The organism is Cupriavidus sp. 05L411, from assembly GCF_056398045.1.
This window is the reverse complement of the sequence record NZ_JBFTOQ010000026.1, coordinates 113,176-153,612: the sequence shown is the minus strand read 5'-3', so window position 1 is coordinate 153,612 and position 40,437 is coordinate 113,176. Positions and strand designations below refer to the sequence as shown.

Below are 40,437 nucleotides of genomic sequence, written 5' to 3'. Positions count from 1 at the left end.
GGTTCGAGGTCATGATGTTCTCCATTTGCATTTGAGGACCCGCGCTTGGGCGGAATCGAATCGGTACGCTTTGGAACCCTTCGCTTCTCTTGCCTGTTATCTACTAGTAGATAGATAAGCCGGCCAAAAAAAACGGGAATTCCCCGGGTAATGCGCTGGATCCTCTTTCCTGCTTCAGCTTTCTTGCTGGGGCGGAGCAGCGGCTTCCATGTGCTGAATATTATCTACTGGTAGATAGACAGTCAAGAGGTTTTTCAGGAGATCGCCCATGTCGATAGCGCATCACAAATCCCAGAAGAAAAAACGGTGGCACAGGGCCACCGTCCGCTACGCCATCGAGAATGACGCTTACCGCACCTTCCCTTCCTTCCACGCCTGCAACAACTTGTCATAGGCGATGGTCTCGCCCTTCGGCTTCTCGTTGGCCAGCTTCTTCCAGGGCGCGTGGTCGTCGGACAGCCACTTGGCGGGATCGCTCTTGGGGTTGAGCTTGGGCGCGCAGTTCGTCATGCCGGCGCGTTGCAACCGCCCCATCACCTGGTCCATTTCCTCGGCCAGATTGTCCATCGCGGCCTGCGGCGTCTTCTCAGCGGTCACAGCAGTCGCCACGTTCTTCCACCAAAGCTGGGCCAGCTTGGGGTAGTCGGGCACGTTGGTGCCGGTGGGCGTCCACGCCACCCGCGCCGGGCTGCGATAGAACTCGATCAGGCCGCCGTACTGGGCCGCGTTCTTGGTAAGGTATTCGTGATGGATGTCGCTGTCGCGGATAAAGGTCAGGCCGGTGAGCGACTTCTTCAGCGATACCGTCTTGGACGTCACGAACTGCGCGTAGAGCCAGGCCGCCGCGAGGCGGTTGGGATCGGTGTTCTTGAAGAAGGTCCAAGACCCCACGTCCTGGTAGCCGTTCTGCATGCCCTGTTTCCAGTACGGGCCATAAGGCGATGGCGCCATGCGCCATTTCGGCGTGCCGTCCGCATTGACCACCGGCAGCCCCTTCTTGGTCATGTCGGCGGTGAAGGCCGTGTACCAGAAGATCTGCTGCGCCACCTGTCCTTGCGCCGGCACCGGGCCAGCTTCGGAGAAGGTCATGCCCATGGCCTGCGGCGGCGCGTACTTCTTCATCCAGTCGATGTACTTGGTGAGCGCATAGACCGCGGCCGGGCTGTTGGTGGCGCCACCGCGCGAGACCGATGCTCCTTCCGGCGTGCACTTGTCAGCGCCAACGCGGATGCCCCATTCGTCCACCGGCATGCCGTTCGGCAGGCCCTTGTCGGCCGACCCGGCCATCGACAGCCAGGCGTCGGTAAAGCGCCAGCCGAGCGATGGATCCTTCTTGCCGTAGTCCATATGACCGTAGACCTTCTTGCCGTCGAGTTCCTTGACATCGTTGGAGAAGAAGTTGGCGATGTCTTCATAGGCCGACCAGTTGGTGGGCACGCCCAGGTCATAGCCGTACTTGGCCTTGAACTTGTCCTGCAGGTCCTTGCGCGCGAACCAGTCGGCACGGAACCAGTACAGGTTGGCGAACTGCTGGTCGGGCAGCTGGTAGAGCTTGCCGTCCGGCGCGGTGGTGAACTTGGTGCCGATGAAATCCTTCACGTCCAGCCCGGGATTGGTCCACTCCTTGCCGGCGCCGCTCATATAGTCGGACAGCGGCAGGATGGCGCCGTAGCGATAGTGCGTGCCGATCAGGTCGGAGTCGGAGATCCAGCCGTCATAGATCGACTTGCCGGACTGCATCGAGGTCTGCAGCTTCTCCACCACATCGCCTTCCTGGATGATGTCGTGCTTGACCTGGATGCCGGTGATTTCCTCGAAGGCCTTGGCCAGCGTCTTGGATTCGTACTCGTGGGTCGTGATGGTTTCCGAGACCACGCTGATCTGCGTCACGCCTTTCGCCTTGAGCTTGGCGGCAGCGTCCATGAACCACTTCATTTCAGCGAGCTGCTTGTCCTTGGCGAGCGACGACGGCTGGAACTCGCTGTCGACCCACTTCTTGGCCTCGGCCTCGCCTGCCCAAGCGGCGTGGCCGCAAGCGAGCGCCGCTGCGCAGGCCAGCGCCGTCATACCCAATTTCACGTGCACCTTCATGAACGTCTCCTCGAGAATCCCCCTCCCTGCTCTTTGTCTGGGTCGCGGTCCGGGGAAGGTGCAGGCCGCTACGCCCATTGACGAAAAATCCGTCGCTTTATTCTTGTCGGCTCAGGTGCGCGATCCGCATGCCGCTCAGCCTTTGCGCATCACCAGGCCCAGCGCAAGCATGGACAGCACCAGGCTGATCCAGATCGAAGGCTCCTCCGCCAGCGAGAACCACGCCATCATCTTCTCGCCCAGGCCCACCCACGCGAGGTTGATCCACGCCGCACACATCAGGCCGATGAACAGGCGGTCGCCGCGGGTGGTGGCGATGGGCAGGAAGCCCTTGCGCTCCATGGTGGGGGCGCGCGTCTCCCACATCGTCATGCCAACCAGCATCACCGCGACGCTGATGAAAAACACGGCCACCGGCGTGGTCCATACCATCCAGCTGAACATGGCATCCTCTCCTTACACGCGGCCCATCGCGAAGCCTTTCGCGATGTAGTGCCGCACAAACCAGATCACGATGCCGCCGGGCACGATGGTGAGCACGCCGGCCGCGGCCAGCACGCCCCAATCCATGCCGGAGGCCGACACCGTGCGCGTCATGGTGGCAACGATCGGCTTGGCGTTGACCGAGGTCAGCGTGCGCGCCAGCAGCAGCTCCACCCAGCTGAACATGAAGCAGAAGAAAGCGGCCACGCCCACGCCGGCCTTGATCAGCGGCAGGAAGATGGTGACGAAGAAGCGCGGGAAGGAATAGCCATCCACATAGGCCGTCTCGTCGATTTCGCGCGGCACGCCGGACATGAAGCCCTCCAGGATCCACACCGCCAGCGGCACGTTGAACACCAGGTGCGCCAGCGCCACGCCCAGGTGCGTGTCCATCAGGCCAATGGTGGTGTAAAGCTGGAAGAACGGCAGCAGGAACACTGCCGGCGGCGTCATGCGATTGGTCAGCAGCCAGAAGAAGACGTGCTTGTCGCCGATAAACCGGTAGCGCGAGAAGGCATAGGCCGCGGGCAGCGCCACCGTGATCGAGATCACCGTGTTCATCGCCACGTAGATCATCGAGTTGATGTAGCCCGAGTACCAGGACGGATCGGTGAAAATGGTCTTGTAGTGCTCCAGCGTGAATTCGTTTGGCCACAGCGACAGCGTGGAAACGATCTCCTCGTTGGACTTGAACGACATGTTCAGCATCCAGTAGATCGGCAGGATGGCGAAGACCAGGTACACCACCAGGAAGACTGCACGCCAGTAAGTGGCGCTTTGCTTGGCTTCACGTTTGGCTTCACGCATTGGGCATGTCCTCGCTGCCGACGGTGCCCGCGCGCTGCATCCAGTTGTAGAGAATGAAACACGTGAGCAAGATGATCAGGAAGTAGACGATCGAGAATGCCGCGGCCGGGCCCAGGTCGAACTGGCCCACGGCCTTTTGCGTCAGGTATTGCGACAGGAACGTGGTCGCGTTGCCAGGCCCGCCGCCGGTCAGCACGAAGGGCTCGGTGTAGATCATGAAGCTGTCCATGAAGCGCAGCAGCACCGCGATCATCAGCACGCCACGCAGCTTGGGCAGCTGGATGTAGCGGAACACCGCCAGGCGCGAGGCACCGTCGATCTGCGCGGCCTGGTAGTACGCGTCGGGAATCGCGCGCAAGCCGGCGTAGCACAGCAGCGCCACCAGCGGCGTCCAGTGCCACACGTCCATCACCAGCACCGTGAACCAGGCGTCTACCGCGCTGCCGGTGTAGTTGTAGGCAAAGCCCATGCCGGCAAGCGCCGCTCCGAGCAAGCCGATATCGGTGCGCCCGAAGATCTGCCAGATCGTGCCCACGACGTTCCATGGAATCAGCAGCGACAGCGCGATCACCACCAGCACCGCCGACGCCTTCACCCCCTTGGCCGGCATCGACAGCGCCAGCAGGATGCCCAGCGGGATCTCCACCGCCAGCACCGCCAGCGAAAAGCCGAGCTGACGCAGCAGCGCGTCGTGCAGCTCGCCGTCGCGCAGCACGGTGCGGAACCACTCGGTGCCGACGAACACGCGCCGCTCGGGCGAGATGATGTCCTGCACGGAGTAATTGACGATGGTCATCAGCGGCAGGATGGCGGAGAACGCCACGCACAGGACCACCGGGATGACCAGCAGCCAGGCCTTCTGGTTGACGGGCTTCAGCGTGCTCATGCCACCAGCTCCTCGTTGACGTAGTAACAGGTATGACGGTTGAACACGGATAGCCACACGGTCTCGCCCGCCCGCAGCGCCGCGCCCTCGTTGCCGAGCCGGCCGCGCACGGTAGCAGCGTGGCCGCTGGCATCCTGCACGGTGGCGGTGACGAGCCAGTAGGTGCCAATGTCCTGCGCGCGCTCCACGCGTGCGGGCACGGCCTGCGGATCGGTGCTTGCGGCCAGGCGCAGGTACTCGGGGCGCACGCCGACCTTGAAGCTGCCGGCCGCCTGCAAGGCCGCGGCGACGGTGGGCGCGAATTCCGGCATATAGCGCCGCCCGGCAATTTCGATGGCGCCATCGCGCCATGCCCCTGCCAGGAAGTTCATGCCCGGCGAGCCGATGAAGTTGCCAACGAAGGTATGCGCCGGGCGCTCGAACAGCGCATCGGCCGGCCCCACCTGCACCGCCCTGCCGCGCGACATCACCACCACCTGGTCGGCAAAGGTGAGCGCCTCGGTCTGGTCATGCGTGACGTAGATCAGCGTCAGCCGGAACTCGTGGTGAATCTCCTTGAGCTTGCGGCGCAACTGCCATTTCAGGTGCGGATCGATCACGGTCAGCGGCTCGTCGAACAGGATGGCCGACACGTCCTGGCGCACCAGGCCCCGCCCGAGCGAGATCTTCTGCTTGGCGTCGGCCGCCAGCCCGCTGGCGCGCCGGTCCAGCGACGCGGACAGGTCCAGCATCTCGGCCACGCGGCCTACGCGCTCCTTCACCTGGGCCGCGGGCACGCCGCGGTTGCGTAGCGGGAAGGCCAGATTTTCGCCCACCGTCATGGTGTCGTAGATCACCGGGAACTGGAACACCTGGGCAATGTTGCGCGCTTGCGGCGTGGCTGCGGTCACGTCGCGGCCATCGAAGGAGACAGTGCCGTGCGATGGACGCTGCAAGCCGGAAATGCAATTGAGCAAGGTGGTCTTGCCGCAGCCGGAGGGCCCGAGCAAGGCGTAGGCGCCGCCGTCATTGAACGTGAACTTCAGCGGCAGCAGCGCGTAGTCCTCGTCCGCTTGCGGATCGGGCCGGTATGAATGGGACAGGTCGAGGTCGATGCGTGTCATCTCAGGCTCCCAGCTCGGCAGTGGCGGGGGCGACCTTCAACGGCCGGCTGGGCGCATGCATGCGCATGCCGTCGGCGTCGAACAGGTAGAGCTGCGCTGGATCCAGGTGCAGCGTGAGCGGCGCGCCCAGTTCCAGGTCGACCACCCCCGGAAACTGCGCCACCAGGTTGCCGACCGGGGAATCCATGTGCACGAAGGTGTCCGACCCGGACAGCTCGGCCAGCGCCACCCGGCCCGCCACCGGCACCGAGCCGGGCACGGCGTCCAGGCGCAGCGCACCGGCCCGCACCCCGACCGTTACCGTGCCGCCTTGTTCCACTGCCCCGGGCAAGGGGACCACGACGCCGCCGGGCAACGTGACCGCGCCGGCCAGCAGGTTGCCGGCCATCAGGTTCATGGGGGGATCGCTGAAAGCACGCGCCACGCGCAGCGAGGCGGGATAGTGGAAGACCTCTGGCGTGGGCCCGTACTGCAACAGCTCGCCGGCATCCAGCACCGCGGTATAGCCGCCCAGCAACAGCGCTTCGGCCGGCTCCGTGGTGGCATAGATCACGGTGGCATTGCCATGCGCGAAAAGCTGGGTGAGTTCCTCGCGCAGCTCTTCGCGCAGCTTGTAGTCCAGGTTGACCAGGGGCTCGTCGAGCAGCATCAGCGGCGCGCCCTTGGCCAGCGCGCGTGCCAGCGCCACGCGCTGCTGCTGCCCGCCGGAGAGCTCGGCGGGAAAGCGCTCGAGCAGGTGTTCGATATGCAGGCGGGTGGCCAGCGCCCTCACCTGTCCATCGATATCCTTGGAACGCCGCAGTTTGAGCGGCGAAGCAATATTGTCGAAGACGGTCATCGACGGGTAGTTGATGAACTGCTGGTAGACCATCGAGACGTTGCGCTCCCGCACCGGCATGCCGGTCACGTCGATGCCGTCCACCTCGACACGGCCGGCACTAGGCCGGTCCAACCCCGCCATGACCCGCATCAGCGAAGTCTTGCCGGCCTGGGTGGCACCTAGCAGGATGGTCACCGCGCCCGGCACGGGCGTCAGCGACATGGGATATAGATACGCCTGCGAGCCTGCTTGCTGGGCGATGCCTTCCAATCTGAGCTGCATCGAGTCTCCGATTCCGAATGCCACATACATCACATATAACGCAATGATGCAAACGCACAAATCCTTGCTTCCCGCTCGTTTTAGAGCAAAAACGAAAATAAAACAATCATGCACCGCATCATTTGTTTTCGTTTGTGTTTGAACTAGAATGCCGGCATGACGCTAAATCCACGCCAGACCGCCCTGCTGGAAGAGGTTCGCAGCCAGGGCTTCGCTTCCATCGACGAGCTTGCCCGCAAGTTCGGGGTGACCCTGCAGACCGTGCGCCGGGACGTCAACCTGCTGGCTGAAGGCGGCATGCTGGCGCGCTTTCACGGCGGCGTGCGGGTGGAGGGCTCCACGGTGGAGAACATCGCCTATCGGCAGCGCCAGGGGCTCAATGCCGAGGGCAAGGCCCGCATTGCGCGCGCAGTGGCCAGCGCCGTGCCCGAGGGTTGCTCGCTGATCCTGAATATAGGCACCACGGTCGAGGAAATCGCGCGCGAGCTCATGCATCACCGCGGCCTGCGCGTGATCACCAACAACCTGAACGTGGCGAGCATCCTGGCCGACAACCCCGATTGCGAAGTGATCGTCGCCGGCGGCGTGCTGCGCTCGCGCGACCGCGGCATCGTGGGCGAGGCCACGGTGGAGTTCATCAGCCAGTTCAAGGTGGATATCGGCCTGATCGGCATCTCGGGCATCGAGGCCGACGGCACGCTGCGCGATTACGATTTTCGCGAAGTGAAGGTAGCGCGGACCATCATCGAGCATTCGCGCGAAGTCTGGCTGGCGGCGGACGCCAGCAAATTCAACCGGCAGGCCATGGTGGAACTGGCGCACGTCTCGGAGATCGACCGGCTCTTCACCGATGAGCCGTTGAAGCCGCCATTCGAGAGCATGCTGGAAGAAAGCGGAGTGCGCTGTGTGGTCGCGCAGGCCTGAGAGCGGCCTGCCACGGCGCCGGCTCCCCTGCGGGCGAGGCGGTGCCGGCGCGACTGGCGCCTGGCACCTGGTGAAGGGCTTGCTTAGTGGATTGCCTAGTGGCTTGCTTAAGGACTACTTGCCGGAGGTCTTACTTGAAGACGACGGTCTTGTGGCCGTTGAGCAGGATGCGGTGCTCGGCATGCCATTTGACGGCACGCGCCAGCGCCACGCACTCCACGTCACGCCCCACCGCGGTGAGCTGCTCGGGATCCATGCTGTGGTCCACGCGCTCGATTTCCTGCTCGATGATCGGGCCTTCGTCCAGCGCCGCGGTCACGTAGTGGGCAGTCGCGCCGATCAGCTTCACGCCACGGTCGTGCGCCTGATAGTAAGGCTTGGCGCCCTTGAAGCTGGGCAGGAACGAGTGATGGATATTGATGGCGCGGCCGGCCAGCTTGCGGCACAGGTCGTCGGACAGCACCTGCATGTAGCGGGCCAGCACCACCAGGTCGATGTTCTGCTCGCGCACGATCTCGAACACCTTGTTCTCTTGCGCGGTCTTCTGCTCAGCCGAGGCGTTCATCATCGGCAGGTGGAAAAACGGGATATCGTACGACGCGGCAAGCTGGTAGAAATCGCGGTGGTTCGACACGATGGCGGCGATCTCCACCGGCAGGCCGCTGGCCTTGGCGCGGAACAGCAGATCGTTCAGGCAATGGCCGATCTTCGACACCATGATCATCACGCGCGGCTTGACGCTGGCATCGAACAGGTCCCACTGCATGGCGAACTGATCGCCGATCGGCGCGAACGCGGTCTTCAGCGTGGCCAGGTCCGGGCCGCCAGCGGCCGGCGTGAAATGCACCCGCATGAAGAAGCGGCCGGTGAACTCATCGCCGTACTGGTCGGAGTCGACGATATTGCAGCCGTGCTGGAACAGCAGGCCCGAGACGGCATGGACGATGCCCGGCTGATCCGGGCAAGAAATGGTGAGAATGAATCCGGTATTGCTCATCGTGTGTGGTTTTGTCTAGTGCGCGCCGATCAAGGGCGGGGGATGCCGGGGGCGCTCCAGCCACGGCGATTGAGCGCATCCAGCGTCACCAGGGTCGCGTCGACCGTCATGGCGCCATCCGCCATGATAGCAAGCAATGCCTCCGGCTCGATACGGCGGTGCTCGGCCACCTCCCCGTCGCGGTTATGCGGCACGAAATCCGGCGGCAGCAACAGGTCGTACACGTACACGGCCTCCCACTGCACGCCCTCGGGGATTTCACGCAGCACTTCGATCACGCCATGCGCCTCGGCGCGTTGCGCCAGCACGGGCGCAATGCCTGACTCCTCGTCGCACTCGCGCACCAGCGTGGCAAGCGGATCACTGCCGTGCGGCATGCCACCAGCCACCAGGTTGTCCCACATGCCGGGGTCGACCGCCTTGGCGGCGCTGCGCCGTGAAATCCAGAGCGCACGCGCGCCGGCAATGACGCCGTTCATGTGCGAGGCAAAGGTCAGCAGCCCGAGAAAGCGCGCAGCTGCGCGCTCGATCACCGCGAAGGCCGGCGCCGCGAGTTCCGGCGTGACGGCGAACAGTTCGTCGCGCCAGCCGCGCACATGGCCGGCATCCGCCAGCCAGTGCGCCAGCACCTTCAGCGCCGCGCTGCGCGTGCAAGCATCGCCGCAGTCCGGCAGCAGCGCCACGCTGCCACCCCGCGGCTCGCCCAGCACGCCCGGCACCGTATCCTGCGCGCGCAGGATCTGCGCATGCGCGCGCGGCAGCCAGCCCACCTGGCGGCCTGCCACGGTCAGCCGCAAATGCGCGCCGGCATCGAAACGGCTGCGCGCCGCCAGCGAGGCGGCAACGCGGGATACGACGGGGTTCTGGCTGGCGCTATCGGCCAAGATATCGGACATGAAGGATCCCGGCGGCCGGCAAGGCACGCCTGCAATGGTTAATGTAGTGGTAATAGCAGTCAATCCAGGACAAGACGCATGAAGCAAACCCAGCCTTCGGGCCTGCCGCAATTCGTGCTGGCGCTCGACCAGGGCACCAGCAGCTCGCGCGCGATCCTGTTCGATCACGCCGGCAACGTGGCGCGGGTCGCGCAGCGCGAATTCCGCCAATATTACCCGCACCCCGGCCACGTCGAGCACGATCCCTACGAGATCTGGCAGTCGCAGCTGGCGGTGGCGCACGAGGTGCTGAACGACGCCGGCGTCGCGGCCAGCCAGGTGAGCGCCATCGGCATCACCAACCAGCGCGAGACCACCGTGCTGTGGGACCGCCAGACCGGCGAGCCCATCGGCCGCGCGCTGGTCTGGCAGGACCGCCGCACCGCGCCGATGTGCGAGGCGCTGCAGGCCGACGGCCACGGCGAGCTGTTCCGCGACAAGACCGGCCTGATCATCGACGCCTATTTCTCCGGCACCAAGCTGCGCTGGATGCTCGACAACACCGAGGGCGCGCGCGAACGCGCGGCGCGTGGCGAGCTGGCGTTCGGCACGGTCGACAGCTGGCTGATCTGGCAGCTGACGGACGGCAAGCGCCATGTCACCGATGTCTCCAACGCGTCGCGCACGATGCTGTTCAACATCCACACCTTCCAGTGGGATGATGACCTGCTCGACCTGCTGGACATCCCGCGCAGCTTGTTGCCCGAGGTGGTGCCCTCCAGCGGCGAGGTGGCGCGCACGGCGTTGCGGCTGTTCGGCGCGGAGATCCCCATTGCCGGCATCGCCGGGGACCAGCAGGCCGCCACCTACGGCCAGGCCTGCCTGTCCCCGGGCATGGCCAAGAATACCTACGGCACGGGCTGCTTCCTGCTGATGAACACGGGATCGCAGCCGGTCACTTCGCACAATCGCCTGCTCACCACCATTGGCTGGCAACTGGGCGGCACCACGCCGCCCGCCAGCCGCACGCAGTATTGCCTGGAAGGCGGCGTGTTCATGGGCGGCGCCACCATCCAGTGGCTGCGCGACGGGCTGCAGATCATCAACAGCGCGCCCGAGGTGGAGCCGCTGGCGCGCCAGTGCGACGACACCGAAGGCGTGGTGCTGGTGCCGGCCTTTGCCGGCCTGGGCGCGCCGCACTGGGATCCGTTCGCGCGCGGCACGCTGGTCGGCCTGACCCGCGGCACCGGACGAGCGCACATTGCCCGCGCCGCGCTGGAGTCGATCGCGCTGCAGAGCGTGGACGTGCTGGACGCCATGCAGAAGGATGCCGGCATTTCGCTGGCCGAACTGCGTGTGGACGGTGGCGCATCGCGCAGCGACCTGCTGATGCAGATGCAGGCCGACCTGCTTGGCACGGCCGTGGTTCGCCCGCGCGTGACCGAGACCACCGCGCTTGGCGCGGCCTACCTGGCGGGACTGGCCACCGGCTACTGGAGCGGCGAGGACGAGATCGCCAGCCAGTGGCAGGTGGAGCATCGCTTCGAGCCCAACCTTAGCGCCGACGCGCGCGCGTACCGGCTCTGGCGCTGGCATCGCGCGGTAGAGCGCGCACGCGACTGGGCGCGGGAAGATTGCGCGCCACCGCACTCGACAAGTTGAGCGCGGGCCGAGCGCAGCGCACAAGCCGCACAAGGCAAATGCAAAAGTAAAGACAAGCAACACCGCGACACGCATTCGCACCAAACAAGGAATCATGCAGACACTGCACACCCCCATCCTGCCGCCCGACCGCGCCACCCTGCTCGCCACCCTCGAGCGCGAGCCGAAGTGGGATGTCATCGTCATCGGCGGCGGCGCCACCGGCCTGGGCACGGCGGTGGACGCCGCCTCGCGCGGCTACCGCACGCTGCTGGTGGAAGCCGCCGACTTTGCCAAGGGCACCTCCAGCAAGGCCACCAAGCTGGTTCACGGCGGCGTGCGCTACCTCGCGCAGGGCAATATCAGCCTGGTGCGCGAGGCGCTGCATGAGCGCGGCCTGCTGGCCCGCAACGCGCCGCACCTGGTATGGCCGCTCGGCTTCGTGGTGCCGGCCTATCAGTTGTTCGACCAGCCCTTCTACGGCATCGGCCTGAAGCTATACGACATGCTGGCCGGCGGCCTCAACCTGTCCGGCAGCCGCTGGCTCAACCACCGCGAAACCCTGGCGGCGGCGCCGACCCTGGCCGAACACGTGGGCGGGCGGCCCCTGCGCGGCGGCAACCTGTATTTCGACGGGCAGTTCGACGACGCCCGCCTGGCCATCGCCCTGATGCGCACGCTGTTCGACGTGGGCGGCACGGCCATCAACTACCTGCGCGTGAGCGGGCTGTCGCAGCGCAACGGGGTAATCGACGGCGTTACCGTGAAGGACGTGCTGGGCGACGCCAGCTTCGACCTGAAGGCGTCCTGCGTGATCAACGCCACCGGCGTGTGGGTCGATGCCGTGCGCCAGATGGAAGACGGCCAGGCCCGCAGCATGGTGGCCCCCAGCCAGGGCGTGCACCTGACCTTGCCGCGCAGCTTCCTGCCCGGCGACCGTGCCATCCTGATTCCCAAGACCGATGACGGCCGCGTGCTCTTCGTCGTGCCCTGGAACGGCCACACCATCATCGGCACCACCGATACGCCGCGCAAGGACCTGCCGCTGGAGCCGCGCGCCGGCGCCGACGATGTCGATTTCATCCTGGAGACCGCCACGCGCTACCTGTCGCGCGCGCCAACCCGCGCCGACGTGACCAGCGTCTGGGCCGGCCTGCGCCCGCTGGTCAAGGCCACCGGCGAAGCCTCCACCGCCTCGCTCTCGCGCGAGCACACCATCCTGGTGTCCAAGGCCGGCCTGATCACCGTCACCGGCGGCAAGTGGACCACCTACCGCAAGATGGCCGAGGACGTGGTGGGCACGGCCATCCAGCGCCAGATGCTGCCGGCCGCGCCCTGCGTGACAGCGGATCTGCCGCTGCACGGCGCGCAAGGCTTGCCCGCTAACCTGCCCGCCCCCGGCAGCGGTTCGCCGGACCGTTACTACGGCAACGAGGTCGGCATGCTGCACACGCTGCCCGGCAACGACGAAATACTGGTGCCCGGCGCCGGGTTGACCGCCGCCCATGTGCGCTTTGCCGCGCGTTTCGAACTGGCTCGGCGAGTCGAGGACGTGTTGGCGCGCCGCAATCGCGCCCTGTTTCTGGAAGCCAGCGCCGCGAGCGCGGCAGCGCCGCGGGTGGCCGAGATCCTGGCCGAGGAGCACGGGCACGACGCCGCCTGGCAAGCGGCCGAGGTAGCCAGCTTCCGAGAGCTCGCAAGCGGCTATATGCTGGCCTGAGCAACCCCCGCGGCAGGGATGCCACCCGGCCGCGCATCCCGCGGGGAATACGCCAGCCACGACCTGGGCCGCCTCATCAGCGTCTTGCTACCGAGCTAGCCAACAAGGAAACCAGATGCCTCTTCGTTCGCCCGTGCATCGCTGCACGACCTGCGCCATCGCCGCCGCCATCGGGCTGGCCGTTGCCCCCGCCATGGCCAAGCCCGGCATCGACGGCGTGCGCTTCGACCTGCCCCGTACCGTGCGCTACCAGTGCGACGACGGCAAGCAGGTCACGGCGCGCTATTTCAACAGCACCGACAACCAGATCGCCATCCTGCGGCTGGATGGCAAGCCGCTGCTCTTTGTCAGCGTGCTGACCGGCTCGGGCGCCCGCTATGCGCATGGTGCCTATGTGTGGATCACCAAGGGCGACGAAGGCATGCTGCAGGACGTGACCAAGGGCGAGAGCGCGCCGCCGGCCTACGCCAACTGCCAAGCGGCGAAATAGGGCTCCGGAGCGGTGCCTGAGCAGCGCCCGAGCAGGTCATCGCCAGAACATTTTGGTGCTTGCGCCCTGGGCGAGCGATAATGCGGGTTATCGAATCAGGGAGAACACCATGGACGAGATTGATGATCTGTCCGATCTGCCGATGCCCCGCTTTATCTGGGGCTTCGCGATCTTTACGCCCAAGGGCGGCGAGGTCATGCATGACGAATTTGAATATCTGACCCACACCCGCGCACCCCGCTTCACCTGCCGGGTGGTCGAACTGGAAGACATGCCGGTCGACAGCGAGGAAAGCGGCATCGACGGGCGCATCGTGCATTACGACGAGCCCGGCCGCCTGTTCTACATCTCCGACGCCGGCATCGCGCTGGTGAACTTTGAGCTGTTCGACAAAGTGCCGGAGAAGCAAAAGCTCAAGAAGATCTGCGACGAAGCCATCGAAAACTGGATGCTTCGCCGCGATTTCCTCGATTCGGAAGAAGGCGAAGAGGACTGAGCGCCCTTTGCTCCACCCCGAAGGGATGACGGCCATAAGGCTGTGATCCCCTGGAGCGGTCCCCGCGGCCGCTCCGTTCCCTCCGCCCTGGCGTGCCTCGCCGCGGGCAACCGCACTGCCCCGAGTCTTTCCCTCCCCCGCCCCCGTCAGCCCAGTCCTACACCGCAAGCGGAAACCGCCGGACACCGTGCGAAAACGGCCGTGCCTATAGTGGAACCGTGGAAAACAGATAGGAAAGGAAGGAAATCATGCCCTACATTCTCGCCTGGCTGCTCGGTGTCCCCGCCTTTGTATTGCTGCTGATCTGGCTGTTCGTGCATTGAGGTTTTGCCCTCGCTCACACAGGAACGGCATCCGCCCCCCCCTGAATACCCCCCTCAAAAGCAAAGACAAAAGCAAAACGCCCGCTGAAACCCAGCGGGCGTTTTGCTTGCTTCTGTTTGCTACGGCCCTGCGCACCACACCGTTTGCGTGGACAAAAAGGCACAAATCAGTGCTTCATGCCCACCCGGCCCAGCGCGCCGCGATCAGGCTGCCGCGTCTTCCTGCGACAGGCCGCGTTCCAGCGCTTCTTTCAGCAGGCCGCTCATGCCACCGGCATGTGCCGGTGCCAGTGCCTGCAGGCGCTTCACCAGTTCGGCATCCAGCTTGCACGCAAACGGCACCAGGCCTTGTTCCTGATCGAGCCGGCGCTGTTCGCGGCGATCGACCTTGGCCGGGCCGGTATCACGGCCGGCACGGACTGCGGCGGACAGCTTCAGGCTGTTTGCGAGCTTCAACGCTTTGTTCTTTTCGAGGTCGGTCTTTTTCACGGCTTGTTCCGCTAGAGTCTGTCTGGGGCGGTATTGTACGCAGGTCGGCGGGAGAGCCCGCCTTTCCGTCGTGCACATGACGCGATGCATGCCTGGCCGGCACTGCGTGGCGCCTCCACGCCAGCCCCCTACCGCGCCTCCCTCACCTCGATCAGATCCGCCGCCACCCGCTCGATCTCCGCATAGACGGGAAGCACGTCGTCGGGGCCGGTGCATCCGACACCGGTCGCGCTGGCTTCGTCCGCGCCCAGCGGATGAAAGACAAAGGCCATGCCTGGCTTCCACCTCGGGTCGTTCTTCAGGCTTTCATTGAGGATGGCCAGGTACTGGCTGCGAGTGAACACGTGTTTTGACATCTTCACCTCCGATGATTTGTCGGGATCGTAGCATGGCGCGCGGCCCGATTCGGGTGAGCCTCGATTCACGCGCACCAACCTGCATGCGATGATCACCTTGCTTTTGCCGCAATCGAGCCCTTCCCGATGCCACATCGGTGCCACACCGATGCTGCATCGATAAGACATTGCCAAGACAACGATAAGACAAAGGATGAGACAAATGATACGTAGCACTTTGCCAGCGCTGGCGGTCGCACTGCTTGCCGCCTGCGCGGCCCCGGCCAACACGCAAAATACCGCACCGCTCACGACCGGCTTCTCCGCCACGCAACTGGACAGCATGAGCGCACGCGTGCGTGCCGATGTCGCGCAAGGGCGCATTCCCGGCGCCGTCTACCTGGTGGCCCGCAACGGCAGCATCGTCAACACGCAGACCATTGGCTGGCAGGACGCGGCGGGCAAGGTGCCGATGCGCCCGGACTCGATTTTCCGCATCTACTCGATGAGCAAGCCGATCGTCTCGGTGGCAGTCATGATGATGGTCGAGGACGGCCGCATCCAATTGGCCGACCCGGTGTCGAAGTACCTGCCCGAGCTCAAGGACCTGCGCGTTGGCATGGAGAAGACCGACGCTGCCGGCAAGCCCGTGCTGGAACTGGTGCCCGCCCAGCGCGAAATGACCGTGCAGGACCTGCTGCGCCACACGTCTGGCCTGACCTACGGCGTGTTCGGCAAGTCGCTTGTCAAGGAGGAATACAAGCGGCTGGACGTGGATGCCACCGAGCAAAGCAATGCCGAGTTCATCGCGCGTCTGGCCAAGGTGCCCCTGCAGTTCCAGCCCGGCACCACTTGGGAATACAGCCGCTCCACCGATGTCTTGGGCGCGCTGCTCGAGCGCGTGTCGGGCCAGACGCTGGCCACGCATCTGCAGCAGCGGATCTTTACGCCATTGCAGATGAAGGACACCGGCTTCTGGGTTCCGCCGGCACAGCAAGGCCGCATAGCGGAGCCCTTTGCCGTCGATCCCGACAGCAAGGTGCCGGTCGGGCTGATCGACGTACGCCGCGCCCCGAAGCTTGAATCGGGCGGCGGCGGCCTGGTTTCGACCGCGGCCGACTACTTCCGCTTTGCCCAGATGCTGCTCAATGGCGGCGAGATCGACGGGGTGCGCCTGCTATCGCCCAAGACGGTCGCCTACATGACGGCCGACCACCTTGGCATCGTGGGTGCCCGTTCCCTGGCGCGCGGCGCGGCCTACCTGCCGGGGCCGGGCTATGGCTTTGGCCTGGGGTTCGGCACACGCACGGGCACCGGCGAATCGGCCACGCCGGGATCGGTCGGGGACTACTACTGGGGCGGGGTCGGGGGCACCTACTTCTGGGTCGACCCGAAGGAAAAGACCGTGGCGATCTGGATGATGCAGGCGCCGGGGCAGCGCGAGTATTACCGCGCGTGGTTCAGGAACACGGTGTACAGCGCCATGATCCCATGACGTCATAGCGCCGTGATGAAGCGCCGCGGTGGCCGCCCGCTGCCACCGCGGCTGGCGTGCCTGCCGCGACTGACCGCCCCCCCCAAGGCGCCCCACAGCGCCCCACAGCGCCCTACAGCGCCCTACAGCGCCCTACAGCGCAGCAACGGACTCGCCCGGCACCAGGCCGTTGATGATGTCCTCGCCGAACTTCACGGCGCCGCGGCGCGCGGTGCCGATATTGTCCCAGGGTGCGGCGCTGAGGCGAAACACGCGCGAGCGCTCGGTCCCCGGCTCATGCCCTTCGCGGCAGATCACCACCGACGCGTTGAAGCTGCGATCCGGCCGGCGCTCGGGCCAGGTACGTTCCGCCTGGTGACGATAGATCAGCGGGTAGAGATCGAAGCCTTTGTAGCGGGTGAAAGGTCCAGTGTCCAACTTGCGCTCCCCTGTCGATGATGGATGGGTGGATGCGGCCGGCGCCGCACCGCCACGGATTCGCCCCGCCCTGTTGCCAGGCAGTGGCGGGAATGCTTTCAGGCAAATTCAGGCCGCGTCAGCCTGCCGGCTGTATCGACCAACCCGGCCCCTTGCCGTTCTTGTCGCTCTCATGGCGCCAGCGGCAGCCGCAATCGGCACAGGTGTAGGTGGCAAAGGTGATCGCGGGCTGGCCACGCGGCTTGATGCGCTGCGTATCCGTCAGCAGCAGCCGGGGATGCCCCGTGCCACCGGTCGAGCCGGGCCGTATCTGCGCACAGGCCTCGCACATGCTCATCATCGCTCCCGCACCTTGCACATGCAGTCAGCAGGCGGGCCGCTGCGCGCCGACAGTGCCAATGCTGCGCCTTCCCATCGTGCGCGTAGCGGCTACTTATCCGCCGCCATCGCCTTGAGCTGCGCGTCGCCAGCCACGCGCGCCGCGTCCGAGGTGGTGAAGGTATCGTCCGAAACAATGGTGCGCTTGACCATCTGCGCAGCGAAGTCGACCAGCGTGATCACCCACACATAGCGCCCGGCCTGCGGCGCTGTCTGGACAATTGCCTGAAGATGCGGCGTGGAATCCTTAGCCATGATGCTCCTCCGGAGAATCGGATCAGGCCACTGTAGCACGAGTTGCGCATGAGGCTGCCGCAGCGCCGGCACGCCGCGCTTGTCAGACCACCTGCAGTTCGCGCAGCGTTTCCAGATCGGCCGGCGTCAGGCCAAGCTCGGCGTAAAACGCCGCGTTGTGCTCGCCCACCGCGGGGCCGCTGCGAGGTGCCGGTGGCGCATGGCCGGAAAACCTCGGCACCATGCAGGGTGCGGGAATCGAGCCGAGATCGGGGTCGGGCAGGCGGACGACCGCGCCGCGTGCCTGGAAATGCGGATCCTCCAGGATATCGACAATGGTGAAGATCTTGCTGAACGGGATCTCGTGCGCGCCCAGCGCCCGCGCCACGGCTTCATAAACATGCGCGGCAAACCAGGTCTTGACGATGGCGTCGAGCGTATCGAGATGGCGCACGCGCGCCGGGTTGCTGGCATAGCGCGGATCGTCGGCCATGGCAGGTTTGCCGATGGCATGGCAGAGCCGGCGAAAGATCGGGTCCGATGACGCCACGAGCGAAACCCAGTGCCCGTCCGCGGTAGCGTACATATTCGATGGCGCGGTGTAGGTGGCGCGATTGCCCGCGCGCTGGCGCACCTGCCCCAGTTGCTCGTACTCCACGGCCAGCGGCTCCAGCAGGCGGAACAGTGCCTCGGTGGCGGACAGGTCGATCTCGCGGCCACGCGCCTCGTTGCCATGTGCGTGCGCGCGCCGGTTGTCGGCCACGGCGGCTGCGATTGAGAACGCGCCGAACAGCCCGGCCACCATGTCGCCCATCGGATAGTTCATGTGCATCGGCGAGCCCGACGGATCGCCCGCCAGGTTGGTGAACCCGCTCATCGCCTCGAACACGCGCGCAAAGCCGGCTCGCCCCGCATACGGCCCGGTCTGGCCAAAGCCGGTCAGGCGCAGGATCGTCAGGCGCGGATTGGCCGCGCGCAAGGTCTCGGCGTCGAGGCCCCAGCGGTCCAGCGTGCCGGTGCGGAAATTCTCTACCAGCACATCGAACCGCGGCAGCATCTTGAGAAACAGCGCGCGTCCTTCCGGCTTGCGCACATCCAGCGTGATGCCGCGCTTGCCGCGATTGGTGACCTTCCAGTACAGCGGCAGCTTGCCCTTCACCGGCGCGAGCCCGCGCAGCGGATCGGTGCCATCGGACAACTCGAGCTTGACGACTTCCGCGCCCATGTCTGCGCACAGCGTGCTGGCAAATGGCGCGGCGACTACCGTGGCCATGTCGAGAATGCGCACGCCGGCGAGCGGTCCATTCTGCTGCGCGGCGCACGCGTCTTGATCCATGTGGTTCATGCGGGTCCCGGGGCGATATTCTGGTGTGATGGAAATTGGCTCAGGGCAGCCTGCTTAGTCGAGCGTGGTGCCAGTCGACTTCACCAGCGCGGCCCACCACGCCGTATCGCTGCGGATCAATGCGGCGAACTGCTCGGGCGTGTTGCCTACCGGCTCCGCACCGAGGTCCACCAGGCGTTTGCGAATCTGCGGCTTGGCCAGGATCTTCGCTGTCGCATCATGCAGCTTGGCAATGATCGGGCGCGGCGTGCCAGCCGGCGCCATCAGCCCCTTCCACGCGGTCACCACATAGCCCCTGAGCCCGGCCTCCTCGACCGTCGGCACATCGGGCAAGGCGCTGGCGCGCTTGTCGCTGGCCACCGCCAGGGCACGCAGGCGGCCCGATTGCACAAACGGCAGCAACGCCGGCATGTTGTCGATCATCAGCGTGATATGCCCGGCGATCAGGTCGGCCACCGCGGGGCCGCTGCCCTTGTAGGGCACGTGCTGCAGCTTGATGCCGGCGGACTGGTTCAGCAACTCGCCCGCGAGTTGCGCCGTGGTGCCGTTGCCGGGCGAGCCAAAGCTGAGCTGCCCGGGCTTGCTCTTGGCATAGGCGATGAACTCCTTGAGGTTGTGCGCGGGCACCGACGGGTTGACCGCCATCAGGTTGTGCTCGCGCGCCAGCATCGTGACCGGTGCTAGGTCTCGCAGGGGGTCATAGGACATGCGCGCGTAAAGACTGGGGTTGATCACCGTGGGACCGGCCGCGGCCAGCAGCAGCGTGTAGCCATCGGGGGCAGCCTTGGCCACCGCATCGCCGCCGATATTGCCGCCAGCGCCTGCCTTGTTCTCAACCACCACGGTCTGGCCGAGTTCCTCCTTCAATTGCTCGGCCAGCAAGCGCGCCAGCGTGTCGGTGGACCCACCCGGCGGGAACGGCACGACCAGGCGGATCACTTTGGCGGGATAGCTTGCATCGGCCAGCGCCGGCTGCGCATGCCCAAGCAGGGTCAGCAGGACGGAGCCCGCGGCAAGCAAGGTCTTCAACATGGTGTCTCCTTGACGGAATGACGCCGCCTGGCAAGTTGGCCGGCGGCTGTTCTGCGCTTTCGTGATCAGCTCGCCGCAGCCTGCGCCAGCGTGCGCTTGGCGATATTGAGCTGGTGGATCTGGCTGGTGCCTTCGTACAGGCGGAACAAGCGTACGTCGCGATAGAAGCGCTCGATGCCGAAGTCCGCGATATAGCCGTAGCCGCCAAACATCTGCACGCAGCGATCCGCCACGCGCCCGCACATCTCGGAGGCGAAGTACTTGCACATCGAGGCCTGCATGGTCACGTCTTCGCCGCGATCGCGCTGGCGCGCCGTTTCCATGATCAGCGCGCGCGCAGCAAAGATCTCGGTCTGGCAATCGGCGATCATCGCCTGCACCAGCTGGAACTCCGCCAGCGGCTGGCCGAACTGCTGGCGCCCGGTGACGAAGCGGATCGCTTCGTCCAGCATGCGGATGGCCGGCCCCGTGCACAGCGCCGCCAGATGGATGCGCTGCTTGTTGAGCACCTTCATCGCCGTGCGAAATCCCTGCCCTTCCTCGCCTCCGATCAGGTTGGCGCCGGGCACGCGGCAATCGTTAAAGTGCACCTCCGAGACCGGCGAGCCCTCTTGCCCCATCTTGCGATACGGCTGCCCTGTGGTCAGGCCCGGCGTGCCGCGCTCCACGATAAACGCCGAGATGCCGGCCGCCCCGCTACGCGCGGGATCGGTACGCGCCATCACGGTGAACAAGCCAGCAATGGGCGCATTGGTGATGAAGCACTTGGTGCCGTTGAGCACATAGTGGTCGCCGTCGCGCCGCGCGGAAGTCGTCAGCGCCGTGGCATCCGAGCCGGCCTCCGGCTCGGTCAGCGCGAACGAGCCGGTCAGCTCGCCACTGGCGAGCAAAGGCAGGTAGCGGCGCTTTTGCTCGGGCGTGCCATCCGCCACAAGCGCTTCCGAGCCAATGCCGGTATTGGTGCCCACCCGCGCGCGGAAGGCCACCGAGCACTGTGACAACTCCAGCGCCGCCAGCACGAGTTCCTCGGTTGTCATGCCGGCGCCGCCGTACGCCTCGGGAATCGAAAAGCCGAACAAGCCCAGCTCGGCCATTTCCTTTACCAGCGCTTCGGGTATGGCATCGAGCGCGGCCACCTCGGCCTCGCGCGGCACCAGCCGCTCGCGCACGAAACGCCGCAATTCGGCCAGGAAGGCTTGAAAGGCGTCCGGTTCCCTGATCATCAGTCTTGCTCCATCCGGTAAGTGCGGCCGGGATCGGCTGCGTGGAAACCAGCGTAGCAACCCGTGCCTGAAAAGCGGATCGATGTTTCGCTATCTTGAACACGAGGCGTGCCCGGAATGCCCGGCAATGGCTATGATGGATGCGTACTTCGGCCCTGCGATGCAGCCCATATGCCGCCTTTGAACCGCCTTTGAACCGCTTTTCTCTCACGCCAGATGCCGCCCCGCCCCCATCATCCGGACCCCGCCTTCGCCACCACGCTGGCGCACGGCCTGGCACTGCTGCAGTGCTTTCGCGTGGGAGAACCGGTCATGAGCAACAAGCAGCTGGCGGAGCGCACCGGGCTGTCCAAGGCCACCATCAGCCGTCTGACATATACGCTGGCGGCACGCGGCCTATTGCTCTACGACACCGATCTGCGCCGCTACCGGCTGGGCTCCACTGCGCTCTCGCTTGGCTACCCGCTGCTGGCCAGCCTCAAGGTCAGGCAGCTTGCGCGCCCGCTGATGAAGCAGCTCGCCGACGAAGTGGGCGGCTCGGTCTCGCTCGGCCTGCGCGACCGGCTGCAAATGGTCTACGTGGAAACCAGCCGCGGGCACGACGCCATCGCCTTTCGGCCCGATATCGGCGCATCGCTGCCCATGCTCCCCACCGCCATCGGACGCGCCTGGCTGTGCCAGGCATCCCCCGACGAGCGCGAGCCGGTGCTGGCGGCGCTACGCGCCAGCGATGCCGCGCAATGGCAAGCGCACGCCGCCGCGCTGGAAGCCGCGGCGCACGATTTCGCCACGCTCGGCTTCTGCCTGTCGCGCGGGGAATGGCAGCGCGACGTGCATGCCGTGGCCGTGCCGATGCGTGCCGAGATCGACGGCGAGGTGCTGGTCTTCAATTGCGGGGTGCCAGGCGGCAGGATGACACCACGAAAGCTCGAACGCGAAATGGGGCCGCGCCTGCTGCGGATGGTGCGGCGCGTGGAAGCGTCGTTGGGGATCGCGTGATGGCATCGGCGCCCCCACCCGGCAGATCGCGCGGCACGCCCGTAGCCGACGAGCGCGACACCGGCGATCGCCAGTTCGCCACCACGCTCGCGCACGGCATCGATATCCTGCTGGCCTACCGCCCTGGCGAATCCCTGCTCGGCAACAAGGAGTTTGCACAACGCACCGGCCAGTCGAGATCAGCCGTGGCAAGGCTCACGCACACGCTGACCGTGCTCGGCTACCTGCGGCGCGACGCCGCGCAGGCCAAGTACCGGCTCGGCGCGCCCGTGCTCTCGCTCGGCTATCCGCTGCTAGCCAGCATGCATATCCGCCAGATCGCCCGGCCGTTGATGAAAGAGCTCGCCGACCGCGTCGGCGGCGCGGTATCGCTAGGCATGCGCGACCGCACGCAGATGATCTATGTGGAGACCGCCCGCTCCACCGACAGCCTTATTGTGACGCCGGACATCGGGGCCGCGCTGCCCATGCTCACCACCGCCATCGGCAAGGCCTGGCTATGCAAGGCGCCCGCCGAAGCGCGTGAAAGCGTGCTCAATCGCCTGCGCCTCCAAGACCCCGATGCCTTCCTGCGCTTCCAGCCACAGCTCTTGCGCCTGCGGCAGGATTTCGAGGCCAAGGGCTACTGCGTGAACCGTGGCGAATGGCGCAGCGATGTCCATGCCTTTGCCGTGCCGCTGTTCCGGCCGGTGGATTCGCAATGGCTGATCTTCAACTGCGGGGTATCGGCACAAGCCAAGCCATTCGCCGCACGCGAGCGGGAAGTCGCGCCGGGGCTGATGGATCTGGTGCGAAACGTGGAAAGGCTGCAGGGGATGCGGTGAGTACGCCCGAACAGCTCAGCCTCAATGCTCGAAATCCAGCCCGCCAAGCAGCACGCTAGGGTCTGCCTGCGAGCGCGTCCCGAAATCGATCTGCCGGGGCGTTTGCCACGCGCGCATCTTGCCCGGCAGGGCCGCGAGATAGTGTTCGAATTTTTCCGCGCCACCGGCGGCGAACAGCGCTTCCACCTCGAGGCCGTCCCACGACAGGTAGACGTTCAACTGCTGCGCGAACCGCCGCGGCTCATCGAACGGCTCGCCGGAAAGGCGGACGCGCGCTGCGCGGCCAGGCCTCTCGTCCGGCACCACCTCGACGTGAATGCGGCGCTTGAACAAATCCGCGATCGTCTGCGCAATCCGCGGGGCGAACTCCGCATTGAAACGCGCTGCAATGTCTTGGCTCACTGTGTGTCTCATCCCGATTTTTTATGGATCGTAGCACGGCGCGTTTGCCGCGACGGCATGGGGGAACACCCACGGATCGCCACGTGCAGCAGAACTCACAAGCGCGATGGCCCGCCGGCAAAAACCGTCCATGTGAGCCACCAGCATCCCGCCATTAAACGCAGGTTGACCCCGACTTCTGCTGACCTATACTGAAGTCCTGCCGACTGAGACACGCAGTAGCAAAGCGAAGGTAAGTGGCAGATGATCCTCTGGCCAACATGGCAGTGAGATCGAGCAAGCCGATTAGGCTTGCAAGTCCGAACCGGATCCCAATGAGTTTGCCGACCCGGTTCGGTCCCCCCCTTCAACCGCGGGAAATAAAAAAAGCACCTGCTACAGGTGCTTTTTTTATGTGTGGGGAGTTCGCCCGTGCCAGCGCGCAAGACCCGCGCACTGCCCCTGAATCTGCCCCGAAAATAGAAAAAGCCCTTGAATATCAAGGGCTTTTTCCGTTGTTCTGGCGGAGAGACGGGGATTCGAACCCCGGATAGGTATTAACCTATACACGCTTTCCAGGCGTGCGACTTAAACCACTCATCCATCTCTCCAGCAAGTCCGCGAGTATATCAGAGGGTTGTTTCGCAAATCTAGTGTTTCGTGATCGAAGGCACTATCCGCGTCGCAAGTACGTCACGAGACGGTCAATCACCGGGGCGTTGCGCGGCGTCAGCAGGCTGACCAGGATGGCCACGGCAAAGCCGGCGGGCACGCCGAATGCGCCGGAAGCGATCGGGTCCACGCCGAACCAGCGATTGCCGAAAATGCCGGTCATGCGGGTAAAGAACGGGTAGTTGACGAAGATATAGTAGACCGCCACACCGAGTCCGGCCACCATGCCTGCCACCGCCCCCGCGGCCGTGGTGCGGCGCCAGAAGATCGCAAGCACCAGCACCGGGAAGAAACTGGACGCGGCCAGCGAGAAGGCCGCGCCGACGAGAAAGAGAATATTGCCGGGCCGCAGCGAGGTGACGTAAGAGGCAAACAGCGCCACGCCCAGCAGCACGATCTTGGCTGTCGTGACACGCCGCTGGTGACTCGCCGTGCGGTCGACCATGTGATAGAAAACGTCGTGCGACAGCGCGTTGGCAATGGTGAGCAGCAGGCCGTCGGCGGTGGATAGCGCGGCCGCCAGCGCGCCCGCGGCAACCAGGCCAGAGATCACGTAAGGCAAGCCCGCGATTTCCGGCGCGGCCAGCACGATCATGTCGGGCTGGATGAGGATCTCCGCCCACTGCACGATGCCGTCGCCGTTCACATCGCGAATGCCGAACACCGGCGGGTCGACCTTGCGCCACTGCACTACCCACTGCGGCAGTTCCGCGTATGGCGTGCCAACCAGGTGCTGGAAGAACTCGTACTTGACCAGCGCCGCCAGCGCGGGCGCGGAGACGTAGAGCAGCGCGATGAAGAACACCGCCCACGCCACCGAGTTGCGCGACTCCTTCACCGAGGGTGTGGTGTAGAGCCGCGTCAGGATATGTGGCAGGCTGGCGGTGCCCAGCATCAGGCAGAACACCAGCAACACGAAGTTCAGCCGTTTGGTCTTGCGCTCCGCCTCCGAGGGCGACGGATAGGGCTCGGTCGACGGCGTGGAAGGCTGGCTGCGCGCCAGGGCTTCTTCGCGCTGCTGGTTCCATTGCTGCTGGGCCGCGGCAATGTCACGCGGAAACTCGACCCGCTCGCGCTCCACCGTCTTGATCTCGCGCAGCGGTGCGTTACGCAAGCGCAGCTCCTGCAAGCGCGCGGACAGCGCATTGCGCTCCTCGTCGAACGATTGCGGCAGCCGCGAGATGCGGTCCTGCATCTGTACGGCCTGCTGGCGGTAGTACTCGCGCACGGCCTGCTCGGCCGGATCGCGCTCGATGCTGCGCTCGCGCGTGTCGAGCTGCTGCAGCAGCGTGCCGTAGCTCAGTTGCGGCAGCGCTTCGTGATGATGCTTCCACGCGATCATCGAGACCGTGACCAGGAAGGCCGCGATCAGCATGATGTATTGCGCGACCTGGGTCCACGTCACCGCGCGCATGCCACCAAGGAAGGAACACACCAGGATGCCGGCCAGGCCGAAGAATACGCCGACGGCGAACTCCACGCCGATAAAGCGCGTGACAATCAGCCCTACCCCCTGGATCTGTGCCACCAGATACACGAAGGAACATAGCGATGCCGCCATCACGGCGATCGCGCGCACCGGCATGTTGCCGCCGGGCTTGCCATTGCCATAGCGTGCGGCGAGGAAGTCGGGGATGGTGTAGCCGCCGTACTTGCGCAAGTAGGGCGCGAGCAGGAACGCGACCAGGCAATAGCCGCCGGTCCAGCCCATCACGTAGGCCAGGCCTTCATAGCCAGAGGCGAACAGGATGCCGGCCAGGCCGATGAAGGATGCCGCACTCATCCAGTCGGCCGCGATCGCCATGCCGTTGAACAGCGCGGGCACGCGCCGGCCAGCTACATAGTATTCATTGAGGTCGGAGGTGCGGCAGATCAGCCCGATGCACGCATAGATGGCGATGGTGACGAACAGGAAGACGTAACCGAGCCAGAGGGCATCGCCGCTGGAATGCTCCAGCAGGCCCATCATGCCGATAAAGACAAACAGGCCTATCGTGAACAAGCCGTAGTACAGCAGCAGCCGTCGGCGAAAGCGCGACTGTTCATCAGGCATGGGAGCAGTGGTTGGGCAGCCGGGTTGGGCGAGCAAGCAACCTGCCGGCACGCGCGAGACGTGCCGGCAGGGGCGGATGACCGCACTATCGCGTTATCGCGTCATCGCGTTATTGTGCCTGCTTCAACTGCTCCAGGATGGCGGGGTTTTCCAGGGTGGACGTGTCCTGGGTGATCTCTTCGTTCTTGGCCAGCGAGCGCAACAGGCGCCGCATGATCTTGCCGGAGCGCGTCTTGGGCAGGTTGTCGCCAAAGCGGATGTCGCGGGGCTTGGCGATCGGGCCAATCTCCTTGCCCACCCAGTTGCGCAGTTCGGCGGCGATCTGTTTGGCCTCTTCCTCGTTCGGGCGGGAGCGTTTGAGCACCACGAAGGCGCAGATGGCCTCGCCGGTCATGTCGTCCGGGCGGCCCACCACGGCGGCTTCCGCCACCATCGGGTTGGAGACCAGCGCGGACTCGATTTCCATCGTGCCCATTCGGTGGCCCGAGACGTTGAGCACGTCGTCGATACGGCCCATGATGGTGAAGTAGCCGGTCTCCTTGTCGCGGATCGAGCCGTCGCCGGCAAGGTACAGCTTGCCGCCGAGTTCTTCCGGGAAGTAGCTCTTCTTGAACCGCTCCGGGTCGCCCCAGATGGTGCGGATCATCGAAGGCCACGGCCGCTTGACCACCAGGATGCCGCCACTGCCGTTCGGTACGTCCTGCCCTGTCTCGTCAACGATGGCCGCGATAATGCCCGGCAGCGGCAAGGTGCACGAACCCGGCACCAGCGGCGTAGCGCCCGGCAGCGGCGTGATCATGTGGCCGCCGGTCTCGGTCTGCCAGAAGGTGTCGACCACCGGGCAGCGCTCGCCGCCGATATTCTGGTAGTACCACATCCACGCTTCGGGGTTGATGGGCTCGCCCACCGTGCCCAGCAGGCGCAGGCTGGACAGGTCGTATTGCTTGGGATGGATCTTCTCGTCGGCCTCGGCCGCCTTGATCAGCGAGCGGATCGCGGTCGGCGCGGTGTAGAAGATGCTGACCTTGTGGCGCGCGATCATGTCCCAGAAGCGCCCCGCGTTGGGATAAGTGGGCACCCCTTCGAACACCACCTGCGTGGCGCCGGCGGCCAGCGGGCCGTAGGCGATGTAGGTGTGCCCAGTGACCCAGCCGATATCGGCGGTACACCAGAACATGTCGCCGGGCTTGATGTCGAAGCTCCATTTCATCGTCATCAGCGCCCACAGCAGGTAGCCGCCGGTGCTGTGCTGCACGCCCTTGGGCTTGCCGGTCGAGCCCGAGGTGTAGAGCACGAACAGCGGATGCTCGGCGCTGACGGGCTCGGCCTCGCAGGTCTGCGGCTGGCCGGCGGCAACATCGTCCATCCAGCGGTCGCGGCCTTCGGCCCAGTTGACCTTGCCGCCCGTGCGGCGGTACACGATCACGCTCTTCACGGCTTCGCAGCCACCCAGCGCCAGCGCTTCATCGGCGATGGCCTTGAGTGGCAGCGCCTTGCCGCCGCGCATCTGCTCGTCGGCGGTGATCAGCGCCACCGCGCCCACGTCGACCAGCCGCTCTTGCAGCGACTTGGCGGAAAAGCCGCCGAACACCACCGAGTGCGTGGCGCCAAGGCGCGCGCAGGCTTGCATGGCTACGACGCCCTCGACGGACATGGGCATGTAGATGACGACGCGGTCGCCCTTCCTGATGCCCAGCGCCTTGAGGCCGTTGGCAAACTGGCACACCTTGGCATGCAACTGGCGATAGGTGACCTTGGTAACAGTGCCGTCGTCAGCCTCGAAGACAATGGCCACCTTCTCGGCATTGCCGTTGTCCAGGTTACGGTCCAGGCAGTTAAAGGAAGCATTGAGCTCGCCGTCCTCGAACCACTTGTAAAACGGCGCATTGCTCTCGTCCAGCACCTTGGTGAAGGGCTTGGTCCAGTGCAGTTGCTCGCGGGCGTGGCGCGCCCAGAAACCCTCGTAGTCGCGCTCGGCTTCGTCGCACAATGCCTGGTAAGCCTCCATGCTGGGGATCGCGGCTTGCTTGGCGAACGACGCCGGGGGATTGAAAATGCGATGCTCCTGCATCACGGACTCGATGGCGGACATTTGTTTGTCTCCTGATATAGCGTGGCTGCCTGGCTGCGAACTTACGCTCGACGGCTTACTTAAACCTGACGCTGCCAAACCCAACCCGCTCGCATGCCGCCACCTGTGCGCCGGCTGCTGCAGCGCACCATGGATAACGGCCGGACACGGGTAAGGATGTGCAGCCTTCTCCATTAGGCTAGCACAGCTATAATGCCGCGACCCTATCCCGAACGCGGCGCTGCGGCATTGCGAACCCTCGCTGGCAGACATGCTCAGCGCAACGCGCCACCGCGAGCCACCGGCCATTACTCGCCAAATCGTCGCAGAATCGTCGCCAAATCGCGGCCAGTACCGTGCCAGAACCAGGCCAGAAGCCGGCCAGATCCCGATCAAACAGCGCCGCCACCCAGACCCCGTGCCCATCCACGCCCTCTTCCTGATTGCCTCAATGGCCCTCGTCGGCAGCAATGTCGGGCTGGGCAAGGCCATCGTCGCTTACGTACCCATCCTGCTGTTCGCGCTGCTGCGCTTCGCCATCGCCATTGCGTGCCTGGCGCCCTGGTACCGCCCCGCGCGCATGCGCGCCGTCTCGCGCGGCGAATGGTTCAACCTCTTCCTGCAAGCCTTTTTCGGCACGTTCCTGTTCACGCTGCTGATGCTGGGCGGCGTGCGGCTGACCAGCGCCATGGCCGCGGGCGTGATCACCAGCACCATCCCGGCGACCGTGGCCCTGCTCTCGTGGCTGATCCTGCGCGAACGGCTGTCGCGGCGCACCGTGTTCTCGGTCTTGCTGGCGGTGGCGGGCATCGCGGTGCTGAACGTGGCGCGGGGCACGGACCACGGCGGCGGCAGCGGTGCCGACGTCGGCGGCGAGCATGCGCTGCTCGGCAACCTGATGATCATGGGCGCGGTAATCTGCGAATCGATCTACGTGATCCTCTCGCGGCGCCTGGCGCAAACTCTGGCGGCCATCGAGATCTGCGCCTATACGCACTTGATCGGTGGGCTGCTGATGCTGCCGCTGGGCCTGATGCCGCTGCTGCATTTCGACACGGCATCGGTTCCGGCGAGCATATGGTGGATGGTGCTCTGGTATGCGCTGTCGGCCAGCATCTTCTCGTTCTGGCTGTGGATGAAAGGCGTGCGCCATGTGCCGGCACAGATGGCGGGCGTGTTCACTGCGGTGCTGCCGATCGCGGCCGCCACCTACGGCATCGTGTTCCTCGGGGAGACGCCGGGCTGGCCGCACGGCGTGGCGCTCGCCTGTGTGCTGGCCGGCATCGCGCTGGCGAGCTGGCCCGGACCGCTGGCCCGCCGCGCGTGGCGCGCCAGCAGGACAGGCAAGGGCTAGCCCATTGAGGGGCTTCGGCCCAACGCCGGCATCACTAGGCAGACCTGGAAACCGCCCCCGGGCGCATTGCGAGCGAGGCATTTGCCCCCCATGCGTTCCACCAGGCGGCTGACGATCGCCAGCCCAAGGCCACAATGGCCGTCGCCGCCGCGCGAGGTGTCTAGCCGCACGAATGGACGCATCGCCACCTCGACCTGCGCATCCGGCATGCCCTCGCCATGGTCGCGTATCACGATATGCCAGTGCTCGCCGTCCAGCCGGGTCTCGATCTGGATCGGCGGCATGCCGTACTCCAGCGCGTTGTCCACCAGGTTGGTGACCATCCGGTCCACCAGCGTGCGCGGCAACACGAACCGCGGCCCGGCGTCCAGGCGCAACTGAAACAACGCGCCGGAAAACTGCTGGCGCAGGAAGGCATCGACTTCGATGGCCGGGCCGGGATCGGGACTCTCGTTCGCGTACTCCAGGAACTGGTTGACGATATGCGTGATCGAGTCGATGTCCTGCACAAAGCCACCGCGCTCAGCGGTGTCCGCAAGCACGTCGGCGCGCAGGCGCAGCCGGGTCAGCGGCGACTTCAGGTCGTGCGCCACGCCGGCGAGCATGACCGCCTGGTTCTCGCGGCTCTCCGCCTGCCTGCGCATCATGTCGTTGAAGGACTCGGCCAGATAGCGCAACTCGGACGGACCTGTCACCGGAATCAGCGCCGCGCTCCCGCCATTGCCAAGCTCGCGCGCGGCACCGGCCACGCGGGCGATCGGGCGCTGCATCTGCCATGCCACGAACAGGGACAGCAGGATCGCCGCGACCAGCATGCCCGTGGTTTCAAAGACGAACGGCGGCAATGGCGGCGGCCGCATGTCCAGTGCCATGACCGCCCAGCGGGACTGCCCTGGAAGACGCGCCCACAGGTGCGGCGGCCATGCCTGGTCCACACGCAGCTCCGACCCCGCTGGAAGCCCTTGCCGAAGGTCGCGCAGCAGATGGCGCAAGGGTCCATGCTCTGGCAACGGGCCGGCGGCGGGCTCGGTGCCAAGGGCGGCAAGCCGGATGGCGGCGCCTGGCTTGCGCTCCGCGCCGGCACCCGGCCTCCCGTCGAGCGTGCCCAGCGCCAGCACGATGCCCCGTGCCATGCCGTCCGCCTGGCCATGCGGGCGCAGGTGAAACATCAGCGCGGTCCAGCCCAGATGGACAATGACGAGCACGGAGACGGATAGCACCGCCATGCGCCCAAACAGCGTATTGAACGGATTCTTCATGTGTCCGGCGCTTCGTCGAGATCGTCGGCTTCGTCGGCGCAGAACGCGTCCAGCCCGGGGACGAAGACGTAGCCGCGGCCCCGCACGGTCTGGATGTAACGAGGCACGGATGGATCCTCCTCGATCACGCGGCGCAAGCGCCAGACCGGCACATCCAGGCTGCGGTCGCGGAAATGCATGTCGGAGCCATAGAGACGGTCGTGCAACCGGGCGCGCGAAAGCACCTTCATCTGGTGGCCGGTGAAGACCTTGAGCATGGCGAATTCGGTATCGCGCAAAGGCAGGCGCTCGCCGTCGCGCGTCAGGATGCGGGCCGAAAAATCGACGTCGAACGGACCAAAACTGTAAGAGTGACGCTGCTCCGGCGCGCTCCCCGGGGCCTGCGGGCGGCGGCGCAGCACCGCGTGGATCCGCGCCAGCAATTCGCGCGAGCAAAATGGCTTGGGCAGGTAATCGTCGGCGCCAAGCTCCAGGCCCGCGGCACGGTCCGCGGCCTCGCCACGCGCCGACAGGAAAATCATGGGCACATCGTCACCGGCAGCGCGCACTTCCTGCAATGCGCTCAGCCCATCCTTGCGCGGCATCATGATATCGAGCAGCACCACCGATGGCCTCTCTTGCGTGAGGCGGCGCGACAAATCGTAGCCGTCATGCAGCACCGACACCGTCATGCCGCTGGATAGCAGGATGCGTGACAGCAGGTCACAGGCGACGGGGTCGTCGTCGACGAGAAGCACGTGAGGAGTCATGAATATAAAGGCGCGCGCACGCTGCCGGGGCAGCGTGCGCAGGGCATGCCGGGAACACCAGCACGCCCTTGCGGGTGGTTCTTTATGCCTGCGTGGTAACGAAGTTGCCAACGGTGCTCATCGTACCGTTGCCGCTGCTCAGGTTGGCCGAGAGCGTCTGCAGGAACGACTGCAAGGATACCGTCGATCCCGAGCTACCGGATTGCTGAAGCGCGGAAAAATCCGTCTCGAGGGTCGCGAGCGTTGCTGAGGCCGGGTTGCTGGCGCTATCCGAACTGGCACCACTCGATGAAGTGCTGCTGGCGCCAGCTTCTTGCGCCAGGCTGGACAGATCCGCGCTGACGCTCTGGTAGTGGTGATGATGGTGGTGATGGCCGGTTGCGGCAGCCGGCGATTGGGTCGTCTGCGTCGCATCGGTGCCGGTCGCGCTGGCTACGGTGCTGTCGGTCGTGCTGGCGGCGGTGGTAGCAGTGGTAGCAGTGGTAGCAGTGGTAGCAGTGGTAGCAGTGGTAGCAGTGGTAGCAGTGGTAGCAGTGGTAGCGGTGGTAGCAGCGCTCGTGCCCTGGCTCGCGGTGGTGCCGGCAGCCTGGGCGGCAAGTGCCTGGAACAGCGCGCCGACGAACGCCTGCACCGCGTTGCCGGACGCATCCGCGCTGTCCGTAGCGCTGGACGCTGCGGTGGCGGTGCTGGCAGCGGCACCCGAAGGGGTGCTGGCGGAAGTGGCGGAAGTGGCAGACGAGGCGGACGCCGCGGTCGTCGAGTTGTCCGTACTGGACGACGAGGTCGTGATGCCCAACTGTGCCAGCGTTTGCTGAAGTGCCTGCATCAGCGCATCGGCCGGATTGCTGGCCGAGTTGCTGGTGTCGCTGCCACTGGACGCATCCTGGCTACTGCAGCTTTTGCTGGTGGACTGCGTCTGAAAGAGGCTGGACAGCGACGTGTTGCTGCCAATTGCGCTCAAGGTCATGGTCACATCTCCGTTATTGAGGAGATGCCAAGATAACCGCCGGCCCACCGTGAACATGCTCCAAGGAGAAAACGGAATCGGGGCCTTTTCACCCACCCGTAAGGCCCTGTAAGGCAAGCCTCGCAGGCAGGGGAAGAACTTCGCGGCAGGAAGCGCGCATCGGCCATCCGTGCGCAGCGAAGCGCACCTGCAACCCTGTCGACAGCCGCATGCAGTCAGGCGCCTCCCCCTCGCTAGGTGTATGATTTCGGGCTGAATTTCCCCTCGACTGTCCTCCCCACAAAAATGACTGTCATCAAACAAGAAGACCTCATCCAGAGCGTCGCCGACTCCCTGCAATACATCAGCTATTACCACCCGATGGACTACATCACCAGCCTGGGCCGTGCCTATGAGCTGGAGCAGAGTCCCGCGGCCAAGGATGCGATCGCGCAGATCCTGACCAACAGCCGCATGTGCGCAGAAGGCAAGCGCCCGATCTGCCAGGACACCGGCATCGTGACGATCTTCGTCAAGGTCGGCATGGATGTGCGCTGGGATGGCGCCACCATGGGCCTGTCGGACATGATCAACGAAGGCGTGCGCCGCGGCTACACCAACCCGGACAACGTGCTGCGCGCGTCCATCGTGAGCCCGCCCGAAGGCGGCCGCAAGAACACCAAGGACAACACCCCTGCCGTGATCCACTACGAAGTGGTGCCGGGCAATACCGTGGACATCCAGGTGGCGGCCAAGGGCGGCGGCTCGGAGAACAAATCGAAGTTCGTCATGCTCAACCCGTCCGACTCCATCGTCGACTGGGTGCTCAAGACCGTGCCGACCATGGGCGCCGGCTGGTGCCCGCCGGGCATGCTGGGCATCGGCATCGGCGGCACCGCCGAGAAGGCCATGGTCATGGCCAAGGAATCGCTGATGGACCCGATCGACATCCAGGACGTGATCGCTCGCGGCCCGCAAGACTGGATCGAGGAAATGCGCGTCGAGCTGTACGAGAAGGTCAATGCGCTTGGCATCGGCGCGCAAGGCCTGGGCGGCCTGGCCACCGTGCTGGACGTCAAGATCATGGGCTACCCCACCCACGCTGCCTCCAAGCCGGTCGCGATGATCCCGAACTGCGCGGCCACCCGCCATGTGCACTTCACGCTGGACGGCAGCGGCCCGGCCAAGCTCGAAGCGCCTGACCTGTCGGCCTGGCCGAAGGTCGAGTGGGCACCGAACACCGAGACTTCCAAGCGCGTCGACCTGAACACGCTGACGCCGGCAGAAGTCGCCTCGTGGAAGCCGGGCCAGACCCTGCTGCTCAACGGCAAGATGCTGACCGGCCGCGACGCCGCGCACAAGCGCATCGCCGACATGCTGGCCAAGGGCGAGAAGCTGCCGGTGGACTTCACCAACCGCGTGATCTACTACGTGGGCCCGGTCGATCCGGTGCGCGACGAGGCCGTCGGCCCGGCAGGTCCCACCACCGCTACCCGCATGGACAAGTTCACCGAGATGATGCTGGCCGAAACCGGCCTGATCTCGATGATCGGCAAGGCCGAGCGCGGCCCGGTGGCGATCGAGGCCATCAAGAAGCACAAGTCTGCCTACCTGATGGCAGTCGGCGGCGCGGCCTACCTGGTGGCCAAGGCTATCCGGCACGCCAAGGTGGTCGGCTTCGAAGACCTGGGCATGGAAGCCATCTACGAGTTCGACGTCAAGGACATGCCCGTGACGGTGGCCGTGGACAGCGAAGGCACCTCGGTGCACAAGACCGGCCCCGCCGAATGGCAAGCCAAGATCGGCAAGATCCCGGTCGCTGCGCTGTAACGCGCCCCGCGCCGTGACAGCGATGCTGTCTGCAAAAGCCGGGTCATCCGACCCGGCTTTTTGCTACCTAACCTCTTGATTGCCTCGATCCTTCCCGTGAACAACGCACCCATTGGCATCTTTGATTCCGGCCTCGGCGGCCTGTCCGTGTTGCGCGAAATCCGTGCCCTGCTCCCGCAGGAATCGCTGATCTACGTAGCCGACTCGAAGTACGCGCCCTATGGCGAGAAGCCCGAGCATTTTGTCGAGGCGCGCACGCTGCAGGTTTGCGAATGGCTGGTGGCGCAGGGCTGCAAGGCCCTGGTGATCGCCTGCAACACGGCGACCATGCATGCGGTGCAAACGCTGCGCGAAAAGCTGGCGCTGCCGATCATCGGCGTCGAGCCCGGCCTGAAACCCGCCGCCGCCGCCAGCCGCAGCAAAGTGGTTGGCGTGCTGGCCACGGGTAACACATTGAAGAGCGCAAAGTTCGGCAGGCTGCTTGCCTCCCTGGAGGGCGAGAGCCGCTTCCTCTGCGAGGCTGGCGTCGGGCTGGTGCCGCTGATCGAGCAAGGCGATGTGGATGGCCCGGCCGTGCGCGAGAAACTCACCACCTACCTGTCGCCCATGCTCGAGGCCGGCGCCGATACGCTGGTACTTGGCTGCACCCACTACCCCTTCCTGTCGGACACCGTGCGTGAACTGGTGGGCGACCGTTTGAAGCTGGTCGATACCGGTGACGCGATCGCGCGGCAACTTCGGCGCAAGCTGGCCGAGCACGACATGGCTGCAAACGCCGACGCGGTACCCAACGACCGCTACACGTCGACCAAGGATGCCGCCCACCTGCGCGCCATGGCCGCGGCGCTGCTGCATGTGGACGCGCCCGCGGAGACCCTCGTGATCGAGCCCGCGCCGGCATTCGACTGAGGCTTCGGCTCCCGCTTCAGGTCACTGCAGGAACCCCAGCGGCCGGCGCTGCCGCACGTCCGGCTTGACAGCATGTTCCTGGCGCAACTGCGCCAGGAACTCGTCTGGCGTCAGCGTCTCGCCGAGCAGCACGCACTGACGCTTGACCGTGGCGAAGTCGCCCGGCGTCAGGCAATCCATCTTCGCCAACTCCTCGCGCATGGTGGCGTCCATGCGCTGCGGATCGGCATCCAGCGCTTCCTCGACAAACATCGCCGTGCGTTGCTCGGGCTTGAGCGGCAGGAAACGGATCTTGAACGAGAAGCGGCGCAGCGCCGCCTCGTCGATCCGCTCGAACAGGTTGGTGGTGCAAACGAAGATGCCGTTGAAGCGCTCCATGCCCTGAAGCATCTCGTTGACCTCGGACACCTCGTAATTGCGCACGGCGTTCTGCCGGCTTTGCATGAAGCTGTCGGCTTCGTCGAGCAACAGGATGGCGCCATCTTCCTCCGCGCGCGCGAACATCGCCGCGATCTGCTGCTCGGTTTCCCCCACGTACTTGCTCATCAGGTCGGAGGCGCGACGGATCATCAGCGGCTGCTCGAGCGCGGCCGCGATGTGCTCGGCCAGCGCGGTCTTGCCGGTGCCAGGGGGACCATAGAAACACAAGGTGCCGCGCTGCCGTGCCTTGAGCGCCTGCACGATCTTGCCGACCTCGTAGCGCGTCTCCAGGTTCAGGTAATCCAGGCGGTAGTGCGTCACCACCGGGCGCCCTTCCACTTCCGGGCGCAAGCCCATGGCGCGGTCGGCATGGTCAAGCTGCCGCAAGATCAGCGCCTCCACCGGCTCGGCCACGCCCGAGCCCGCCAGCTGCACGAAGCGCGCGGCCGATTGCACCTGTGCCGGTGTCAAGGTCTTGCGCGCGGCCAGCGACGCGATAAAGGCGTCGCTCACGTCCAGCGTGCCCAGGTGCTTGCGAATGATGTTCTCGCGCACCAGCGGGGGCGGGATCTTCAGCTCCAGGTGAAACTGGAAACGGCGCAGATAGGCCGGGTCGATCTGGCGAATCGAGTTGGAGATCCAGATCACCGGGACCGGGTTCTGCTCCAATGTCTGGTTGACCCAGGCCTTGCCGTTCACCGAGCCGCGCGGGTCCTCCTGGCCAAACAGGCTGGTGAGCTCGCGCGCGCTGCCCGGGAACACATCCTCGACTTCATCGAACAGCAGAGCCGTGCGCGGGCGGCCACGCAGGAACGCCTGCGACACCTGCAGCGAGCGATAGCGATCCTTGCCTGACAAGCTGTTGCCGTCGCGGTCCAGGCAGTCTACTTCGTACAACTCGCAGCCAGCCTCGCGCGCCAGCAGCCGCGCGAACTCGGTCTTGCCGGTGCCGGGTGGGCCGTAGATCAACACGTTGACGCCGCAAGCATGCTGCTGCGTGGCGTTGGCCAGCAGCGCCGACAGGTAGCGCGCATCGGTCTCGACGTGCGGATAGTCGCCGGTGCCAAGCGTGGGGGCCGCCGCCGGGCGCGTGAACACCGCCATCATCTCGGCTTCGTTCGCGTAGTTGCCAAGCAGGACATGCAGCAGCCGGTCCGACAGGCGCATCAGGTCGCCCAGATCGGTCACGCTGTTCTCGGGCAGGGGCTGCTCGATCAGGTTGAGCGTCTCCAGGCGCGAGCCGGGCCGCAGCGACGCCGCCACCGCGGCCGGACTTGCGCCGGTCAAGCCGGCGAGGATCTGGAAGGCTTCCTGGCTGTGCGCCACCTTACAGTCCACCATCACCGCGCGCAGGTCGCGCTTGTATTTTGCGAGCGCCGCATACAGCAACAGCTTGCGCTCGTGCTCGGGCAAATCCAGCACATGGCTGAGCATGTCGATGTTACGCACCAGCAGCACGCGCTCGCCATCCAGCCGCGCTGCCAGCGCTGCCGCCGACGCATCGAACACGGCGAACATATCCTTGGCGTGATGCTTGACGTACTCATCCAGGTAGTAGAACAGCGCGCTCTCGTCGAACGCGCTGTTCCATTGCCCGTGCCGCTCCAGGAATTCTTCGGGCGTGAGGCGCGCTGCGCCTTTCCAGGCCGGCATATCGGCGCAGCGCGCGGCAAGGAAGCGCTGGACGCGCAACACCACGCCGTACGGCCACACCATCTCCTGAGCGCTGACCGTCAGGATGTCGTTGATATTGCTGCGCAGGTTGAATCTGGGCCCTAGCGAGCACACGACCCGCAGGGCGAATTGGGCGCACATCCAGTCGAGCGCGGAGGTGCATGGCGAGCCGGTCGCGGCACGCAGGAGGGTCGAGCGGTCGTCTTCGGCGAAACGGGTGAAATCCATGGCCTGGTCCTCTCGCACGGGGGGCGCCGCGGCCGGCGCGGCGAAATGCTCGAACGGCTCGATTGGCTCGAATGAATCGTCTTTTTCCTATGCTAGCGCGCTTTGTGGCAGATCGGGCATTGCCGGCAACCCTGTGCCGTGCGAGAGCGCGCATTTTGTCGCAGCCGCGGGAAGGTATCGCCAAATCGGCGTATAAAGACGGCTGCGCGGCAGCGATTCAACGCATTGCACAAAATGCCACCAAATAAGAATCATTATCGTTTATACTGACAGCCTGACACGCTGCCTCGAGAGCGGCGCTCCCACCGGCATCACTGTTGAAGGAGCGTTTATCATGGAATTGCTGCTTAGCTTGCTGGTCGGTTGTGGCATCTCGCTGATCCTGTTCTATCGCAAATAGGCCCTATCGCTAATAAAGCCGGCGCCGCGCCAATTCGCCGACATCTGCTGTTTTCTCATGTTCGATCAACGTTTTTTCAAGATCACGCTTGCCGTCCTGCTGTTCCACGTCGGCCTGCTTTACCTGATCCAGAGCGGGCTGGGGCGCAAGATCACGGAGGCCGTGATCTCGCCAGAAGTCGTCGCCCGCATCATCCCGCTCGAGCCACCCCAAAAGCCTGCCGTCGAGACGCCAAAGCCCAAACCGGAAACCCCGCCCAAGCAGGTGAAGGTCACCACACCCAAGCCTGCACCGCCGCAACCGCGCCCCACGCCGACGCCAGTGGCATCGCTGCCGCCTACGCCCAATGCCGTGGAAGCACCGCCCGCGCCACCTGCCCCGCCGGCACCGCCTGCCCCCGCGCCCGAGCCGGCCGCTCCTGTGTCGGCAGCGCCACGCGCGGTCGGGATTGGCGAGATCCAGTGCAGCCCGCCGCAACCCACCTATCCGTCGCAATCGCGCCGCATGGGTGAAACTGGCAAGGCCGTGGTGCGTCTGACTACAGACGATACCGGCAAGGTGGTCAAGACGGCGGTCGTGACCTCGAGCGGATCCTCCAGGCTGGACCAGGCCGCCGAGGAGGCGGTGCGACGCATGCGCTGCAAGCCCTATCTGGACAACGGTCGTGCCGTGGCGGTTACCGCCCAGCAGCCGATCGGGTTCGAACTCAACTGATTTCAATACCGACCTCACCAGGAACCAACATGCAGGACCTCGGACTTTCTCACCTCTGGACGCAAGGCGATTTCGTCATGCGTGCCACCGCCATCATTCTGCTCATCATGTCGCTGGCTTCGTGGATCGTGATTCTCACGAAGGCGTGGGATCTCTTCCGGCTGAAGAAGATGGCGCATGGCGCGGAAAAGCAGTTCTGGCACTCCGACGATTTCGACCACGCCCTCGAAACCCTCGGCAGCAGCGAAGCCAACCCGTTCCGCACGCTCGCCATGACCGGCAAGGAGGCCGCGCAGCACCATCGCGCCAGCCAGCCGCAGCTGCACGACGTGATGGACATCTCGGACTGGATCACCCGCTCGCTCAAGAGCGCCATCGACGAGGCCGTTGCACGCATGCAATCGGGCCTGGCCGTGCTGGCGTCCGTCGGTTCCACAGCGCCGTTCGTTGGCCTGTTCGGCACCGTGTGGGGCATCTATCACGCGCTGATCAACATCGGCGCCTCCGGCGTGCCGACCATCGACAAGGTGGCAGGCCCGGTGGGCGAGGCACTGATCATGACCGCCTTCGGCCTGGCCGTTGCGATCCCCGCCGTGCTGGGCTACAACGCGCTGACCCGCGGCAACAAGGGCGTGATCTCGAAACTCAACCGCTTCGCCCACGACCTGCACGCCTACTTCGTCACCGGCGCCCGTGTGCGTCCGACCAGCGCCAGCGCGCGTGCCACCGATGACAACGGTGTGCGCCTCGCAGTCAAGAATCAGTAAGGCCGCAGCAAGGCAACAAGGAAGTCATCATGGCATTCGGCACCCTCGACTCGGACGATGACGAAGTAATGAGCGAAATCAACATGACGCCGCTGGTCGACGTCATGCTGGTGCTGCTGATCATCTTCATCATCACCATTCCCGTGATCAACCACACGGTCAAGATCGACCTTCCGCGTGCAACCAACACGCCCAACGATCCCAAGCCGCAGAACATCAACCTGTCGATCGACGCCAGCGGCAAGGTCTTCTGGAACCAGGCTGAGGTGGACGAGCCCACGCTCGAAGCCAACATAGCCCAGGCCGCGCAACAGCAGCCGCAGCCTGAGTTGCATCTGCGGGCCGATCGCGACGTGCGCTATGAGCGTGTGGCGGAAGTCATGGCAGCCGCGCAGCACGGCGGGTTGGGCAAGATCGGGTTCATCACGGAACCCAAGCATTAGTATTGTTCGTGCCGTGCTCTTTGCGCCGGCAACGTAGCATCGACAAAGAGGGCACTCCATGGAGTGCCCTCTTTGTTTGTGCTGACCCGTCCTGCACGATCAAAAGTCTCTATTGTAATGATAACAATTCTCATTTAAGATTGAGCCAACTTGAACCCGGTCGTGACCGCTCGCAGTCTCGCGCAGCCGCCACAGACCACCGGACCGGAGCCCGCCCATGAGCACCTTGACCCTGCCGCTGTCGCAACCGCATGAAGTCACCCGTCGCCGCCTTTCCCTGCGCCGGGTCGAAGTCAATCCCAACAAGGCTGCGCAGGCGCGGCGCGAAAGCCCCGCCAGCGCGGCGATCGAATCGATGAAATCTGCTGTAGCTGCCCTGCCCGCCCGGCTCGAAGCGCTGGTGCGCGACAGCCTCCCCGCGGCGCCCGCAGGAGATGCAGTGCCCCTGGATTCGCTGATGCGTGGCGCCAACCTGCTGCCGATCCTGCATAACGGCGAGGTCTACACGCTGCGCATCACGCGCTATGGCAAGCTGATCCTGACGAAGTGACCGTGTCCAGGCGCGCGCACGCGCCAGCACAAGCCATGCCGTGGGAAACCATCGTGGCAACCATGTAACGCTGTACGGGATTTCGAAGCAAGAAGGGCTACCGGAACCGGCAGCCCGTTACCAAAGCCCGTCGACAGGCTTCAGCATCAGGCCCCCCCCCCCCCCCCCCCCCCCACGACCGCCTCTGTTTGCAGGCGAGTATCAGACGCCCAGGGCGGCAATGCCCGCACGCGCGATCTGTGCGTCTTCGGTCGACTTCACGCCCGACACGCCAACTGCACCCACTACCTGGTCATTGACCACGATAG

General features: G+C 65.3%; 39 protein-coding genes and 1 tRNA gene (1 of these 40 only partly in view). 15 read left to right on the top strand and 25 right to left on the bottom strand.

Annotated elements, in window-relative coordinates; translation table 11 throughout:
* Nucleotides 1–348: 348 nt before the first annotated feature.
* From AC1DQR_RS26675 to AC1DQR_RS26650, 6 genes are all read right to left on the bottom strand, one after another.
* On the bottom strand, nt 349–2,079 hold the full coding sequence (locus tag AC1DQR_RS26675; protein ID WP_416050358.1) for an ABC transporter substrate-binding protein: 1,731 nt from the start codon (nt 2,077–2,079) through the stop codon (nt 349–351).
* A gap of 147 nt (nt 2,080–2,226) precedes the next feature.
* On the bottom strand, nt 2,227–2,535 hold the full coding sequence (locus AC1DQR_RS26670) for a DUF2160 domain-containing protein (protein WP_043347723.1): 309 nt from the start codon (nt 2,533–2,535) through the stop codon (nt 2,227–2,229).
* A 12-nt stretch (nt 2,536–2,547) separates the two neighbouring features.
* Nucleotides 2,548–3,381, bottom strand: coding sequence for a carbohydrate ABC transporter permease (locus AC1DQR_RS26665; RefSeq protein ID WP_416049142.1), 834 nt, complete (start codon nt 3,379–3,381; stop codon nt 2,548–2,550).
* Nucleotides 3,374–4,258, bottom strand: a complete 885-nt coding sequence (locus AC1DQR_RS26660; protein ID WP_416050359.1) for a carbohydrate ABC transporter permease — start codon at nt 4,256–4,258, stop codon at nt 3,374–3,376. Before AC1DQR_RS26660 ends, AC1DQR_RS26665 begins: the two co-directional genes overlap by 8 nt.
* A gap of 5 nt (nt 4,259–4,263) precedes the next feature.
* Entirely contained in the window at nt 4,264–5,370 is a 1,107-nt protein-coding gene (locus AC1DQR_RS26655) for an ABC transporter ATP-binding protein (protein ID WP_416049143.1), read from the bottom strand.
* A 1-nt stretch (nt 5,371) separates the two neighbouring features.
* On the bottom strand, nt 5,372–6,472 hold the full coding sequence (locus AC1DQR_RS26650) for an ABC transporter ATP-binding protein (protein WP_416049144.1): 1,101 nt from the start codon (nt 6,470–6,472) through the stop codon (nt 5,372–5,374).
* A gap of 156 nt (nt 6,473–6,628) precedes the next feature.
* Between AC1DQR_RS26650 and AC1DQR_RS26645 the strand changes: the two genes are divergently transcribed.
* Nucleotides 6,629–7,396 (top strand): DeoR/GlpR family DNA-binding transcription regulator, encoded by a 768-nt coding sequence (locus tag AC1DQR_RS26645; RefSeq protein WP_150983211.1) that lies wholly within the window; start codon nt 6,629–6,631, stop codon nt 7,394–7,396.
* Nucleotides 7,397–7,526: 130 nt separating this feature from the next.
* On the opposite strand, the gene purU is transcribed toward AC1DQR_RS26645, so the two are convergent.
* Together purU and AC1DQR_RS26635 are read right to left on the bottom strand one after the other, a co-directional pair.
* Nucleotides 7,527–8,393, bottom strand: a complete 867-nt coding sequence (gene purU, locus AC1DQR_RS26640; RefSeq protein WP_416049145.1) for a formyltetrahydrofolate deformylase — start codon at nt 8,391–8,393, stop codon at nt 7,527–7,529.
* A 29-nt stretch (nt 8,394–8,422) separates the two neighbouring features.
* The gene (locus AC1DQR_RS26635; RefSeq protein WP_416049146.1) at nt 8,423–9,289 is read right to left on the bottom strand and encodes an NUDIX hydrolase; all 867 of its coding nucleotides are present in this window, start codon (nt 9,287–9,289) and stop codon (nt 8,423–8,425) included.
* Nucleotides 9,290–9,367: 78 nt separating this feature from the next.
* On the opposite strand from AC1DQR_RS26635, the gene glpK reads away from it, so the two are divergent.
* From glpK to AC1DQR_RS26615, 4 genes are all read left to right on the top strand, one after another.
* The gene (gene glpK / locus AC1DQR_RS26630) at nt 9,368–10,930 is read left to right on the top strand and encodes a glycerol kinase GlpK (RefSeq protein WP_416049147.1); all 1,563 of its coding nucleotides are present in this window, start codon (nt 9,368–9,370) and stop codon (nt 10,928–10,930) included.
* A 94-nt stretch (nt 10,931–11,024) separates the two neighbouring features.
* Nucleotides 11,025–12,629: a glycerol-3-phosphate dehydrogenase/oxidase gene (locus AC1DQR_RS26625; protein WP_416049148.1), complete on the top strand. Its 1,605-nt coding sequence runs from the start codon at nt 11,025–11,027 to the stop codon at nt 12,627–12,629.
* Between the two features lie 115 nt (nt 12,630–12,744).
* Complete coding sequence (locus tag AC1DQR_RS26620; protein WP_416049149.1) at nt 12,745–13,119, top strand: MliC family protein; 375 nt, start codon at nt 12,745–12,747, stop codon at nt 13,117–13,119.
* Nucleotides 13,120–13,228: 109 nt separating this feature from the next.
* Nucleotides 13,229–13,615: a hypothetical protein gene (locus AC1DQR_RS26615; protein ID WP_043347745.1), complete on the top strand. Its 387-nt coding sequence runs from the start codon at nt 13,229–13,231 to the stop codon at nt 13,613–13,615.
* Nucleotides 13,616–14,142: 527 nt separating this feature from the next.
* Here the strand turns inward: AC1DQR_RS26615 and AC1DQR_RS26610 are convergent.
* Both AC1DQR_RS26610 and AC1DQR_RS26605 read right to left on the bottom strand, forming a co-directional pair.
* The gene (locus AC1DQR_RS26610; protein WP_477134059.1) at nt 14,143–14,427 is read right to left on the bottom strand and encodes a hypothetical protein; all 285 of its coding nucleotides are present in this window, start codon (nt 14,425–14,427) and stop codon (nt 14,143–14,145) included.
* Between the two features lie 128 nt (nt 14,428–14,555).
* Nucleotides 14,556–14,783: a hypothetical protein gene (locus AC1DQR_RS26605; protein ID WP_416049150.1), complete on the bottom strand. Its 228-nt coding sequence runs from the start codon at nt 14,781–14,783 to the stop codon at nt 14,556–14,558.
* Between the two features lie 202 nt (nt 14,784–14,985).
* Between AC1DQR_RS26605 and AC1DQR_RS26600 the strand changes: the two genes are divergently transcribed.
* Nucleotides 14,986–16,257, top strand: coding sequence for a serine hydrolase domain-containing protein (locus AC1DQR_RS26600; protein ID WP_416049151.1), 1,272 nt, complete (start codon nt 14,986–14,988; stop codon nt 16,255–16,257).
* A gap of 132 nt (nt 16,258–16,389) precedes the next feature.
* Here the strand turns inward: AC1DQR_RS26600 and AC1DQR_RS26595 are convergent, their stop codons facing one another.
* From AC1DQR_RS26595 to AC1DQR_RS26570, 6 genes are all read right to left on the bottom strand, one after another.
* Nucleotides 16,390–16,674, bottom strand: a complete 285-nt coding sequence (locus AC1DQR_RS26595; RefSeq protein ID WP_043347757.1) for a hypothetical protein — start codon at nt 16,672–16,674, stop codon at nt 16,390–16,392.
* 118 nt (nt 16,675–16,792) lie between these two features.
* Entirely contained in the window at nt 16,793–17,014 is a 222-nt protein-coding gene (locus AC1DQR_RS26590; RefSeq protein WP_416049152.1) for a hypothetical protein, read from the bottom strand.
* An 89-nt stretch (nt 17,015–17,103) separates the two neighbouring features.
* Nucleotides 17,104–17,307, bottom strand: coding sequence for a hypothetical protein (locus tag AC1DQR_RS26585; protein WP_043347764.1), 204 nt, complete (start codon nt 17,305–17,307; stop codon nt 17,104–17,106).
* Nucleotides 17,308–17,389: 82 nt separating this feature from the next.
* Nucleotides 17,390–18,631 (bottom strand): CaiB/BaiF CoA transferase family protein, encoded by a 1,242-nt coding sequence (locus tag AC1DQR_RS26580; RefSeq protein ID WP_477134058.1) that lies wholly within the window; start codon nt 18,629–18,631, stop codon nt 17,390–17,392.
* Nucleotides 18,632–18,685: 54 nt separating this feature from the next.
* Entirely contained in the window at nt 18,686–19,663 is a 978-nt protein-coding gene (locus AC1DQR_RS26575; protein WP_416049154.1) for a Bug family tripartite tricarboxylate transporter substrate binding protein, read from the bottom strand.
* Between the two features lie 65 nt (nt 19,664–19,728).
* A complete protein-coding gene (locus AC1DQR_RS26570; RefSeq protein ID WP_416049155.1) occupies nt 19,729–20,886 on the bottom strand; it encodes an acyl-CoA dehydrogenase family protein in 1,158 nt (385 codons plus the stop codon).
* Nucleotides 20,887–21,102: 216 nt separating this feature from the next.
* Here AC1DQR_RS26570 and AC1DQR_RS26565 point away from each other — a divergent pair, with 216 nt between their 5' ends.
* Both AC1DQR_RS26565 and AC1DQR_RS26560 read left to right on the top strand, forming a co-directional pair.
* Nucleotides 21,103–21,885, top strand: coding sequence for an IclR family transcriptional regulator (locus AC1DQR_RS26565; protein WP_416049156.1), 783 nt, complete (start codon nt 21,103–21,105; stop codon nt 21,883–21,885).
* Entirely contained in the window at nt 21,885–22,709 is an 825-nt protein-coding gene (locus AC1DQR_RS26560; RefSeq protein WP_416049157.1) for an IclR family transcriptional regulator, read from the top strand. The genes AC1DQR_RS26565 and AC1DQR_RS26560 overlap by 1 nt, the downstream gene beginning before the upstream one ends.
* A 21-nt stretch (nt 22,710–22,730) precedes the next feature.
* On the opposite strand, the gene AC1DQR_RS26555 is transcribed toward AC1DQR_RS26560, so the two are convergent.
* From AC1DQR_RS26555 to acs, 4 genes are all read right to left on the bottom strand, one after another.
* Entirely contained in the window at nt 22,731–23,111 is a 381-nt protein-coding gene (locus AC1DQR_RS26555) for a DUF5594 family protein (RefSeq protein WP_416049158.1), read from the bottom strand.
* 500 nt (nt 23,112–23,611) lie between these two features.
* Nucleotides 23,612–23,701, bottom strand: a tRNA-Ser gene (locus AC1DQR_RS26550).
* A gap of 62 nt (nt 23,702–23,763) precedes the next feature.
* Complete coding sequence (locus AC1DQR_RS26545; RefSeq protein WP_477134057.1) at nt 23,764–25,815, bottom strand: VC_2705 family sodium/solute symporter; 2,052 nt, start codon at nt 25,813–25,815, stop codon at nt 23,764–23,766.
* 109 nt (nt 25,816–25,924) lie between these two features.
* Nucleotides 25,925–27,907, bottom strand: a complete 1,983-nt coding sequence (gene acs / locus AC1DQR_RS26540; RefSeq protein WP_416049160.1) for an acetate--CoA ligase — start codon at nt 27,905–27,907, stop codon at nt 25,925–25,927.
* Between the two features lie 397 nt (nt 27,908–28,304).
* On the opposite strand from acs, the gene AC1DQR_RS26535 reads away from it, so the two are divergent.
* A complete protein-coding gene (locus AC1DQR_RS26535; protein ID WP_477134056.1) occupies nt 28,305–29,240 on the top strand; it encodes a DMT family transporter in 936 nt (311 codons plus the stop codon).
* Here AC1DQR_RS26535 and AC1DQR_RS26530 read toward each other — a convergent pair.
* From AC1DQR_RS26530 to AC1DQR_RS26520, 3 genes are all read right to left on the bottom strand, one after another.
* Nucleotides 29,237–30,499 (bottom strand): sensor histidine kinase, encoded by a 1,263-nt coding sequence (locus tag AC1DQR_RS26530; RefSeq protein WP_416049162.1) that lies wholly within the window; start codon nt 30,497–30,499, stop codon nt 29,237–29,239. The genes AC1DQR_RS26535 and AC1DQR_RS26530 overlap by 4 nt on opposite strands.
* On the bottom strand, nt 30,496–31,248 hold the full coding sequence (locus AC1DQR_RS26525; protein WP_477134055.1) for a response regulator: 753 nt from the start codon (nt 31,246–31,248) through the stop codon (nt 30,496–30,498). The genes AC1DQR_RS26530 and AC1DQR_RS26525 overlap by 4 nt, the downstream gene beginning before the upstream one ends.
* 82 nt (nt 31,249–31,330) lie before the next feature.
* On the bottom strand, nt 31,331–32,215 hold the full coding sequence (locus tag AC1DQR_RS26520) for a hypothetical protein (RefSeq protein WP_477134054.1): 885 nt from the start codon (nt 32,213–32,215) through the stop codon (nt 31,331–31,333).
* A 285-nt stretch (nt 32,216–32,500) separates the two neighbouring features.
* Between AC1DQR_RS26520 and AC1DQR_RS26515 the strand changes: the two genes are divergently transcribed.
* The gene (locus tag AC1DQR_RS26515) at nt 32,501–34,024 is read left to right on the top strand and encodes a fumarate hydratase (protein ID WP_183035092.1); all 1,524 of its coding nucleotides are present in this window, start codon (nt 32,501–32,503) and stop codon (nt 34,022–34,024) included.
* Between the two features lie 96 nt (nt 34,025–34,120).
* Nucleotides 34,121–34,933 carry a glutamate racemase gene (gene murI / locus AC1DQR_RS26510; RefSeq protein WP_416049165.1) on the top strand — a complete coding sequence of 271 codons (813 nt, stop codon included), beginning with the start codon at nt 34,121–34,123 and terminating at the stop codon, nt 34,931–34,933.
* A gap of 21 nt (nt 34,934–34,954) precedes the next feature.
* On the opposite strand, the gene AC1DQR_RS26505 is transcribed toward murI, so the two are convergent.
* Nucleotides 34,955–37,255 (bottom strand): AAA family ATPase, encoded by a 2,301-nt coding sequence (locus AC1DQR_RS26505; RefSeq protein WP_183035094.1) that lies wholly within the window; start codon nt 37,253–37,255, stop codon nt 34,955–34,957.
* A gap of 457 nt (nt 37,256–37,712) precedes the next feature.
* Here AC1DQR_RS26505 and AC1DQR_RS26500 point away from each other — a divergent pair, with 457 nt between their 5' ends.
* From AC1DQR_RS26500 to AC1DQR_RS26485, 4 genes are all read left to right on the top strand, one after another.
* Entirely contained in the window at nt 37,713–38,369 is a 657-nt protein-coding gene (locus AC1DQR_RS26500) for an energy transducer TonB (RefSeq protein ID WP_150983191.1), read from the top strand.
* Nucleotides 38,370–38,398: 29 nt separating this feature from the next.
* A complete protein-coding gene (locus AC1DQR_RS26495; protein WP_150983190.1) occupies nt 38,399–39,136 on the top strand; it encodes a MotA/TolQ/ExbB proton channel family protein in 738 nt (245 codons plus the stop codon).
* 29 nt (nt 39,137–39,165) lie between these two features.
* A complete protein-coding gene (locus tag AC1DQR_RS26490; protein WP_174425105.1) occupies nt 39,166–39,579 on the top strand; it encodes an ExbD/TolR family protein in 414 nt (137 codons plus the stop codon).
* Nucleotides 39,580–39,796: 217 nt separating this feature from the next.
* Entirely contained in the window at nt 39,797–40,129 is a 333-nt protein-coding gene (locus tag AC1DQR_RS26485; protein ID WP_150983188.1) for a hemin uptake protein HemP, read from the top strand.
* 201 nt (nt 40,130–40,330) lie between these two features.
* Here AC1DQR_RS26485 and AC1DQR_RS26480 read toward each other — a convergent pair whose 3' ends face one another.
* Nucleotides 40,331–40,437: the 3' portion of a heme-binding protein gene (locus tag AC1DQR_RS26480; RefSeq protein WP_006158644.1), read on the bottom strand. 301 nt of this gene lie beyond the right edge of the window; only the last 107 of its 408 coding nucleotides appear in the window; the start codon falls outside the window, past its right edge — the gene reads right to left on this strand; it ends in the stop codon at nt 40,331–40,333.

What these genes read in the sequence shown, in the direction of transcription:
- AC1DQR_RS26670 (WP_043347723.1), bottom strand. Translation starts at nt 2,535, where the DNA reads ATGTTCAGCTGGATGGTATGGACCACGCCGGTGGCCGTGTTTTTCATC.
- AC1DQR_RS26665 (WP_416049142.1), bottom strand. Translation starts at nt 3,381, where the DNA reads ATGCGTGAAGCCAAACGTGAAGCCAAGCAAAGCGCCACTTACTGGCGT.
- AC1DQR_RS26655 (WP_416049143.1), bottom strand. Translation starts at nt 5,370, where the DNA reads ATGACACGCATCGACCTCGACCTGTCCCATTCATACCGGCCCGATCCG.
- AC1DQR_RS26650 (WP_416049144.1), bottom strand. Translation starts at nt 6,472, where the DNA reads ATGCAGCTCAGATTGGAAGGCATCGCCCAGCAAGCAGGCTCGCAGGCG.
- AC1DQR_RS26645 (WP_150983211.1), top strand. Translation starts at nt 6,629, where the DNA reads ATGACGCTAAATCCACGCCAGACCGCCCTGCTGGAAGAGGTTCGCAGC.
- purU (WP_416049145.1), bottom strand. Translation starts at nt 8,393, where the DNA reads ATGAGCAATACCGGATTCATTCTCACCATTTCTTGCCCGGATCAGCCG.
- AC1DQR_RS26635 (WP_416049146.1), bottom strand. Translation starts at nt 9,289, where the DNA reads ATGTCCGATATCTTGGCCGATAGCGCCAGCCAGAACCCCGTCGTATCC.
- glpK (WP_416049147.1), top strand. Translation starts at nt 9,368, where the DNA reads ATGAAGCAAACCCAGCCTTCGGGCCTGCCGCAATTCGTGCTGGCGCTC.
- AC1DQR_RS26625 (WP_416049148.1), top strand. Translation starts at nt 11,025, where the DNA reads ATGCAGACACTGCACACCCCCATCCTGCCGCCCGACCGCGCCACCCTG.
- AC1DQR_RS26620 (WP_416049149.1), top strand. Translation starts at nt 12,745, where the DNA reads ATGCCTCTTCGTTCGCCCGTGCATCGCTGCACGACCTGCGCCATCGCC.
- AC1DQR_RS26615 (WP_043347745.1), top strand. Translation starts at nt 13,229, where the DNA reads ATGGACGAGATTGATGATCTGTCCGATCTGCCGATGCCCCGCTTTATC.
- AC1DQR_RS26605 (WP_416049150.1), bottom strand. Translation starts at nt 14,783, where the DNA reads ATGTCAAAACACGTGTTCACTCGCAGCCAGTACCTGGCCATCCTCAAT.
- AC1DQR_RS26600 (WP_416049151.1), top strand. Translation starts at nt 14,986, where the DNA reads ATGATACGTAGCACTTTGCCAGCGCTGGCGGTCGCACTGCTTGCCGCC.
- AC1DQR_RS26590 (WP_416049152.1), bottom strand. Translation starts at nt 17,014, where the DNA reads ATGATGAGCATGTGCGAGGCCTGTGCGCAGATACGGCCCGGCTCGACC.
- AC1DQR_RS26585 (WP_043347764.1), bottom strand. Translation starts at nt 17,307, where the DNA reads ATGGCTAAGGATTCCACGCCGCATCTTCAGGCAATTGTCCAGACAGCG.
- AC1DQR_RS26580 (WP_477134058.1), bottom strand. Translation starts at nt 18,631, where the DNA reads ATGAACCACATGGATCAAGACGCGTGCGCCGCGCAGCAGAATGGACCG.
- AC1DQR_RS26575 (WP_416049154.1), bottom strand. Translation starts at nt 19,663, where the DNA reads ATGTTGAAGACCTTGCTTGCCGCGGGCTCCGTCCTGCTGACCCTGCTT.
- AC1DQR_RS26570 (WP_416049155.1), bottom strand. Translation starts at nt 20,886, where the DNA reads ATGATCAGGGAACCGGACGCCTTTCAAGCCTTCCTGGCCGAATTGCGG.
- AC1DQR_RS26565 (WP_416049156.1), top strand. Translation starts at nt 21,103, where the DNA reads ATGCCGCCCCGCCCCCATCATCCGGACCCCGCCTTCGCCACCACGCTG.
- AC1DQR_RS26560 (WP_416049157.1), top strand. Translation starts at nt 21,885, where the DNA reads ATGGCATCGGCGCCCCCACCCGGCAGATCGCGCGGCACGCCCGTAGCC.
- AC1DQR_RS26545 (WP_477134057.1), bottom strand. Translation starts at nt 25,815, where the DNA reads ATGCCTGATGAACAGTCGCGCTTTCGCCGACGGCTGCTGCTGTACTAC.
- acs (WP_416049160.1), bottom strand. Translation starts at nt 27,907, where the DNA reads ATGTCCGCCATCGAGTCCGTGATGCAGGAGCATCGCATTTTCAATCCC.
- AC1DQR_RS26530 (WP_416049162.1), bottom strand. Translation starts at nt 30,499, where the DNA reads ATGAAGAATCCGTTCAATACGCTGTTTGGGCGCATGGCGGTGCTATCC.
- AC1DQR_RS26525 (WP_477134055.1), bottom strand. Translation starts at nt 31,248, where the DNA reads ATGACTCCTCACGTGCTTCTCGTCGACGACGACCCCGTCGCCTGTGAC.
- AC1DQR_RS26520 (WP_477134054.1), bottom strand. Translation starts at nt 32,215, where the DNA reads ATGACCTTGAGCGCAATTGGCAGCAACACGTCGCTGTCCAGCCTCTTT.
- AC1DQR_RS26515 (WP_183035092.1), top strand. Translation starts at nt 32,501, where the DNA reads ATGACTGTCATCAAACAAGAAGACCTCATCCAGAGCGTCGCCGACTCC.
- AC1DQR_RS26505 (WP_183035094.1), bottom strand. Translation starts at nt 37,255, where the DNA reads ATGGATTTCACCCGTTTCGCCGAAGACGACCGCTCGACCCTCCTGCGT.
- AC1DQR_RS26500 (WP_150983191.1), top strand. Translation starts at nt 37,713, where the DNA reads ATGTTCGATCAACGTTTTTTCAAGATCACGCTTGCCGTCCTGCTGTTC.
- AC1DQR_RS26495 (WP_150983190.1), top strand. Translation starts at nt 38,399, where the DNA reads ATGCAGGACCTCGGACTTTCTCACCTCTGGACGCAAGGCGATTTCGTC.
- AC1DQR_RS26490 (WP_174425105.1), top strand. Translation starts at nt 39,166, where the DNA reads ATGGCATTCGGCACCCTCGACTCGGACGATGACGAAGTAATGAGCGAA.
- AC1DQR_RS26485 (WP_150983188.1), top strand. Translation starts at nt 39,797, where the DNA reads ATGAGCACCTTGACCCTGCCGCTGTCGCAACCGCATGAAGTCACCCGT.